Origin of the sequence: Streptomyces muensis (assembly GCF_021474425.1) — a bacterium.
GTDB classification, from domain to species: Bacteria; Actinomycetota; Actinomycetes; order Streptomycetales; family Streptomycetaceae; genus Streptomyces; species Streptomyces muensis.
The window spans coordinates 1-41,369 of sequence record NZ_JAKEIP010000053.1 but is presented as its reverse complement, the minus strand read 5'-3'; the positions used below and the strand labels follow the sequence as shown (position 1 = coordinate 41,369).

General features: G+C 71.5%; 37 protein-coding genes. 24 read left to right on the top strand and 13 right to left on the bottom strand.

Features of this window, described 5'->3' with window-relative positions:
• Together L0P92_RS15885 and L0P92_RS15880 are read right to left on the bottom strand one after the other, a co-directional pair.
• Window positions 1-552, bottom strand: a 552-nt coding sequence (locus tag L0P92_RS15885) for a peptide-N4-asparagine amidase (protein ID WP_308289726.1), incomplete at its 3' end; no start/stop codon positions are given.
• A gap of 51 nt (window positions 553-603) precedes the next feature.
• Window positions 604-1,425, bottom strand: coding sequence for a L,D-transpeptidase family protein (locus L0P92_RS15880; RefSeq protein ID WP_234763357.1), 822 nt, complete (start codon window positions 1,423-1,425; stop codon window positions 604-606).
• A 201-nt stretch (window positions 1,426-1,626) separates the two neighbouring features.
• Between L0P92_RS15880 and L0P92_RS15875 the strand changes: the two genes are divergently transcribed.
• From L0P92_RS15875 to L0P92_RS15860, 4 genes are all read left to right on the top strand, one after another.
• Window positions 1,627-3,435: an ABC transporter transmembrane domain-containing protein gene (locus L0P92_RS15875; protein WP_234763356.1), complete on the top strand. Its 1,809-nt coding sequence runs from the start codon at window positions 1,627-1,629 to the stop codon at window positions 3,433-3,435.
• Window positions 3,432-5,219, top strand: a complete 1,788-nt coding sequence (locus tag L0P92_RS15870; protein WP_234763355.1) for an ABC transporter ATP-binding protein — start codon at window positions 3,432-3,434, stop codon at window positions 5,217-5,219. The genes L0P92_RS15875 and L0P92_RS15870 overlap by 4 nt, the downstream gene beginning before the upstream one ends.
• Before the next feature lie 657 nt (window positions 5,220-5,876).
• Entirely contained in the window at window positions 5,877-6,347 is a 471-nt protein-coding gene (locus L0P92_RS15865; protein WP_234763354.1) for a DUF5709 domain-containing protein, read from the top strand.
• Between the two features lie 123 nt (window positions 6,348-6,470).
• On the top strand, window positions 6,471-6,731 hold the full coding sequence (locus tag L0P92_RS15860; protein WP_234763353.1) for a type B 50S ribosomal protein L31: 261 nt from the start codon (window positions 6,471-6,473) through the stop codon (window positions 6,729-6,731).
• A gap of 77 nt (window positions 6,732-6,808) precedes the next feature.
• Here the strand turns inward: L0P92_RS15860 and L0P92_RS15855 are convergent, their stop codons facing one another.
• Window positions 6,809-7,603: a metal-dependent hydrolase gene (locus L0P92_RS15855; RefSeq protein ID WP_234763352.1), complete on the bottom strand. Its 795-nt coding sequence runs from the start codon at window positions 7,601-7,603 to the stop codon at window positions 6,809-6,811.
• A 145-nt stretch (window positions 7,604-7,748) separates the two neighbouring features.
• Here L0P92_RS15855 and L0P92_RS15850 point away from each other — a divergent pair, with 145 nt between their 5' ends.
• A complete protein-coding gene (locus L0P92_RS15850) occupies window positions 7,749-10,262 on the top strand; it encodes a DEAD/DEAH box helicase (protein WP_234763351.1) in 2,514 nt (837 codons plus the stop codon).
• A gap of 28 nt (window positions 10,263-10,290) precedes the next feature.
• Window positions 10,291-11,160: an acyl-CoA thioesterase gene (locus tag L0P92_RS15845; RefSeq protein WP_217213882.1), complete on the top strand. Its 870-nt coding sequence runs from the start codon at window positions 10,291-10,293 to the stop codon at window positions 11,158-11,160.
• Here L0P92_RS15845 and L0P92_RS15840 read toward each other — a convergent pair.
• Both L0P92_RS15840 and L0P92_RS15835 read right to left on the bottom strand, forming a co-directional pair.
• Window positions 11,147-12,172, bottom strand: a complete 1,026-nt coding sequence (locus tag L0P92_RS15840; protein WP_234763350.1) for a DUF6397 family protein — start codon at window positions 12,170-12,172, stop codon at window positions 11,147-11,149. The two genes, L0P92_RS15845 and L0P92_RS15840, sit on opposite strands and share 14 nt — an antisense overlap.
• A 126-nt stretch (window positions 12,173-12,298) precedes the next feature.
• Window positions 12,299-12,712 (bottom strand): roadblock/LC7 domain-containing protein, encoded by a 414-nt coding sequence (locus tag L0P92_RS15835; RefSeq protein WP_234763349.1) that lies wholly within the window; start codon window positions 12,710-12,712, stop codon window positions 12,299-12,301.
• Between the two features lie 96 nt (window positions 12,713-12,808).
• On the opposite strand from L0P92_RS15835, the gene L0P92_RS15830 reads away from it, so the two are divergent.
• Window positions 12,809-13,237, top strand: coding sequence for a PPOX class F420-dependent oxidoreductase (locus L0P92_RS15830; RefSeq protein WP_234763348.1), 429 nt, complete (start codon window positions 12,809-12,811; stop codon window positions 13,235-13,237).
• 23 nt (window positions 13,238-13,260) lie between these two features.
• On the opposite strand, the gene L0P92_RS15825 is transcribed toward L0P92_RS15830, so the two are convergent.
• From L0P92_RS15825 to L0P92_RS15805, 5 genes are all read right to left on the bottom strand, one after another.
• Entirely contained in the window at window positions 13,261-13,866 is a 606-nt protein-coding gene (locus L0P92_RS15825; protein WP_234763347.1) for a GTP-binding protein, read from the bottom strand.
• Window positions 13,867-13,985: 119 nt separating this feature from the next.
• Window positions 13,986-14,399 carry a DUF742 domain-containing protein gene (locus L0P92_RS15820; protein ID WP_234763346.1) on the bottom strand — a complete coding sequence of 138 codons (414 nt, stop codon included), beginning with the start codon at window positions 14,397-14,399 and terminating at the stop codon, window positions 13,986-13,988.
• 22 nt (window positions 14,400-14,421) lie between these two features.
• Window positions 14,422-14,895 (bottom strand): roadblock/LC7 domain-containing protein, encoded by a 474-nt coding sequence (locus tag L0P92_RS15815; protein WP_372497268.1) that lies wholly within the window; start codon window positions 14,893-14,895, stop codon window positions 14,422-14,424.
• Complete coding sequence (locus tag L0P92_RS15810) at window positions 14,892-17,423, bottom strand: sensor histidine kinase (RefSeq protein ID WP_234763345.1); 2,532 nt, start codon at window positions 17,421-17,423, stop codon at window positions 14,892-14,894. The genes L0P92_RS15815 and L0P92_RS15810 overlap by 4 nt, the downstream gene beginning before the upstream one ends.
• A 68-nt stretch (window positions 17,424-17,491) precedes the next feature.
• Window positions 17,492-18,265 (bottom strand): MHYT domain-containing protein, encoded by a 774-nt coding sequence (locus L0P92_RS15805; protein ID WP_234763344.1) that lies wholly within the window; start codon window positions 18,263-18,265, stop codon window positions 17,492-17,494.
• 152 nt (window positions 18,266-18,417) lie between these two features.
• Here L0P92_RS15805 and L0P92_RS15800 point away from each other — a divergent pair, with 152 nt between their 5' ends.
• The 4 genes from L0P92_RS15800 (at window position 18,418) to L0P92_RS15785 (ending at window position 22,076) form a co-directional block, all read left to right on the top strand.
• On the top strand, window positions 18,418-19,017 hold the full coding sequence (locus tag L0P92_RS15800) for a class I SAM-dependent methyltransferase (RefSeq protein WP_234763343.1): 600 nt from the start codon (window positions 18,418-18,420) through the stop codon (window positions 19,015-19,017).
• Between the two features lie 144 nt (window positions 19,018-19,161).
• Entirely contained in the window at window positions 19,162-19,476 is a 315-nt protein-coding gene (locus L0P92_RS15795; protein ID WP_234763342.1) for a hypothetical protein, read from the top strand.
• 134 nt (window positions 19,477-19,610) lie between these two features.
• Complete coding sequence (locus tag L0P92_RS15790) at window positions 19,611-20,498, top strand: hypothetical protein (RefSeq protein ID WP_234763341.1); 888 nt, start codon at window positions 19,611-19,613, stop codon at window positions 20,496-20,498.
• A gap of 183 nt (window positions 20,499-20,681) precedes the next feature.
• Window positions 20,682-22,076, top strand: a complete 1,395-nt coding sequence (locus L0P92_RS15785; protein ID WP_234763340.1) for a tannase/feruloyl esterase family alpha/beta hydrolase — start codon at window positions 20,682-20,684, stop codon at window positions 22,074-22,076.
• Between the two features lie 3 nt (window positions 22,077-22,079).
• Here the strand turns inward: L0P92_RS15785 and L0P92_RS15780 are convergent, their stop codons facing one another.
• Window positions 22,080-22,262, bottom strand: coding sequence for a tail-anchor membrane protein (locus L0P92_RS15780; RefSeq protein ID WP_086731275.1), 183 nt, complete (start codon window positions 22,260-22,262; stop codon window positions 22,080-22,082).
• Between the two features lie 289 nt (window positions 22,263-22,551).
• Here L0P92_RS15780 and L0P92_RS15775 point away from each other — a divergent pair, with 289 nt between their 5' ends.
• Together L0P92_RS15775 and L0P92_RS15770 are read left to right on the top strand one after the other, a co-directional pair.
• Window positions 22,552-25,404: an SCO1167/SCO6262 family helicase gene (locus L0P92_RS15775; protein ID WP_234763339.1), complete on the top strand. Its 2,853-nt coding sequence runs from the start codon at window positions 22,552-22,554 to the stop codon at window positions 25,402-25,404.
• Complete coding sequence (locus L0P92_RS15770) at window positions 25,401-26,723, top strand: SWIM zinc finger family protein (RefSeq protein WP_234763338.1); 1,323 nt, start codon at window positions 25,401-25,403, stop codon at window positions 26,721-26,723. Before L0P92_RS15775 ends, L0P92_RS15770 begins: the two co-directional genes overlap by 4 nt.
• Here the strand turns inward: L0P92_RS15770 and L0P92_RS15765 are convergent.
• Together L0P92_RS15765 and xylA are read right to left on the bottom strand one after the other, a co-directional pair.
• Window positions 26,720-26,977 carry a hypothetical protein gene (locus L0P92_RS15765; RefSeq protein ID WP_234763337.1) on the bottom strand — a complete coding sequence of 86 codons (258 nt, stop codon included), beginning with the start codon at window positions 26,975-26,977 and terminating at the stop codon, window positions 26,720-26,722. The genes L0P92_RS15770 and L0P92_RS15765 overlap by 4 nt on opposite strands.
• 409 nt (window positions 26,978-27,386) lie before the next feature.
• Entirely contained in the window at window positions 27,387-28,553 is a 1,167-nt protein-coding gene (gene xylA / locus L0P92_RS15760; RefSeq protein WP_234763336.1) for a xylose isomerase, read from the bottom strand.
• Window positions 28,554-28,755: 202 nt separating this feature from the next.
• Between xylA and xylB the strand changes: the two genes are divergently transcribed.
• The 11 genes from xylB to L0P92_RS15705 form a co-directional block, all read left to right on the top strand.
• A complete protein-coding gene (gene xylB / locus L0P92_RS15755; RefSeq protein WP_234763335.1) occupies window positions 28,756-30,201 on the top strand; it encodes a xylulokinase in 1,446 nt (481 codons plus the stop codon).
• 14 nt (window positions 30,202-30,215) lie between these two features.
• A complete protein-coding gene (locus tag L0P92_RS15750; protein ID WP_234763334.1) occupies window positions 30,216-31,424 on the top strand; it encodes an ROK family transcriptional regulator in 1,209 nt (402 codons plus the stop codon).
• A 220-nt stretch (window positions 31,425-31,644) separates the two neighbouring features.
• Window positions 31,645-32,244, top strand: coding sequence for an N-acetylmuramoyl-L-alanine amidase (locus L0P92_RS15745; protein WP_234763333.1), 600 nt, complete (start codon window positions 31,645-31,647; stop codon window positions 32,242-32,244).
• Window positions 32,245-32,374: 130 nt separating this feature from the next.
• Window positions 32,375-33,655 (top strand): GAF domain-containing protein, encoded by a 1,281-nt coding sequence (locus tag L0P92_RS15740; RefSeq protein WP_234763359.1) that lies wholly within the window; start codon window positions 32,375-32,377, stop codon window positions 33,653-33,655.
• 189 nt (window positions 33,656-33,844) lie between these two features.
• Window positions 33,845-35,368, top strand: a complete 1,524-nt coding sequence (exaC, locus tag L0P92_RS15735; protein WP_234763332.1) for an acetaldehyde dehydrogenase ExaC — start codon at window positions 33,845-33,847, stop codon at window positions 35,366-35,368.
• A 372-nt stretch (window positions 35,369-35,740) separates the two neighbouring features.
• Complete coding sequence (locus L0P92_RS15730) at window positions 35,741-36,922, top strand: ATP-binding protein (RefSeq protein ID WP_234763331.1); 1,182 nt, start codon at window positions 35,741-35,743, stop codon at window positions 36,920-36,922.
• Between the two features lie 20 nt (window positions 36,923-36,942).
• Window positions 36,943-37,770: a roadblock/LC7 domain-containing protein gene (locus tag L0P92_RS15725; RefSeq protein WP_234763358.1), complete on the top strand. Its 828-nt coding sequence runs from the start codon at window positions 36,943-36,945 to the stop codon at window positions 37,768-37,770.
• The gene (locus tag L0P92_RS15720; RefSeq protein WP_234763330.1) at window positions 37,763-38,146 is read left to right on the top strand and encodes a DUF742 domain-containing protein; all 384 of its coding nucleotides are present in this window, start codon (window positions 37,763-37,765) and stop codon (window positions 38,144-38,146) included. Before L0P92_RS15725 ends, L0P92_RS15720 begins: the two co-directional genes overlap by 8 nt.
• 3 nt (window positions 38,147-38,149) lie before the next feature.
• A complete protein-coding gene (locus L0P92_RS15715; RefSeq protein WP_234763329.1) occupies window positions 38,150-38,710 on the top strand; it encodes a GTP-binding protein in 561 nt (186 codons plus the stop codon).
• Between the two features lie 10 nt (window positions 38,711-38,720).
• A complete protein-coding gene (locus tag L0P92_RS15710; RefSeq protein WP_234763328.1) occupies window positions 38,721-40,094 on the top strand; it encodes a cytochrome P450 family protein in 1,374 nt (457 codons plus the stop codon).
• 93 nt (window positions 40,095-40,187) lie between these two features.
• The coding region (locus L0P92_RS15705; RefSeq protein WP_234763327.1) for a cytochrome P450 at window positions 40,188-41,369 on the top strand (1,182 nt) is incomplete at its 3' end.

Here is a 41,369-nt window from a genome sequence, read left to right as displayed (position 1 = left end):
GTGGGTGGCGTTCGCGGCGGGGCGGCCGGCGTAGAAGGTCAGCGTGACCTTGACGTCGATGACGCCGGTGTAGGTGTCGTCGACGACGTTCCCGATGAGCATCTCGACGTCCTGGGCGCGCCGGAAGGTGTCGCTGTACCGCGTGACGTCCTTCTCGACGGACCACTCGATCCCGTCGGGTGACGGCTCCGGTGTCGACGTACGGAAGATCTCCACCCCGCCGACATGCAGGTAACCCAGGCGGTCGAACTGACGTCCCTTGACCTTGCCGTCCATCCGCAGCACGACCTTGCTCCAGCTCGCGCCGCAGCCGTCGGGCGGGGTGTAGGCGCCCTTGTACGGGGTGAAGTCGCGGAACTGCGCCTCGGCCACTGTGACTTGGCAGGACTTTCCGGAAGGCCTGGTCACCGGCGGTGCGGCCGTGATCGGGTCGTGCCAGTCGGTGCCGAACTCGGCGGGCACATCGGCCGATCGGGCGGGGGCCGCGCCCAACAGCGAGCTCGCCAGGAGGGTCGCCCCCGCGAGCATGGACATGACTATTCGGCTCTTCATGGCCGGTGTTCTACGGGGAGTCGGGCCGCCGCCGCAACGGGGCCTCCGGCGTCAGCGTGAGCGTTTCAGGTCGGCCCTGTCCCCCATCACCACCACGGGATGCCGATCCGGATCGAGCGTGCGCAGCAGATACGCCATCGCCGATTCGGACAGGCTGACGCAGGCCGAGGTGCCACTGCCGTGGTCCATGTGCAGCCAGATGCCACCGCCCTTGCCCTGGCCCTCGGGACGGGTGGGGTCGTTGGGCGGGGTGCCCTTGACCCGGTTGTAGTCGATGGCGATGACGTAGTCGAAGTCGTGCCAGTACGACTTCGCCCACCAGCGCGGCGCCGCGAAGCCCGGGGACCGTGTGTACGGCAGCTTCGACCCGGGGTCCTTGCGTACGCCGCCCGCGTCGCTCAGCGTGAACACGCCCACGGGACTGCGGTTGTCGCCCTCGTGGTGGTCGGTCGTCCAGCCTTTCTTGCCGTTGTGCGCGGGCCAGCTGCGGACGCGGTCCCAGGCGGAGCCCTGTCTGGCGTAGAGCACGACCGTGGCCGTCGGGGAGTCCCTGCCGTCGCCGTAGACCGCCACGACCTGCCGCGAGTCCGCGGGGATGTGCCGCTGCCATCGGTCGCCGACGCCCGGGATGCGCGTCGGATCCGTGGTGGTGGCCGGGCCCGTGCGCGCACCCTTGCCGACGTCCGCGCCACTGCCGTGTTCCGTGGCGCCGGCGCCGCAGGCGGTCAGGGTCGCGGTCGCCAGAGCGGTCAGCGTCGTCAAAGTCGTCAGGGCCGCCAGGAGGGATCCGAGGGCCGACCTCGCGACCGTCGCACGCCGCACTCCGCGCACTCCGCTCGCTCCGCGTCCACCGAGCACTCCGCCGTTCCGCATCGGTCCATGGTGACACCGCGTGCGCGGTGGCAGCCGGATCTGTGCGGCGGCGTGGAAAACCGTTTGCGTCCGACCACGCTGCGACGCGAACCTGTCACGGTTTGCTGCCGCCGTGCGCTGTCCCGTTCCGCGCATCGGTACCCGACTCACATCCCATCCCCTTCCCCTGATCCCCCCACTGACACGAGCCACTGGGACGTCATGCAGATTCAAGACCTTCCGTATCCCGATCCAGGTGTGCCGGACGCCCGTTCGGGTCCCCGATTCCTGTGGTGGCTCTTCAGGAACCAGAGGGGCGGACAGCTCAAGGCGCTGGCCTGGGGGCTGCTGCACTTCCTGTCCGTCTCCGCGCTGCCGTTCTGCGTCGGTGTCGCCGTGCAGGCCGTCGTCGACCGTTCGGGTGCGCAACTCGCCCTGGCGGGCGGGCTCCTGATCCTGTGCTGTATCGGGAACGCGCTCGGCGACACCTTCCTCCACCGCACCGCCGTCACCAACTGGATCACTGCCGCCGCGCGTGTCCAGCAGGTACTGGCCCGCAAGGCCTCGCAGTTGGGCTCGGCGCTGACGCGGCGGGTCGCGGCCGGTGAGGTCGTGGCCGTCTCCACGGGCGACGTCGAGAAGATCGGCTGGTTCGTCGAGGCCTGGTCACGGTTCACGGCGGCGGCGGTCACCCTGGTGGTGGTCTGCGTCGGCCTGGTCGTCTACCAGCCCGCGCTCGGTGTGATCGTCGCCGTCGGCCTGCCCGTACTGGCACTCGCCGTGCTGCCCCTGCTGCCTCCGGCGACCCGACGGGCCGACCTCCAGCGCGAGAAGGCGGGCCGCGCCACCGAACTGGCCTCCGACACCGTCGCCGGACTGCGCGTCCTGCGCGGCATCGGCGGCGAGGAACTCTTCCTCGACCGCTACCGCCGCGCCTCCCAGGAGGTACGCCATGCCGCCGTGCGCAGCGCCCGGATGTGGGCCCTGATCTCGGCGATCCAGGTACTGCTGCCGGGACTGCTGCTGATCGCGGTCGTCTGGTACGGCGTCCACCTGGCCCGCCAGGGCCGCGTCACCGTCGGCGAGCTCGTCACCGTCTACAGCTCGATCATGATCCTCACCTATCCGCTCCGGCACTTCGAGGAGATCGCCATGGCGTACTCCTTCTCCCGGCCCTCGGCGCGCCGAGCCGCGCGTGTGCTGTCCCTGGAGCGCGCCACCGACACGACAGGGACGCGCGACGGGTCCGAGCCGCCCGGCGGAGATCTGTACGACCCGGCCACGGGGCTGCTCGCCCCCGCCGGCCGGCTCACGGCCGTGGTGTGCGGCGACCCGGACGCGGCGGGGCGGCTGGCCGAACGGCTGGGCGGACACCCCTCGGAAGAGGGTGCCGCCTCGGTACTCCTCGGCGGTGTCCCGCTCGACGAACTGCCGCTCGACAGCGCCCGTACGGCCGTCCTCGTGCAGGACAAGGACCCGGTGCTCCTCTCCGGCACCCTGCGTGAGCTTCTCGACGTGCCCAGGTCCGGTGACGTCGGTGCCGAGGAGGCGCTGGCGGCCGCGCAGTGCGCTGACGTCCTGGCCGCCCTGGTCCAGGGGTCGCTCGACGCCGACGACCCGATGGACGCCCGCATCACCGAACGCGGCCGGTCCCTGTCCGGCGGCCAGCGCCAGCGCCTCGCGCTCGCCCGGTCGCTGATCACCAACCCGGAGGTGCTCGTCCTGGACGAGCCGACCTCCGCCGTCGACTCGCACACGGAGGCCCGGATCGCCGAGGGCGTGCGCGACCTGCGGGCGGGGCGCACGACCGTGGTGTTCACCTCCTCGCCCCTGCTCCTGGACCGCGCCGACCGCGTCGTGCTCATCCATGACGGCGAGGTCGCGGCGGTCGGCGTGCACCGTGAACTGGTGCGGTCCGAGCCGAGGTACCGGGTCGTCGTGACCCGGGAGACCGACGACGAGGCCGCCCTCAGCCGCGGTTTCAGCGAACTGCACGAGAAGGAACTGCAAGAGATCGAGGAGTCAGCATGATCGGCGTCGCACCCCCGGCGTACGACCCGGCGGCCCCGACGACGGCGAACACCCTGCCGGTCGGCGCCTCCACGACCGTGCGCGCCTACGTGGTCGAGTTGTTCCGCCGGCACCGCCGTGCCTTCCTCCTCCTCATCACCGTCAACACCGTCGCCGTGGTGGCCTCGATGGCGGGGCCCTGGCTGCTGGGCGGCCTGGTGGAACGGGTGTCGGACGGGGTCGGCGACCGGGAGCTCCATCTGGAACTCACCGTCGGACTGTTCGTGGCCGCTCTCCTCGTCCAGGCCGTGTTCGTACGCCAGGTCCGGCTGCGCGGCGCGATGCTCGGTGAGCGGATGCTGGCCGATCTGCGCGAGGACTTCCTCATCCGGTCGGTCGGGCTGCCGCCCGGTGTCCTGGAGCGGGCCGGGACCGGCGACCTGCTGTCCCGGATCACGACGGACATCGACCGGCTGGCCAACGCGATGCGCGAGGCGGTGCCCCAGCTGGCGATCGGTGTGGTCTGGGTGATCCTGCTGCTCGGCGGGCTCGTCGTCACCGCGCCGCCGCTGGCCGCCGCCGTGCTGCTCGCCGTGCCGCTGCTGGTGATCGGCTGCCGCTGGTACTTCAAACGGGCGCCGTCCGCCTATCGCTCGGAGGCCGCCGGGTACGCCGCCGTGGCCGCCGCGCTCGCCGAGACCGTGGACGCCGGGCACACCGTGGAGGCCCACCGCCTCGGCGAGCGCCGCGTCGAACTGTCGGAGCGGCGGATCAAGGAGTGGACGGCCTGGGAGCGCTACACGCTCTGGCTGCGGTCGGTGCTCTTCCCATTCATCAACGTCACCCATGTGATGGTCCTCGCCTCGGTCCTGATGGTCGGCGGTGTGTTCGTCCTCCAGGGCTGGATCGGGGTCGGTCAGCTGACCACCGGTGCGCTCATCGCGCAGATGCTGGTCGACCCGGTGGGGCTGATCCTGCGCTGGTACGACGAGCTCCAGGTGGCCCAGGTGTCGCTGGCCCGGCTGGTCGGGGTCCGGGACATCGAGCCGGACGTCGGGGACGCCCGGCTGGCGCCCGACGGCCGCGACGTACACGCCGACCAGGTGCACTTCGGCTACCTGGAGGGCGTGGACGTGCTGCGCAAGGTCTCCCTGGAGGTCGCCCCCGGCACCCGACTGGCGCTCGTCGGCCCCTCGGGTGCCGGCAAGTCGACCCTGGGCAGGCTGCTGGCCGGCATCTACGCGCCCCGGGACGGCCGGATCACCCTCGGCGGCGCCGAACTGTCCCGGATGACCGCCGAGCGGGTCCGCTCGCACGTGGCCCTGGTCAACCAGGAGCACCACGTCTTCGTGGGCTCCCTGCGCGACAACCTCCTGCTGGCCCGCACCGACGCGACCGACGCCGAGCTGTGGGCGGCGCTGGGCGCGGTCGACGCGGACGACTGGGCCCGCGCGCTCGACGACAGCCTGGACACCGAGGTCGGCTCGGGCGGGTTCGCCCTGACCCCGGCCCAGGCCCAGCAGATCGCGCTGGCCCGCCTGGTCCTGGCCGACCCGCACACGCTGGTCCTGGACGAAGCGACTTCTCTCCTCGACCCGCGCGCCGCCCGTCACCTGGAACGATCCCTGGCCCGCGTCCTCGACGGCCGCACCGTCGTCGCCATCGCCCACCGCCTCCACACCGCCCACGACGCGGACGTCATCGCCGTCGTCGAGAACGGCCGGATCAGCGAGCTGGGCAGCCACGACGAGCTGGTCAGGGCGGACGGCGCCTACGCGGCGCTGTGGCGGTCCTGGCACGGGTGAGTGGAGCCGGCAGGGCGGTCGCCGGCCAGGGACACCGGTCGACCGCGCCAGAAGCCTCGTCGAGCAGGGCCGGGGCCGCCCTCGCAGACCGTGGGCGCATGCCTGACCCACGGCGCGTGGCCTCGGCCGACCGGGGCCACCCGTGCGACGGGCCGGCTGGAGCGAGCCGTGTCCGGTCGGCTGGATCGAACGGCTCGCCAGCCATGCCCCAAGGGCCGGGCGGGGGACACCTCGCGACGGCGTCGGAAGCACCGACGGCCAGGGCCAGGACCAGGGCCCTCGCAGGCCGTGGACGCATGCCTGACCCACGGCGCGTGGCCTCGGCCGACCGCGGCCACCCGCGCGACGGGCCGGCTGGAGCGGGCCGGTACGGCGGGCTGGGTCGAGCGGCTCGACCGCCGTGCTCCAGGGGCCGGGCTCGCCCGGCTCCCGGGCCGGAGATCCCGAGTTCTCGCCGCTGCCCCCTGCTGTCGTACCGGAGTGCACCCGTGCCGTTGCGCAGGGGCGAAAAGGGGTGGAAGGCTGGATAGCGGCACCGGTTCGGGGAGCACCCGGGAACCACGCGGTTCGCGCCGGGTGCGGCCTGTGCCCCGCGCCGTGGCGGCCCGCCGCCGACCGCGGCGAGTTCGGGCCCGTCCCCACCACCTGGAGGTACCCGTGAACAGCGCCGACGGATGGGGTGACGACGTCTACCAGCCCGACGCATCCGATCAACGTGAGGACACCGGGCTGCTCGACGCGGAGGACACTCTGGAGAACGACGGCGTCGACGACCCCCTGGACCGGGGCTGGTCCCCTCCCGACAGGCCGCTGGCGGTGGAGCACACCGGTGTCACGGCCGCCGAGCGCCATCAGGGCGAGACCCTCGACCAGCGGCTCGCCGAGGAGCAGCCCGACCTCGTCGCCCCCGACGGCGACGGCCTCGGCGACGCCGACGGCACCGACGGGGAACTCCTCGACAACGAGGTCGGCGCCCTGCGCTCCGGCCGCCTCGTGGCACCCGACGAAGGCGCCCACGAGGACGAGGAGAGCGCCCTGGTCGCGACGGACGTGGGCATCGACGGTGCGGCGGCGTCCGCGGAGGAGGCCGCCATGCACATCGTCGACGAGGACGCCCTGTACGGCTGACCGTCGCGGCCGTGGCACGGCTGATTCCCGCAGCCCCCGTGCCGCAGTCCCCGCGCCTTCGGCGCCATGCCGTCGGCCCCCGCCGACGGCCGCCATCGAGGCCACCGCACACGAGGAGCCCGCATGCAGCAGGACAAGCACCCCGACTACCACGCGGTCGTCTTCCGCGACCGCGCCGCCGGCTACGCCTTCCTGACCCGGTCCACCGCGACCAGCGACCAGACCATCGAGTGGGACGACGGCGAGACCTACCCGGTCGTGGACGTCGAGATCTCCTCGGAGAGCCACCCCTTCTACACCGGCAAGGCACGCACGGTGGACTCCGAGGGCCGCGTCGCGGCCTTCGAACGGCGTTACGGCGGCGGGGCGGGACAGGGCGGCTGATCCGACGCGGAGCGGACCGGGCCACCATCGCGTCGCCCGGCGGCGCGGTGCCGCGGGCTGATCACCGACCCACCCGCTCAGATCACGTTGAGCGCCGCGGCGCAGCCCACTCCGCCCAGCACCATGAACACCGGCATCAGCACCTTGAGCTCCACCCAGCTGCCCGCCCGGAACCGCATGGCCTTCGGCGGCCCCAGGGGATACCAGCGCTTGCGGCCCACCGGGATCGGCCACAGGATCGGGCAGCCGGACACCGTCAGCGCGTCCCCGATGTCGTGCACCAGCGCGCCCAGCACGATCGGCAGCCCCAGCCACAGATACTCCTGGCCCGGCGCCGTGAACAGCCAGTCCGAGCCGTTGCCCGGCTTGTCCAGGACGCCCGCCAGGATCCATGAGCTGGTCGCGGCGAGCAGCCACACCAGGACATCGGCACTGGCACCCCGGGTCGCACGCCACAGCAGGCCCTCGATGGCCAGTACCAGGTGCGCGAAGAGGATCGCGAGGACGGCCCACCGGCCGCCGGTGATCGCCAGGACCGAGGCGCCACCGCCGATCATGACCGCCCACACCCACGTGTGCGTGAGCGTGCGGTGTCCACCGGACCGGCGCGGGTCGCCCTGCTTCTTCGTGGCCTTGTAGACGGCGTACGACAGCTTGTCGACGATCTCGCACAGCCAGCGTGACAAGGGGCCGAAGGCGCGCGAGATGGTGGCCGCCTTGTGATCGAGGTCCGGGGCGAGGGCGGCCCCGGCGCAGATCAGCGCGCCTGCGAGGAGGACCGGCCAGGGCATCCCGTGCCCCGCGGCGGCGGCCGCCGCTCCGACGCCGAGCCAGGCGGCGGCGCCCGACAGTGAGTGTGCTGGTCCCATCATCGCCGTTGCCCGCCCCATTCCTCGTGTGCCGCTGTCCAGTTGACCCGGTTCGCTGACGTGTAGTCGGCGACACAGCGTAGCGTTCTCGATCTTCGTGCTCGCAGCCGATTCCCCTGTGAGGGAGGAGGGCAGGCAAGATGGGTGGGTGACCCTCATCGATCAGCTGCCGCCGACCGCCGACCCCGACGCCCTCTACGAAGCCTTCGAGTCGTGGGCCGAGGAGCGCGGTCTCACTCTCTACCCGCACCAGGAGGAGGCGCTGATCGAGGCGGTGTCCGGCGCGAACGTGATCGTGTCGACACCCACCGGCTCCGGCAAGAGCATGATCGCAGCGGGCGCCCACTTCGCCGCGCTCGCCCGTGACGAGGTCACCTTCTACACCGCTCCGATCAAGGCGCTGGTCTCGGAGAAGTTCTTCGAGCTGTGCAAGATCTTCGGCACCGAGAACGTCGGCATGCTGACCGGTGACGCGTCCGTCAACGCCGACGCCCCCGTCATCTGCTGTACCGCCGAGGTGCTCGCGTCGATCGCGCTGCGCGACGGCAAGGACGCGGACGTCGGCCAGGTCGTCATGGACGAGTTCCACTTCTACGCGGAGGGGGACCGGGGCTGGGCCTGGCAGATCCCGATCCTGGAGCTGCCGCAGGCGCAGTTCATCCTGATGTCGGCCACGCTCGGCGATGTCTCGATGTTCGAGGAGGACCTCACCCGGCGCACCGGTCGCCCCACGGCGGTGGTCCGCTCGGCCACCCGTCCCGTGCCGCTGTCCTACGAGTACAAACTCACCCCGCTCACCGAGACGCTGACCGAACTGCTGGAGACCAAGCAGGCCCCGGTCTACATCGTGCACTTCACACAGGCGCAGGCCGTGGAGCGGGCACAGGCGCTGATGAGCATCAACATGTGCTCGCGTGAGGAGAAGGACCAGATCGCCGAGCTCATCGGCAACTTCCGCTTCACCACCAAGTTCGGCCGCAACCTCTCCCGTTACGTGCGGCACGGCATCGGCGTCCATCACGCCGGCATGCTGCCGAAGTACCGGCGTCTGGTGGAGAAACTCGCGCAGGCCGGTCTGCTGAAGGTCATCTGCGGCACGGACACGCTGGGCGTGGGCGTCAACGTGCCCATCCGCACCGTGTTGTTCACCGCGCTGACCAAGTACGACGGCAACCGGGTCCGTACGCTGCGCGCCCGCGAGTTCCACCAGATCGCCGGCCGCGCCGGGCGGGCGGGCTTCGACACGGCGGGCTTCGTCGTGGCCCAGGCACCCGAGCACGTCATCGAGAACGAGAAGGCGCTCGCCAAGGCCGGTGACGACCCGAAGAAGCGCCGCAAGGTCGTCCGCAAGAAGGCGCCCGAGGGCTTCGTCGCCTGGACGGAGAACACCTTCGAGAAGCTCATCGCCTCCGAACCGGAGCCGTTGACCTCCCGTTTCCGGGTGACGCACACCATGCTGCTGTCGGTGATCGCCCGGCCCGGAAACGCCTTCGAGGCGATGCGGCACCTGCTGGAGGACAATCACGAGCCGCGCAAGCAGCAGCTGCGGCACATCCGGCGCGCCATCGCCATCTACCGCTCGCTGCTGGACGGCGGCATCGTCGAGAAGCTCGACGAGCCGGACGCCACGGGCCGCATCGTCCGTCTCACGGTCGACCTCCAGCAGGACTTCGCGCTCAACCAGCCGCTGTCGACCTTCGCGCTGGCCGCGTTCGAGCTGCTGGACCCGGAGTCGCCGTCGTACGCCCTGGACATGGTGTCGGTCATCGAGTCCACCCTGGACGACCCCCGGCAGATCCTGGTCGCCCAACTGAACAAGGCGAAGGGCGAGGCCGTCGCCGCTATGAAGGCGGACGGCGTCGAGTACGAGGAGCGCATGGAGCGCCTCCAGGACATCACCTACCCGAAGCCCCTGGAGGAGCTGCTCTTCCACGCGTACAACACCTACCGCAAGAGCCACCCCTGGGTCGGCGACCATCCCCTGTCGCCGAAGTCCGTGATCCGGGACATGTACGAACGTGCCATGTCCTTCACGGAGTTGGTGTCCTTCTACGAGCTGGCCCGCACCGAGGGCATCGTGCTGCGCTACCTCGCCAGCGCTTTCAAGACCCTCGACCACAACATCCCGGACGACCTCAAGTCCGAGGATCTGCAGGACCTGATCGAGTGGCTCGGCGAGATGGTGCGCCAGGTCGACTCCAGTCTGCTCGACGAGTGGGAGCAGCTCGCCAACCCGGAGGAGATGACCGCCGAGGAGGCCCAGGAGAAGGCCGACGAGGTCAAGCCGGTCACCACCAACGCACGTGCTTTCCGGGTCCTCGTCCGCAACGCGATGTTCCGCCGCGTCGAACTCGCCGCTCTCGACCAGGTCGAGGAGCTCGGCGAGATGGACGCCGAGGCCGGCTGGGACGCCGACGCCTGGGGCGAGGCCATGGACAAGTACTGGGACGAGTACGAGGACCTCGGCACCGGCCCCGACGCCCGTGGCCCCAAGCTGCTGGTGATCGAGGAGGAGCCGGCGAACCGTCTGTGGCGGGTCCGCCAGATCTTCGACGACCCGAACGGCGACCACGACTGGGGCATCAGCGCCGAGATCGACCTCACCGCCTCCGACGCGGAGGGCCGCGCCGTGGTCCGCGTCACCGACGTAGGCCAGCTGTGAGCTCTGTGAGCACAGGAGAATCCCATCCATGACGACGAACCCGGCCGAGAGGCTCGTCGACCTGCTCGACCTGGAGCAGATCGAGGTCAACATCTTCCGTGGCCGCAGCCCGCAGGAGTCCCTGCAACGGGTCTTCGGCGGCCAGGTCGCGGGCCAGGCGCTGGTCGCCGCCGCACGCACCACCGACGGGGACCGACCCGTGCACTCCTTGCACGCGTACTTCCTGCGCCCGGGGCGGCCGGGTGTGCCGATCGTGTACCAGGTCGAACGGGTCCGGGACGGCAGGTCGTTCACGACCCGTCGGGTCACCGCGGTGCAGCAGGGCCGCACGATCTTCAATCTCACCGCCTCCTTTCACAAGCCTGAACAGGGGAGCTTCGAGCACCAGCTGCCGCCGGCCCGCAAGGTCCCGGACCCGGAGTCGCTGCCGACGGTCACCGACGAGATCCGGGAGCATCTGGGCACGCTGCCGGAGCAGTTGGAGCGGATGGCCCGGCGTCAGCCCTTCGACATTCGTTATGTCGACCGGCTGCGCTGGACCGAAGAGGAGGTCAAGGACGCCGAACCGCGGAGTGCGGTGTGGATGCGCGCGGTCGGGCCGCTGGGCGACGACCCGGTCGTGCACACCTGTGCGCTGACCTACGCCAGCGACATGACCCTCCTGGACGCGGTCCGCATCCCCGTCGAACCGCTGTGGGGCCCGCGCAGCTTCGACATCGCGTCGCTGGACCACGCCATGTGGTTCCACCGGCCCTTCCGCGCGGACGAGTGGTTCCTGTACGACCAGGAGTCACCGATCGCGACCGGGGGACGTGGCCTCGCCCGTGGGCGGATCTACGACCTGGAGGGACGTCTGCTGGTGTCCGTGGTCCAGGAGGGTCTGTTCAGGTCGTTGTAGCCCGGCGGCTTCTGCGACGGAGACGGCTCAGCAAGCCGCGTGGCGGTTGCGGCCTGTCGGGGCGCACCGGCTGCTCGCTCCGTTCCCGCTGTCCAGGTCGTTCCGGCGGCCCCGGTCGTGCCGGCTGCCCGGATCGTTCCGGCTGCCTGGGTCGTTCCGGCTGTTCGGTCCCCGGCGAGCCGACATGCCTCGGATGCGCGGGCACCGGGGGACGTTTCCCCGTCGGCCGCGGGGCAGGCCGCCTCTCGCGTGCCTCTTCCAGAGCCGCCGCCAGTTCGGCCCGCAGCAGGCTGATCTCGTCCGGGTCGTCCGCGGTCATGATCCGCTCGGCGAGGAGAGAGGCGGGCGAGCCCGGCGCGCCGGAGGCAGGCGGGCCTGGCCGGAAGCGGTTCAGGTGCGAGCGTTCGTAGGGGTCGGGGACGATCTCCGCGATCTGGACGGGATCGAGGAAGGCGGCCAGGGCGCCGGCACTCTCCCACGGGTCCTCGGCCAGTCGCAGCAGGAATCCCCGGTGGCGTCCACGCCAGTTGCGCGGACGCAGGTCAAGGCCGACGTCGAGCAGACCGCGCGGCCCTTCGGGCATACGGCGGGCCTTCAGCAGCGCGGCGTTCCTCTCGTCCGTGGCGACCTGCTTCAGCTCTTCGGCGAGATACAGCCAGACCACGGCGCGGTAGCGGTTCAGGTACCACGTCACCGGCACCACCAGGCCCAGGCGCGCGAGGCGCGTGAACCTGCCGGCGGGTACGCCCATGACGTCCGCGCCCGCTGCCGTGCCCACCACCTGTACGCGGTGCTGCAACGAATCGGGAAACCCCTCTCCCGCCCGCACCCGCTCGATCTCGGTTCGGGGGACGCGCCTGCCTGTGCCGCCTCCGCCTCCTTCGTCAGGCACCGTCCGGATGAGGCCGAGGTGCACGGCGAGGTCCAACTCGCCTCGCTTCAGTCCCAGTTCCCGGGCCGCGCGGCTCGGTGTGAAGGAGAGGCGGTGCGGTGTGGTGATGGTGTCGGACATGGTCGGTCTCCCCCGTGGAGTCGGTCGCTCACGCTCTGTGCGTTCGCGGTGACAAAACCGTAGCCGCTCCGCCGGATCTCGTGGCGGGCCTGTGGATAACTCCACGGGGGATGACGAACCAGCAGGTCAGAGATCTGTGGCAGGTTTCCGTTCGGGCTGTCGGGCGTCCACGTCGAGGTGCTCACCGACCCGGTTGACGAGCAGGGTCATCTCGTAGGCGATCTGACCGATGTCGGCTTCCGCCGCGCTGAGCACGCACAGACAGCTGCCGGTGCCCGCCGCGGTGACGAACAGCACGGCGTCGTCGAACTCGACCATCGTCTGGCGGACTCTGCCCGCGCCGAAGTGCCGTCCCGAGCCCTTGGCCAGGCTGTGCAGTCCCGACGAGACGGCGGCGAGGTGTTCGGCGTCCTCGCGTCGCAGTCCCGTGCTCGCACCCGTCACCAGACCGTCGTTGGACAGCACCAACGCGTGCCGTACGTGATCGACGCGTTCTGTCAGGTCGTCCAGGAGCCAGCCAAGTCCCTGGTTCTGCGCCATGATCCGGTCTCCCCGTGTAGATGTCTCCCCCTGCGCCGGAGGAGCTCTTCGCCACCCTTCCCGACGATCCGGCCCGTGGGCAAGGAGGATGGGGGCATGGCGCAGAAGATGACCGATGAGGAATGGCGGGCGTTCGTCTCGCAGGGCACCCGCACCGCGAAGCTCTCGACCGTGCGGGCCGACGGCAGTCCCCACGTGACGCCCATCTGGTTCGTGCTCGACGGGGACGACCTGGTGTTCACCACCGGCAAGTCGAGTGTGAAGGGCCGCAATCTGGCCCGGGACGGCCGGGTGGCGTTGTGCGTGGACGACGACCGGCCGCCGTACGACTACGTGGTGTTGCGGGGACGGGCGGTGATTTCGGAGGATCTTGCGGAGTTGAGGCACTGGGCCGGTCGGATCGGGGCGCGTTACATGGGCCAGGAGCGCGCGGAGGAGTTCGGGGCGCGCAACGGTGTGCCGGGTGAACTCCTCGTCCGCGTCACGATCGACAAGGTGTTGGCGGAGAAGGCCGTCGCCGACTGACGGCTGCCGCGGCCGAACGCCGGTCAGCCCACGGAGTCCAGCAGCCGGGCGGTGTGCATCCGCCCGGCGTACTCGACGAGTCGGATCAGCACCTCCTTGCCCGAGTCGCGGTCGCGGGCGTCGCACAGCACGACCGGTGTCCCCTGGTCGAGGTCGAGAGCACGTGAGACGTCCTGGGCGCCGTACGTCCGTGCGCCCGCGAAGCAGTTGACGGCCACGACGAACGGGATGTGCCGGTGCTCGAAGTAGTCCACGGCCGGGAAGCAGTCCTCCAGGCGTCGGGTGTCCGCGAGGACCACGGCGCCCAGGGCTCCCTGCGACAGTTCGTCCCACAGGAACCAGAACCGGTCCTGGCCGGGGGTGCCGAAGAGGTAGAGGGACAGTCCGGAGCGGATGGTGATGCGCCCGAAGTCCATGGCGACCGTCGTGGTGACCTTCTGGTCGACGCCGTCGGTGTCGTCCACCGACTGCCCGGCTTCGCTGAGCAGTTCCTCGGTGCGCAGCGGTCTGATCTCGCTGACCGCGCCCACCAGGGTGGTCTTGCCGACGCCGAATCCGCCGGCGACAAGTATCTTCAACGCCAGCGCGGCGGTCTCGCCGTCGGAGGCGTCGGGGTGCTCGGAGACCATCGATCACTTCTCTCGGGAGTACCGGCATCGGTCGACGTCACGGTGCGAAGTCAGCATCATGACAACTGCGGCTTGTCTTCCTGGGGTTGGACCGCTTTTGGCTGGTTCTGAAAGGGCGTCTACAGCGCCCGCAATCCTTCGATCACCTCGCGCAGGATTCGTTCGTCAGGAAGCTGCGCGGGCGGGACCGGACGGCTGACGGTGACGCAGCCGAGTTCCAGGAGGTCGCCGAGGAGCACCCTGACGACCCCCACGGGCAGATCGGCCCCCGCCGCGAGTTCCGCGACCGACTGCGTCTCGGGCCGGCAGAGTTCGACGAGGGCCCGGTGTTCCGGCCCGAGCGCGGTGTCGTCGTCGGCGCCGGGTGCGGCCGCGTCGAGTGTGACCAGGGCGATCAGATCGAACCGGACCCCGGTGGGACCGGGTTTGGTGCGTCCGCCCGTCATGGCGTACGGGCGGACGAGGGGCCCGGCCTCGTTGTCGTACCACTGACTGCCCGGCTCGCGCGGGGCGTCCGTCGTGTCCTCGGTCATCTGCGCGGACCGCCCTTCCGGCTCATCCCGCCGCGGGCGGGCGCGCGGCAGCGCGCGGCGGCGTGTAGAGGTGCTCGCCCACGCGCTTGACCAGCCGTGCCATCTCGTACGCCACCAGTCCGATGTCGGCGGTGACGGCGGTGAGGACGGCCAGGCAGGACCCGTCGCCGGCGGCCGCCACGAACAGGAAGGCGTCGTCCATCTCCACCATGGTCTGCCGCACGCCTCCGGCGCCGAAGTGCCGTCCCGCGCCCTTGGCCAGGCTGTGGAAGCCGGAGGCGACCGCGGCGAGGTGCTCGGCGTCCTCGCGGCGCAGGTCCGTCGAGGCGCCCACGGCGAGGCCGTCGTTGGACAGCACCACGGCGTGCCGTACCTCGCTCACCCGCAGCACCAGGTCGTCCAGCAGCCAGTCGAGTTCACCGGACCTCCCCCACTCGCGGTTGCGCTCCATCGGGGGGACCCCCATGCCGGCCCTCATGCTCGGATCCTGGATCATGCGAGGTCTCCTTCGCTGCCGTCGCTGTGCTCTGCGGAATCGGGTGTGCTCCCGCGGCCGGGCTGCCTGCCGCCGCCGCGCGCCCAGCCGTCGCGGTAGGCAGCCATGCGGTCCCTGACGAGTTCGGGGGTGCGTTGCTGGTCGTCGCGGGAGGTGGCCGTCGGCGGTTGTTCGTCGTGGCGCTCCTCGCGCAGTTGCGGGGCGAGGCTCGCCTGGCGTACGCGGCGCGGGAGGTCGTCGGAGGATTCGGGGGCTTCGGAGTCGTCCGGAGGGCGATGCAGTCGCAAGGTGGTGACTCCGGGGGGTGGGGTGTCGGTTCGGGGCTCCGCCACGACCGGTGCGGAGGCCACCAGCGCGGGCCGGTCGACGCCGGCGTGGACGGGCTCCTGGTGCCGGTCGGCGGCGGGCACGCGCGCGTACTCGTGATCGGCGGACCGGTCGGTGGCCGCCTTCTGCCCGCGGGAACGTTCCGCCGTGGCGTTGTGGAGCAGGGCCGTGGGCAACAGGACGACGGCGGTCGTGCCTCCATAGGGCGAGGCTCGCAGGTGCACCTTGACGCCGTGCCTGGAGGCGAGCCTGCTGACCACGAACAGGCCCAGCCGGTCGCTGTCGAACAGGTCGAGCGCCTCGGACTGCTCGATGCGCCGGTTGGCCTCGGTGAGCGTCTCCTTGCCCATGCCGAGGCCCCGGTCCTCGACCTCGACGGCGTAGCCGTTGCCGACGGGTTCGCCGGTGACGCGCACGCGCGTGTGGGGCGGTGAGAACTGGGCGGCGTTCTCGATGATCTCGGCCAGGAGGTGGGTGAGGTCGGCGACGGCCGCGCCGATGACGGACGTTTCGGGGAGCTGGCGTACCTCCACGCGCGCGTAGTCCTCGACTTCGGAGACGGCCGCGCGGACCACGTCGGTCAGCGGGACCGGCATCCGCCAGGCCCGCCCGGGCGCCGCCCCGGAGAGGATGATCAGGCTCTCGGCGTGGCGTCGCATGCGGGTGGTGAGGTGGTCGAGCCGGAAGAGGTCGCTCAGTTCGTTCGGGTCGTCGGAGCGCCGCTCCATGCTGTCCAGCAGGCTCAGTTGGCGATGCACGAGGACCTGGCTGCGGCGGGCGAGGTTGACGAAGACGCCGGAGATGCCGCTGGCGAGCTCGGCACGCTCAACGGCAGCACGGAGGGCGGCGCGGTGGACGGTGCCCAGTGCCTCGCCGACCTGACCGGTCTCGTCCTCGGCGGGCGGTCCGGTCGGTGCCTCGGCCTCGACGTCGATCTCCTCACCGGCGCGCAGTTTGCGCATGGCCTCGGGGAGTTTGCGCCGGGCGATCTCCAGGGCGCTGTTGCGCAGGCTGACCAGTTCGACGACCAGGCCGCGGCCGATGCGTACGGAGATCACCAGTGAGGCGGCGACGGCGACGAGGCCGAAGAGGACGGCGGCCCCGGCCGGGGTGAGCAGACCGCGGGTGAACGGGTCGGCGCGGTCCGCGACATCGCGCCCGGCGTCGCGCTCGATCGTCCGCATCGTGTCCTGCACGCGTGCGTGTGCCTTGCTCCAGGTGGCATCGGCCGCGACGTCGATCGCCCGTGCGCCCGGCGCTGCGGCGAGGACCTTGTCCTCGACGGCGGCCACGGTCGCGTAGTCGCCGCCGCCTGCGAGGCTCTGCCAGGCCGCGCGTTCCGGGCCACGCAGGTCGGCCACGGCGGACTCGGTGAGGGTACGGCGGGTGTCGACGGCGCCGGTGAACAGCCGCATGCGCTCTCCGTCGAGGCGTCCGGCGAGGCGAGCGCTGTCCAGCACCACGTCCTCCTGGGCCAGCGCCTCGCCCGCGCGGGCGAACTCGAGCAGCACGCGCGCGTCGGAGCCGAGCTCGGCGTCCTGGATGCCGGTGAGCGCGCCGCCCACCGAGAACGCGCTCGCGATGGTCCTGGTGTACCGCCCGTACGCCTCGTCCCAGCCCGAGCGACGGTCGAGCACGGCGGCCCGTACGGTGTTCAGCCGCTCGGCGCCGGTGACGAAGGCCTCCAGTCGCCGGGCCACTCCGGCGGGGAGTTCCTCGCCGTCGGCGACGGTGTTGCGGTCGCCGAGCCGTAGCCGCGCCACCGCCTTGTCGGTGTCCTCCGCAAGCTTCTTGTAGTCGTCGCTCGATCCCGCGGACGGGTCGGTCGCGTAGCGCACCGCGGCCTGGCGTTCGGCCTGGAGGGCGGCGACGGCGGCCGCGGCGGGAGACCTGATCCCGGTGTCCACGCGCTGCAACTGACGCAGCCGGGAGACGTCCTGTGCGGTGCTGACGGTGGCGTAGGCCCACAGGGCCAGCAGCGAGACGACCGGCACCATCAGCAGGCAGACGATCTTGGCGCGGACGGTGCGCGGCCGTACGCGCCAGCGCTCCGCGCGCGTGGGTGTGTCCTCCAGTGCCGCGCCCATGGGCTCCTCGGGGCCTTCGTCGGCCGGTGGTCCCGCGTGGGCGCGGCGGCCGCGCACGAGGGGCTGGGACGGCGTCTGGGCGCCGACTGCGGTGGTCCTACGGGGTGTACGCATGGCCTCCTCGCTCGGAAGTGGGGTTCGGGGCGTGCTGTTCCGGACCCGTCGCCGGTCCGGATCCGCCGCTAGCCGGCGACGCTCTCCACCGATCCCTGGGCCGACGCGGATGCCGCACGCTCCCCCGTGGTGGGCGACAGCGCGACGAAGGCCGAGGTCAGGAAGAGGTAGGACCCGAGGCCGACGGCGAGGGGGAAGATGAACTGCATCGCCGTGGCCCCGGGCAGGATCGCGCCGGCCGGTGTGACGTTCACGCTCACCGCGAACATCCCGGTGTAGTGCATGCTGCTGACCGCCGCGCCCATGATCAGTGAGGCGATGGTGACGGCGACGGGCGACTTGATGTTGAGCGCGGCCCACAGGGCCGCCGTCGCCGCGACGATGGCGATCAGGACGGAGAGTCCGACGAGGACGGGGTCGTAGGTGACGTCGCCGTGCAGTCGTACGGCGGCCATGCCCAGGTAGTGCATGCTCGCCACTCCGAGCCCGGTGGTGAGCCCGCCGAGGAAGAGCGCGCGGGTGCGGTCACGGCTGTACCCGACGGCGAAGACGCCGCCGCAGACGACGGCCATGGCGACGAGGAGGCTCACGATGGTGAGCGGTACGTCGTAGCGGATGTCGGTGCCGCTGACACTGAAGCCCAGCATGGCCACGAAGTGCATGGTCCAGATGCCGGTGCCGATCGCCGAGGCGGCGGTGATGAGCCAGTTGCGGCGCGACCGGCCGGTGGCGCCGAGCGCGCGGACGGTGCAGCGCAGCCCCAGCGCGGCGCCTATGCACGCCATCACGTACGACAGCACGGGGGTCAGCCAGCCGAGGGCGGCGTGGTCCAGGTGTCCCATGGCCCAGGGACGCTAGTCGGGCCATGGGCGCGCGAAGGGGGCGCATTTCGAAAGCTGTTGGAATATGACACAGAGATGCAGCGGAACGATCGCGTCACGCTCGAACATGTGCACAGCGGTGTCATCCGTGCCGGTGAGGGATCATGCGGAACATGAGCGACGACCACACACATGTGCAGGAGTTCTTCACGGCCCGCGCCGCCGCCTGGGACAGCAAGTTCCCGGACGACGGACCCGCCTACGCGGCCGCGGTCGCCGAGCTCGGGCTGCGCGAGGGGGACCGCGTACTCGACGCGGGCTGCGGCACGGGACGTGCCCTGCCGCCGCTGCGTGCCGCTGTGGGGCCCTCGGGAGTGGTTCTGGGCGCCGATCTGACCCCGGCCATGCTGGAGGCCGCTGTGCGGGCGGGACGCGATGCGGACGGGCAGTTGCTGCTCGCCGACGTGGCCGCGCTGCCGTTGCGGCCGGAATCGCTCGACGCCGTGTTCGCGGCCGGCCTCGTCGCGCATCTGCCCGACCCCGCCGAGAACCTGCGGGAGTTGGCCCGCGTGGTGCGTCGCGGCGGCGTCCTCGCGCTGTTCCACCCGATCGGCCGGGCGGCGCTCGCGGCACGCCAGGGCCGGCAGCTCACCCCGGGCGACCTGCGCGCCGAGCCCAACCTCCGGCCGCTGCTCGCCGGCTCCGGGTGGCGCATGACGTCGTACGTCGACGAGGACGACCGCTTCCTGGCACTGGCCGTCCGGGAGCACTGACGTCTCAGCGCCGCCCGGCGACGACGGCTGACGGAAAGCCCTGCACGGCGCTGCCCCCTTCTGCAGCCGAAGCTCCAACTCTAGGTTGAACAGTGGAAGATGGACGATCGGTCGGATCAGCCACACAGGGGGAAGGCGGTCACCATGTGGGACAGGGTGCGCGAGGTGTGCGCGAGACTTCTCCGTTCCCCGCACGCGGAGGAGGAGAGTATGCGGCAGGAGCGCCCGCACAAGGAGAAGCGCACGCACAATCTCTTCGAGGCGGCGGCCGTGTACGTGTCGGCCTGCGCGGAGGACGACCAGGATCAGATCGACGAGGCCTCCGGGTGGGTCTCTCCCGAGGCGCTGTCGTTCGGGGTGAGCGAGCTGGCGTGCCGGGCCGTCATCGCGCTCGCCCGGGAACGCGACGAGTCGCCACAGACCGTCGCCCGGACCCTGCTGGGGCTCCCGGCGGCCTGACACCGTGGCCGATCTCGGTCGATTCGCCCCGACCAGTCGGAAAGCTGCAGCTCGGGTAGGCCGGGGAGTCGTGACAAGCGGCTTCCGGTCGCACTAGGGTGCGCGCCGATGGACGAACCGATGGGGAGGCTGGGATGGCCGGGACGGACGAGGAGGCCGTCGCCGCCGCGGACGATGCGCTCTATGTGCTCACGGCGGTGTTGCTGACGCCGGCGAAGTTCCCGAGCGTGCTGGGCGACGACTATCCGGAGGCCTGCGCGGCGCTCGGCCTCGCGCCGCTCGCCGACGGGTACGGCCTGGTCCTCGGCCAGGACGGCGACGGCGCCCGGTGGACGGTCGTCATCGACGACGTCTCCCTGGTCGCCGTCGCCATCGCGTCCTGGGACTGCGGCATGGAGTACGACCTGTCACCCGACGAGCGTACGGTCGTGGCCGCGCTGCCCGGGTGGCCCCTCGCGGTGGCCGTCGCCGCCCCCAATGTGCCGGATCCGCACGATCCCGATCCCGAGGTCGCGGACGGTCCGCCGTTGGCGCCGCCGGACACGAGCGTGTGGGGGCCGGCCCAGCGGCGCCTGGGCGCCGACGAGATCGCCCTGCAGTGGGCGATCTGGCGCGAGCAGATCGATGACACGGACTTCGCGACGTCGGGCGGCGGGGCGGCAGACGCTGCTGAGGCCGCGGACGCGGGCGAGCGTGAAGGCGGCGGCGAAGGCGAGGGCGCTGACAAGGGCGGCCAAGGCAGGACCCTTGGTGGCCACAGCGGCATCCGCAGGGTCCTCGCGGAGGCTCGCGCGTACGTGGACTCCCCGCCGCCCCTCGGTCGCGTCCGGTCCTCGTTCGCCCCGGGTGACGCGCGGACCCTGCGTGCGGACGGTCCCGGCTGGTCGCTCGTCGCCAGGACCGACGACATCGCGTTCGTGCTCCTTGACGACGAGCCCGGCGAGGTCCTGCCGGTGGGTCGCGGGCCGGAGCTGCCCGGGCTGCTGGAAGCGCTCGACAAAATGGCCGTACGTCCCAGCTGAACCGCGCGCCGGACGGCACGGCAGCGGCGCGGCACGGACCAGTCGGTGTCAGGTGGCCCCATCTCGCTATGGCGTTCCATGTGGTCCCGACCCATGGATGACGCGGAGCCAGGACCGCACCATGAGGCAGCCTTCACGGCTTCGATCCCTCATGTGCCCGTCCCCCGCTGCCAGGAGACCGTCATGCGCCTGTCCCGAGGTGTTCCGTGCATCGCCGCCGCGCTGTTGGCCGGCGTCCTCAGTCAGCCGACTCCGGCAGCGGCCGCGGCGGTCGCCGAGCAGCCCTGCGCCCGTCAGGACGGTGTACGGGTGCCCGGCGCGGCCTTCCAGCAGAGTGCCTGCCTCGCCGATCTGACCACGGCCGGGCTCGCCGGCACGCCCTACACGGACATGGCCGACCAGGCAGGGCTGACGGCCCGGGGCACCCGGAACCCGACCGGGGTGCCGGGGATGCAGATCGACGGGTACTTCCCTGACTCCTCCCGCTTCAACGCCACTCACGGCCGGCGTCACGACGCGCAGTTCGTGATCCGGCTGCCGGACCGCTGGAACGGCGGACTGGTCGTCACCGGAGCCCCCGGCAACCGCAGGCAGTACGCGACGGACACGGCGATCTCCGACCAGGTGCTCGCACTCGGTTACGCCTACGCCGCGACCGACAAGGGAAACAACGGCGCCGACTTCTACCGGGACGGCGAGCGGCCCGGCGACGCGGTCGCCGAGTGGAACACCCGGACCACTCAGCTGACCCGGGCGGCCCGCAAGGCGGTGGCCCAGCGCTACGGGCACGCCCCCCGTCGTACGTACATGACAGGCATCTCCAACGGCGGCTACCTCACCCGCTGGCAGTTGGAGAACCATCCCGAGCTGTACGACGGCGGCGTGGACTGGGAGGGCGCGCTGTGGACCGCGAACGGTCCCAACCTGCTCACCTCCCTGCCCACGGCGGTCGCACACACGCTCGGCTCCGCGCGGGACGAGGACCTGTACACGGTCGGCTTCGCGCGCGGCTCCGAGTTTCTGTGGCCGTATCACGAGCAGGCCTACTGGGGAGTCACGCAGAAGATCTACCGCGCCGAGTTCGATCCCGCATACGACCCCGGCTGCCCCGGCCCGTCCGCCGGGACCACGCCGGATCAGGTCCTGGCGCCCTGCCCGTCCGATGCCTCGTACGACTACTCGTCGCGCCCGGCATCCGTCCGTCGTGCCGTGGCCCGCGTCGCGCTGACCGGGCGCATCGGCCGGCCACTGCTCACGCTGCACGGCGATCTGGACGCGCTGCTGCCCAAGGCGGCCGACTCGGACGTGTACGCGCGCATGGTCGACGCGAGCGGCCGGGGGCCACTGCACCGCTACTACACGATCGCGGGCGGCACTCATGTCGACGGCCTGTACGACACCTACCCGGACAGGCTCCGGCCGATCCTGCCCTGCTATCGGTCGGCCTTCGACGCGCTGGCCGCATGGGTGGAGCGGGGCACCCGACCGCCCGCGGACCACACCGTCGGCAGGCCCGCGAGCGGCGACGTGCTGAACTCCTGCCCGCTGTCCATCCCGGCCGCGCGGGCGGCCGGGTGAGGGTCAGCGACCGAGTTCCTTGCGTGTGACGCGGCGCAGCCTGCGCCGCTGTGACGGGTCGAGCGTGAGGTACGCGGCGGCCGGGACTCCCAGGACTATCAGGAGCGCGGCCCACCAGGGCAACCAGATCAACAGGATGAGACCGGCCGCCACACCTCCCGCGGCGATCTTCGCGTTCTTCGACATGTGCGTCGCCTCCTTCGCGGCCACTGCCGCTCTCTGACCTGAAAACGGGTCCGCGCTTCCAGCGGTTCCGAACCGCGACCCTGAGACGACCCTGAGGTGCGGCCCCTACTGGTCACGGAGGTCCGGTGTCGCCGATGTGCGATCAACGTGCCGGGCTCCGCACGAGGGAGATACCCCGCCGACAGGAGAGTGACCCAGGTCACACCCTGGGTTTGTCCGGAAGTCGTCCGAGTGCTGTACCGTCGGCCACTCCATCTGGGTAGTCAAATTTGAGGAGTGTCGCAGAGCTGTGCCGAGGCTTCCCGACGCAACACCGTCCGAGATCTCCGAACTGGCCTGCTGCCGTGCCGTCTTCGTACCCGGTGACCCGGCGCGCACCGGCCGGATCGCCTTCTGGCGTGCGGACGGCGGTGCCGTTCCGGCCGTCGCGTCCGGATCCGTCGAGGAGCTGGCCGTCGTGCTGCCCGGCGACGACGGTGTGGAGCTGGTGACCGTTCCGGCCGTGCTGCTGCCCGTGTGGGCCGCCCTGCCGGTCCTCACACGTGCGCGTACGTCCGCGCGGTCGCATCGAGCGGGCGTCTTCTGGGGTGCGGCCGCCGTGCTGGCGCTCCAGTTCGTGGCGCGCGGGCTGCTGCTGCCGGGCCTCTCGGCGGACGACCACGACGCCTGGCGCGTCGGCCCTCTGCGGCCGGAGGACATCGAGCAGGTACGCGCGCTTGCGGCCGCGATGCCTCCCGAGGCGCACGCCCTGCCGTTGGACGGCGTGCGGCCACTGCGCTTGCCGGATCCGGAGCGGCTGCTGCGGTCCTTCCTGGACGCGGTCGCCGACGCGCTTCCCCGGTCACCCGCGGCGGCGCTGGTGACGGGCGGGCCCGCCTACGCCGCGCGGGACCCGCAGCACGTGCCCGGTCAGCGTGCGTGGGCCGCGGACGTCGCCTCCGGTCACGACGCGGGCGTGCGGCTGTCCCTACGGCTCGAGGTGCCCGGCCTCGCCACGGCGACCTCGGACGACGCGGCACTGTCGTTCCGGGCAGTGCTGCAGGTGCACAGCGTGAGCGATCCGACGCTGGTCGCGGACGCCGCCGACGTATGGGCGGACTCCGGTGCCTTCGGCCCACGCGCGCGGATGGACACCCTGCTGGCGCTGCGTCGCGCGGCCCGCGCCTGGGCACCGCTCACACCGCTGCTCGCCGCTGCCGTCCCGGACGCGGTGGAACTGGCCGACGACGAGGCGACCGACCTCCTTCAGGAGGGCGCTCGGACGCTCGCCGGAGCCGGCATCGACGTGCACTGGCCCCAGGAGTTGGCTCACAGGCTGACCGCCCGCGCGGTGATCGGTCCGCCGGACGACGAGACCGTGCCCGGCAGGATCTTCTCCGACACCCCGTCGCTGCTGTCCGCCGACGCACTGCTCGCCTTCAACTGGTGGTTCGCCATGGGCGACCAGCGGCTCACGCGCGAGGAGCTGGACCGTCTCGCCGAGGCGAACCGCCCCGTGGTGCGACTGCGCGACCAGTGGGTCCTCGTCGACCCTGACGAGGTACGTCGCGCCCGCGCGCAGCAGGACCACAAGGTGACGCCCATCGACGCCCTCGGCGCCGCGCTGACCGGTTCCACGGAGGTCGCCGGACGCCAGGTCGAGGTCCAGGCCACGGGCTGGCTGGCGGCGCTGCGCGAGCGGCTCGCGGACCCCGAGGGGCAGGAGCCGGTGAGTCAGCCGGCCGCCCTTGACGCCACGCTGCGGGACTACCAGCGGCGCGGCCTGAACTGGCTGGCCCGGATGACGTCCCTGGGCCTGGGCTGCTGTCTGGCCGACGACATGGGCCTGGGCAAGACGATCACGCTGATCGCGCTGCATCTTCACCGGCAGTCCGACGCCTCGTCGGCCGGTCCGACGCTGGTGGTGTGCCCGACGTCCCTGATGGGCAACTGGCAGCGCGAGATCGAGAAGTTCGCGCCCGGCACGCGTGTGCGCCGCTTCCACGGCTCCCGGCGCGATCTGGACGCGGTGACGGACGGGGAGTTCGTGCTCACCACGTACGGCACGATGCGCCTGGACGCGCGCCGCCTGGCCGGGGTGCCGTGGGGCATGGTCGTGGCGGACGAGGCCCAGCACGTGAAGAACCCGTACTCGGCGACCGCACGGGAGCTGCGCTCCATCGACGCACGCGCACGCGTGGCGCTCACCGGCACCCCCGTCGAGAACAACCTCTCGGAACTGTGGGCGATCCTCGACTGGACGACGCCCGGCCTGCTGGGCCGCCTCGGCACCTTCCGAACGCGCTACGCCCAGGCGGTCGAGGGCGGGCAGGACCCGGCCGCCGCCGAGCGCCTCACCCGCCTCGTACGCCCGTTCCTGCTGCGCCGACGCAAGTCGGACCCGGGGATCGCACCCGAGCTGCCGCCGAAGACGGAGACCGATCGTGCCGTGTCCCTCACCGCCGAACAGGCGGGTCTGTACGAGGCGGTGGTCCGCGAGACGCTCGCGGAGATCGCCGGCGCCGACAGCATGGCTCGGCGCGGTCTGATCGTGAAGCTCCTGACGGGCCTGAAGCAGATCTGCAACCATCCGGCGCAGTACCTCAAGGAGGAGCGGCCGAGGATCGCCGGGCGCTCCGGAAAGCTGGAGCTGCTGGACGAGTTGCTCGACACGATCCTCGCCGAGGGGGCGAGCGTCCTGGTCTTCACGCAGTACGTGCGGATGGGACGCCTCCTCGAACAGCACCTGGCGGCTCGCGGCACGCCCTCGCAGTTCCTGCACGGCGGCACACCCGTCGCCGAGCGCGAGGTTCTGGTGCGGCGCTTCCAGGACGGTGAAGTGCCGGTCTTCCTGCTGTCGTTGAAGGCCGCGGGTACCGGCCTGAACCTCACCCGCGCCGAACATGTCGTGCACTACGACCGCTGGTGGAACCCCGCCGTCGAGGCGCAGGCCACCGACCGCGCGTACCGCATCGGCCAGACCCGGCCCGTGCAGGTGCACCGGATGATCGCCGAGGGAACCATCGAGGACCGTATCGCCGACATGCTGAGCCGAAAGCGGGAGCTGGCCGACGCGGTGCTCGGCGCCGGCGAGGCGGCGCTCACCGAGCTGACGGACGCGGAGCTGGCCGATCTGGTGGAACTGCGAGGGGGCGCCCGATGACTGGACACGACGGTGACATGGAGCGCACGTTCGCCGCGCTGCCGCCCGCGCACGGGCGCGGGTTCGCGCGGACGTGGTGGGGTCAGGCCTGGCTGAAGGCGCTGGAGGAGACGGCGCTGGACTCCGGGCAGCTCAAGGCGGGCCGCAGACTCGCGCGCGCGGGCGCTGTCGGCGCGGTGTCGGTGCGTCCGGGGCGTATCACGGCCGTCGTACAGGGCCGCGACCGTACGGCGCACCGGGCCGACGTGCTGCTGGAGGAGCTGACCGGCGAGCAGTGGGACCGCTTCCTGGACATGGCTGTCGAGCGGGCCGGGCACGTCGCCGCGCTGCTGGACCGCGAGATGCCTCCGCACCTGGTGGAGGACGCGGCGGCCACGGGCATCGAACTGCTGCCGGGCATGGGCGATCTGGATCCGGAGTGCGGCTGCGGCGCCTGGGACCACTGCGGGCACACGGCTGCCCTCTGCTACCAGATGGCACGCCTGGTGGACCAGGACCCCTTCGTGCTGCTGCTGATGCGCGGACGGGGCGAACGCGGCCTCCTGGACGACCTCCAGGCCCGCGGCACGGCACCCGCCGGCCCACCGTCCGAACGGTCCGCGGCGGCCGAGGCCGAAGGCGTGGACGCCGAGGAGGCGTATGCGACCGGCGAGATCCTGCCACCGCTGCCCGCTGTGCCCCAGCTGCCCGCCGGGCCTGGACTGCCGCCGTCCCTGGACACCGAGACGCCTCCCGAGCCCGGCGTCGCCCCGGCCGCGCTGGAGTTCCTGGCCGCCCGGACCGCTGCGGCGGCACACCGCATGCTCACGGAAGCCTTGCGATCGGGTCATGAACAGCACGCTGTCGAAGCGGAGTTGACGATAGGTCAGGACGCGGTACGCCTCGCCGCCGGCTCCCCCGACGGCGACTCCCTCGTCGGCGACTCCCCCGTCGCCGGCGTGGCGGAGCGGCTGGCCGAGGGATCGGGACGTGGCCGGGAAGGGCTGGAGATCGCCGTACGCGCCTGGCATCTGGGAGGTGTCGCCGCGCTGTCCGTACTGGACGAGGAGTGGACCGTGGAGGGCGAGACGCTCGCACGCGCGCGTGCCGCCCTGGAGACCACCTGGGACGCGGACGAACGGCCGTCGCTGCGGGCGAAGGGCAACCGGTGGACGGTCGTCGGAGCACAGCGGCAACTGCGCCTGGGGCGGGACGGGCGGTGGTGGCCGTACCGCAGGGAGCGGAGCCGCTGGGTGCCCGCAGGAGGCCCTGCGCAGGATCCGGCAACCGCACTGGCCTCGGCGGGGGTTACGGCCTCGGAGGAGCCGGGCTGCGGCTAGGGCAGCTCGTCCGCCAGCGACGGGAGAAGCGATTCGAGGTCGCTGGGAAGGCCGCTCGGCAGTTCCGTGGGGAACCCGGAAGGAAGCGATGTCGGCAGTTCGCTCGGCAGCTTGGTGGGGAGCTCTGTCGGGATGCTGAAGGACGGCTTGGGCGAGCTGCTCGTGCTCTCGGCGGGCGGTTTCTCGCCGGGTGAGTCGTCGCTGCCCGAGGCCATCAGGACCACGGCCAGGACGGCTCCGACGGCGACGATCACGACGAGCAGGATGATCAGTGGACTACGCCGCCGCCCCGGTCCGCCTCCGCCGGGCGGTTCCTGCGGAGGCCAGCCACCGTATGTGGGTGGGCCGCTGTCTGCTGGAGGGGGTCCGTAACCTCCGGTAGACGGTCCGAAGCCACCGCCCGGAGGCGGCGTGTCACCCGGCGGTCCTGGCGGCTGAGGCGGTACGGGCGGCATGGCCATACCGTCAAGGGTCGCCCCGTGGCGATCGGCACGCGACCCCCGCGCGGGAGTTGATACGGGCCCATGGCATGGATCGCATGGTTCCGGAACATTCCGCGCGGAAATCGGTCAACCGCCGGGACCGCGTGTGACCGGATCCCCGGCGCCCGAGGCGTCCGGCGAGCGGGTGGTCACACGCGGTCGGGCACGCGCGCGCGTGTACTCAGCCGCGGGCACCCAGCAGGTGGTCCATGGCCAGCTGGTCGAGCCGCTCGAAGGCCATCCCGCGCGCGGCGGCCCCTTCGACGTCGAACTCCTCGAAGGCCGTGCGGTCGGCGAGCAGCGCCTTGAGGCCGTCGGCCGCCGTGGGCTGCGCCAACTCGTCCAGGCGTGCGGCGCGCAGGGCGTCCTGGACCTCCGGGTCGGCCCGGAAGGCCGCCGAACGCTCCTTGAGGATGAGGTAGTTGCGCATGCAGCCGGCGGCCGACGCCCACACGCCGTCGAGGTCCTCGGTCCGCGGCGGCTTGAAGTCGAAGTGGCGGGGCCCGGCGTATCCGGCGCTCTCCAGGAGGTCGACCAGCCAGAACGCGGCGCGCAGGTCTCCGGCACCGAAGCGCAGGTCCTGGTCGTACTTGATGCCGGACTGGCCGTTGAGGTCGATGTGGAAGAGCTTGCCCGCCCACAGCGCCTGTGCGATGCCGTGCGGGAAGTTGAGCCCGGCCATCTGCTCGTGGCCGACCTCGGGGTTGACGCCGTACATCTCGGGGCGCTCCAGGCGCTCGATGAACGCGAGCGCGTGGCCGACGGTGGGCAGCAGGATGTCGCCGCGCGGCTCGTTCGGCTTGGGCTCGATCGCGAACCTCAGGTCGTAGCCCTGGGAGGTCACGTACTCGCCGAGGAGGTCGAAGGCCTCCTTCATGCGGTCCAGGGCGACGCGTACGTCCTTGGCGGCGCCGGACTCGGCGCCCTCGCGGCCGCCCCAGGCGACGTATGTCTCGGCGCCCAGCTCGACCGCCAGGTCGATGTTGCGGATCGTCTTGCGCAGGGCGTAGCGGCGCACGTCGCGGTCGTTGGCGGTGAACGCGCCGTCCTTGAAGGCGGGGTGGGTGAAGAGGTTGGTGGTGGCCATCGGCACCTTCATGCCGGTGGCGTCGAGGGCCTCGCGGAAGCGCTTGATGTGCGCCTCGCGCTCGGTGTCGGAGGACCCGAAGGGAATCAGGTCGTCGTCGTGGAAGGTGACGCCGTGGGCGCCGAGCTCGGCCAGGCGCCGCACCGTCTCGACCGGGTCGAGGGCACGGCGGGTGGCGTCGCCGAAGGGGTCCCGCCCCTGCCAGCCGACGGTCCACAGGCCGAAGGTGAACCTGTCCTCGGGGGTGGGCTGGTAGCTCATGCCGCGGCTCCTTGCTTGCTGACGACTGCTTGCACGACTCGCTACGACTATTTCGTCATGGCGCTTTACAAATTAGTATGCCCACGCGTCCCTGGGAAGGGACAAGATGTCCCCGACGGGGTGCGGTCCGGTGCACGACACTCCGGGCGCCCTCGAAACAGCAGGTCAGATCCCGTAGAGCCGCGGAAAAAGGGAGAGCCCGATGTCAGCAGCCGAGGGTCCGCTCGTAGTCGGCGTGGACACGTCCACCCAGTCCACCAAGGCGCTGGTCGTCGACGCTTCGACGGGCCGGGTCGTCGCGAGCGGCCAGGCACCGCACACGGTGTCCTCCGGAGCCGGCCGCGAGAGCGACCCGCGCCAGTGGTGGGACGCCCTGTGCGAGGCGCTGCGCCAGTGCGGCGACGCGGCGCGCGAGGCCGCCGCGGTGTCGATCGGCGGGCAGCAGCACGGCCTGGTCACCCTGGACGACCGGGGCGAGCCGGTCCGTCCGGCCCTGCTGTGGAACGACGTGCGCTCGGCGCCGCAGGCACGCCGGCTGACCGAGGAGCTGGGCGGCGCGAAGTTCTGGGCCGAACGCACCGGCTCCGTCCCGGCCGCCTCCTTCACTGTGACGAAGTGGGCCTGGCTGGCCGAGAACGAGCCGGAGTCCGTCCGGGCCACCAAGGCGGTACGCCTCCCCCACGACTACCTGACCGAACGTCTCACGGGACAGGGCACCACCGACCGCGGCGACGCCTCCGGCACGGGTTGGTGGGCGTCGGGGACGGAGTCGTACGACGAGGAGATCCTCGCGCGCGTGGGGCTCGACCCGGCGATGCTGCCCCGCGTGGTCCGCTCCGGGGAGGTGGCGGGAACCGTGCGCGACAGCCATGACCTGCCGTTCTCCAAGGGCACCCTGGTCGCGCCGGGCACCGGCGACAACGCCGCCGCCGCGCTGGGACTCGGCCTGCGTCCCGGCATGCCGGTGCTCAGCCTCGGCACGTCGGGCACGGTGTACGCGGTGTCGAAGCGCCGCCCCACGGACCCGACCGGCACGGTGGCGGGCTTCGCCGACGCGCACGGCGACTGGCTGCCGCTGGCGTGCACCCTCAACTGCACGCTCGCCGTCGACCGTCTCGCCACCCTGCTGGGCCTCGACCGCGAGGCCGTGGAACCCACCACCGGCCTCACGCTCCTGCCCTACCTGGACGGCGAACGCACCCCGAACCTGCCGAACGCCTCCGGCCTCCTGCACGGCCTGCGCCACGACACGACCGCCGGCCAGCTCCTCCAGGCCGCCTACGACGGTGCCGTGCACGCGCTGCTCGGCGCCCTGGACCTGGTCCTGGACGACGACGCGGACCGCTCGGCGCCCCTGCTGCTGATCGGCGGCGGCGCCCGGGGCACGGCCTGGCAGCAGACCGTACGCCGGCTTTCGGGGCGTCCGGTGCAGGTCCCCGAGGCCAAGGAACTGGTCGCGCTCGGCGCCGCCGCCCAGGCGGCCGGCCTGCTGACCGGCGAGGATCCGGCGGCGGTGGCCCGGCGCTGGAACACCACTCGGGGGCCCGTACTCGACGCCGTGGAGCGCGACGAGGAGACGCTGGCCAGGATCAGCGGGGTACTCTCCGACGCGGCCCCGCTGCTGGAGCGGAGCCCCGAGGCGCATTGAGGACTGACGGAGGCATGACCGCACCGCTGCACGAGGCCCACCCGACCGGCGGGGGGCGGGCGCTGCCCAACACCCAGCAGGGCATGCGGCGCCGCAACCTCGCCAAGGTGATGCACACCGTCAGCGCCGAGGGCCCGCTCTCGCGTGCCGCCGTCGCCTCCCGCATCGGGCTGACCCGCGCGGCCGTGTCCACCCTCGTCGACGAGCTGATCCGCTCGGGACTCCTGGAGGAGCTCGGTCCCGAGCGGCCGGGCCGGGTGGGACGTCCCGGATCGGCACTGGCCGTCAGCGGGCGCGGCCCGGCCGGGATCGGGGCGGAGGTCGGTGTCGACCATCTCGCCGTCTGCGCGGTCGATCTGCGCGGCGAGGTGCGGTCCAGGGCGGTGCGGCACGGCGCGAACCGGGGCCGGGACCCCGAGCCCGTGATCGAGGAACTCGGCGAGCTGGTACGCCAGGTCGTCGCCGAGGCCGAGCGCGAAGGGCTGTGGCCCGCCGGTCTCGCGGTGGCCGTGCCGGGTCTGGTGGCGCGGGACGCCCGTACGGTCGTACGCGCCCCGAACCTCCACTGGCGCGACCGGGATCTCGGCGATCTGCTTCCCGTGGACTTCCCGCTCACCGTGGGCAACGAGGCCAACTTCGGCGCCCTCGCCGAACTCTGGCTCGGCGAGGGCACTCCGCGTGACTTCCTGCATGTGTCGGCGGAGATCGGCATCGGCGCGGCGGTCGTGGTGGACGGCGGGCTGCTGCGTGGAACGCACGGTTTCGCGGGCGAGTTGGGGCACGTGCCCGTCCAGCCGGACGGGCCCGGATGCCCCTGTGGGGGACGCGGGTGCCTGGAGCAGTACGCCGGTGAGGAGGCGGTGCTGCGTGCGGCCGGGCTGGAGCCGGGCGAGGATCGCGTCGGACTGCTCGCGGGCCGAGCCGCCGAGGGCGACGAGGACGTACGGCGCGCCCTGCGCGACGCCGGAACGGCGCTCGGTATCGCGCTGACGGGCGCGGTGAATCTGCTGGACCCGCAGAGTGTGGTGCTGGGCGGTGCGCTGGCCGGGCTGGCGCCGTGGCTGCTGCCCTCGCTGGAGGCCGAGCTGGACCGGCGCACCGCCGGGCCCGCCTGCCCGGTGTCCGTGTCGCGGCTGGGTCCCGAGGGGCCGTTGCTGGGGGCCGCTCACTCGGTGGTGCGCGGCGTGCTGGACGATCCGGTGGCGGTCGCGGAACGCGCCTGATTCCAGGCCGAGTTCACTCATGTGGGTGAGCGAGTTATCCACAGTCGGGGGGCTGTCCACGGAACCCCGGCTCGCCGCTCTGCCCAACCCGTTGGCGCCGTACCGTGATTCACGCGGGGCGCAACCGTCGTGGCACGGCGACGGGGACACCTCGCGTGCAGGAAGGGGGGACGGGCCCGGCGCCCCCGGCTGAACTCAACTCCGAAAGGCAGTACCGCCCTTGAACCGTGAAAGACGACGCCCCAGCCGACGTCAGCTCCTCCAGGGCGCCGCCCTCGCCGTCGTCCCCTACGCCCTGCTCCCCGAATGGCAAGCCGGGGCGCACGTCCCCGGACCGGACTACCCGCTCGCCGAGTGGCGGCCGGCGAACGCCGCAAACTACACGGCGGCGAACCGCCCTATGATCCACCCCGTCGATCAGGTGATCATCCACATGACACAGACCACCTACACCAAGACCCTGTTCCTCTTCGAGAACCCCAAGAAGAAGGTCTCCGCCCACTACGTCGTCCGGTCCGCCGACGGGCACACCTCCCAGTGCGTCCGCGAGTCGGACATCGCCTGGCACGCCGGTGACTGGGACCACAACACGCGGAGCGTCGGCATCGAGCACGAGGGCTGGGTGGACGAGTCCGGCTACTTCACGGACGTCATGTACGAGGCGTCCGCCCGGCTCACGGCGGCCATCTGCGCCAGACACGGCATAACGAAGGACCGCGCGCACATCATCGGGCACTACGAGGTGCCGGGCACGGACCACACCGATCCCGGGCCGAACTGGGACTGGGCCCGCTACATACGACTGGTCAACGCCGTCTGAGGACGTGCACGGTGCGCACGGCCGGGCCCCGGGCAGGCCCATCGTTCGGGTGAGCCGGGTCGAAAAGGTTGTCCGAGTGCGCACCCGGAGTGACGATGTCCCCAGCCGCATCGCCTTCCGGGAGGCCGAGTTGAGCGAACCATGGGTGGCCCTGGAGCCGGGGGCCGACCCTGCCGAGCGGGTACGGGTACTGCGTCGGGCGCATGAGACGTTCACCGAGGTGGGTACCGTGCCCCAGCCGGTGCGTGCCGTGGTGGCGGACTCGTGGCGGCGTTCCGCGCGGGCCGGGGTGGGCCCGGACGGGACGGCGAGCGTGGAACTCGCGGACAGCGATCTCGGCGCGTACCGCGCGGAGCATCCGCTGGCCCGGGTGATGCCGTTGTTCCGGGAGTTGCTGGGCACGTTCGCCGCCGACGGCGAGCATCTGCTCGCGGTGTGCGACGCGCACGGCAGGCTGCTGTGGGTCGAGGGCCATCCGACGACCCGGCGACGGGCGGGAGGGATGAACTTCGTGCCGGGTGCGCGGTGGGCGGAGACCGCCGTCGGGACGAACGCGCCGGGTACGGCGGTGGCCGTGGACCGGCCGGTGCAGGTGTTCGCGGCCGAGCACTTCATCCGCCGGGTGCAGCCCTGGACCTGTGCGGCGGCACCGGTGCACGATCCGCGCACCGGGCGGGTGCTCGGGGCGGTGGACATCACCGGTGGCGACGGGCTCGCGCATCCGCACAGCCTGGGGTTCGTGCAGGCGGTCGCGCGCGCCGCGGAGTCCCACCTGGCGCTGCTCGCCCCGCAGTCGCCGGCCGCCGACGCGCCCGAGCTGTGCGCGCTGGGCCGCGACGAGGCGCGGCTGCTCATCGGCGGCCGCAGGGTCAGACTCAGTCGCCGGCACAGCGAGATCCTGGTGCTGCTGGCCCGTCATCCGGAGGGCCTGACCGGTGACGAGCTGCTGTGCTCGCTGTACGAGGACGAGTCGGTGACGCCCGTGACCCTGCGGGCCGAGTTGGCCCGACTGCGCCGGGTCCTCGGCCCCGGCCTGTTCGGATCGCGGCCGTACCGGCTCACGGTGCCGGTCGAGTCGGACGTGACCGTCGTCGAGCGTCGCCTGGAGGCCGGCGCGGTCACCGGGGCGGCCATGGCCTACACGGGCCCGCTGCTGCCCGGCTCCCAGGCGCCGGCGGTGGTGCGGCTCAGACGGCGCCTCGCCGACGGTCTCCGTACGGCGCTCATCGCCCGTCGCGACCCCGACCTGCTGGCCGACTGGGCGCACGCCCCGTGGGGCGAGGACGACCTCGACGTATGGCGGGCACTCGCCGCCGTACGCCCCACGCCCGCGGTGCGGTCGCGGCTGGCGGCGCTGGAGTGCGAGTTGTCGGCAGCGTCGCCCGCCTGGCGGCACCGCCCGGCGCACTGACCGGCGCCCTGACCGACCTCTCGCCCGCCCTCCCGGCTCCCGACCGCCCGCCACGCTCCCGGCTGCCAGCTGCCAGCTGCCAGCTGCCAGCTGCCAGCTGCGCGCAACGTACTTGCAACCTCGCCGTTCCTAGCCTCGCGGCGAGAGCTGCCCAACGGCGGGCAGCGCTTCTTCGGGAGGCAGAGCAGTATGACCCGTTTCGCGGCGCCCGGCACCGAGGGCGCGATCGTCTCCTACCAGGCGCGCTACGACCATTTCATCGGCGGTGAGTACCTGCCGCCGATCCGGGGGCAGTACTTCGAGAACCCGTCACCGGTGAACGGGCAGCCGTTCACCGAGATCGCGCGGGGCACGGCGGAGGACGTGGAGCGGGCGCTCGACGCGGCGCACGCGGCCGCGGCCGCCTGGGGACGGACCTCGGTGACCGAGCGTGCCGACATCCTGTGGAAGATCGCCGACCGGATGGAGGCGAACCTGGAGAAGCTGGCCGTCGCCGAGAGCTGGGAGAACGGCAAACCAGTACGGGAGACACTGGCGGCCGACATCCCGTTGGCCATCGACCACTTCCGCTACTTCGCGGGGGCGATCAGGGCGCAGGAGGGCTCGCTCGGCGAGGTCGACGACGACACGGTGGCGTACCACTTCCACGAGCCGCTCGGAGTGGTCGCGCAGATCATTCCGTGGAACTTCCCGATCCTCATGGCGACGTGGAAGCTCGCTCCGGCGTTGGCGGCGGGCAACGCGGTCGTGCTCAAGCCGGCCGAGCAGACCCCGGCGTCGATCCACTACTGGCTGAGCCTGGTCGCGGACCTGCTGCCACCAGGCGTCGTGAACATCGTCAACGGCTTCGGCGTGGAGGCGGGCAAGCCGCTGGCATCCAGCTCCCGGGTGGCCAAAGTGGCGTTCACCGGCGAGACGACGACCGGCCGGTTGATCATGCAGTACGCCTCGGAGAACATCACCCCGGTGACCCTCGAACTCGGCGGCAAGTCCCCGAACATCTTCTTCGACGACGTCTGGGCGGCGAACGACGACTTCCGGGACAAGGCGCTCGAAGGCTTCACCATGTTCGCGCTCAACCAGGGCGAGGTGTGCACGTGCCCGTCGCGGGCGCTGGTGCAGCGCGGCCAGTACGCCGAGTTCATGGAGGCGGCCGTCGCCCGCACCGAGCAGATCAGGACCGGCCACCCGCTGGACACGGACACGATGATCGGCGCGCAGGCGTCCAACGACCAGTTGGAGAAGATCCTCTCCTATCTGGACATCGGCCGGCAGGAGGGCGCCCGGATCCTCACGGGTGGCGAACGCATCGAGCACGACGGTGAGTTGAAGGGCGGCTACTACGTCCAGCCGACGATCTTCGAGGGCGACAACCGCATGCGGATCTTCCAGGAGGAGATCTTCGGTCCCGTCGTCTCGGTGACGTCCTTCGACGACTTCGACGACGCCATCAAGATCGCGAACGACACGCTCTACGGGCTCGGCGCGGGTGTGTGGACCCGGGACATCAACACGGCGTACCGCGCGGGCCGCGCCATCCAGGCGGGCCGCGTGTGGACCAACTGCTACCACGCGTACCCGGCCCACGCGGCGTTCGGTGGCTACAAGGGTTCGGGCATCGGCCGTGAGACGCACAAGATGATGCTGGAGCACTATCAGCAGACGAAGAACCTCCTGGTGTCGTACTCGCCGAAGAAGCTCGGCTTCTTCTAGAAGCCGTAGCTCAGGAAAGGGCGCCTGGCCAGGGCAGCATCTGCCCGCAGGCGCCCTTCTCGCGCCCGGATCGCATGTTCCACCCCGCCGTACCCTCGGTCACACCCTGTCACCAGTGATCATGAACGGTTGCCAACCGGCTTTGGTGACCCATCTGTTGACCCTGTGGAGACCTCAAAGGCGGCCTCAAGGCCAATGTTTGAGAGTGATAGCATTCCGCCGTCTGCGACCTTGATCCACTTCGCTCAGGCACAACCCGCCTGAGGTGGTCTGCTCTTCGCACCAACAGTCATGCGTCCCCTGTGACGGGTTGCGGATCCTCGCGAGCTGTATCCGTCGACGCCTGCATGCCACGCGCCGGGAAAGGTTTCCATGAGTCAAGACGCGCTTATCTGGTGTCTGGTTGCGATAGCGGCGATAGCCGTAGCCGCAGTCGTGGCCCTCACGCTCCGCAACTCCGCACTGGGGGCGAAGAAGAGGGAAGCCGAGGCCGCGCTGGCACAGCGGCTCAGATACACCGAGGGCGAGCTCGGCCGTATGCAGGGAGAACTGCAGCGGGTCCGGGACGAGCAGGACGGTGTCATCGGGGAGGCCGAGCAGGCGGCGGAGGAGAGCACCAAGGCGGTCCTCAAGGGCGCCGCCCGCTTCCTGCAGAGCCTCGCGGCCGAACAGACGGCGTTGCTGGACGAGATCCAGCGCAAGTACGGCGGGCACAGCGTCCTGACCGACCTGATGGACGTGAACCACGCCAACGCGCAGATGGCCCGCAAGGCCCAGGGCATCGCGGTCATGTGCGGTGCGCCCCTCGGCCGGCGCAGCCAGCCCGCCAGCGTCTACGACGTGGTGCGCAGCGCCCAGAGCCAGATCCGCAACTTCCACCGGGTCGAGATCATGCAGCCGAGCGGCATCGCGCTGAAGGCGTCCGCGGTGGCGCCGGTGGCCCTCGCCGTCGCCGAACTGCTCGACAACGCCGCCAGCTTCTCGCAGGCCGAGGCGCCGATCGAGGTAACGTTCCAGCGGGTCCAGAAGAACCTGTGCATCATCATCGACGACGCCGGCGTCAGCATGAGTGACGAGGACCGGCAGGCGGCGACCGCGCTGCTGTCCGGCGACGAGGTGCCCCGGCTGTCCCAGCTCGGCACCCAGCCCAAGTTCGGCTTCCCCGTCGTCGGCCTGATCGCCCGTCAGTACGGCTTCAAGGTGGACGTCACGGGAGTCTCCCGCTACGGCGGCGTACGCGCCGTCGTTCTGCTGCCCGAGGAGCTGTGGACCATGGAGGAGACCTCGCCGCCGGCCAGTGAGGTGCCGGTGAGCAGCATCCGACGGGTCGAGGGGCGTGAGCAGGGCGGCGCCCGCACCGTGCACGGCCTGCCCAAGCGCGGCGCCCGCAAGTCGCCGATCGCCAGCGTGCCCTCCGAAGGCGGCGGGACGGCAGCCTCGCCGAGGAGGCCGGCCCAGGGTTCCGGCGGCGGGGGCCTCGGGGCGTTCCAGCGCGGCACACTGACCGGCCGTGACCTGGACGCCCCGACACCCGAAGGGTCCGAAGGCGCATGACTACTACGGACATGTCCTGGATGGTCCAGGACATCGTGGACAACGTCCCCCGGGCCCGGCACGCCGTGGTGCTGTCCGCGGACGGGCTGCCGCGGGGGGTGACGGACGGCCTGGTCGACGGGGACGTACGGACCATCGCCGCCGCCATGGCGGGGATGCAGTCGCTCAGCCGTGCCACCGCCCACTTCGCCGGGCCGACCGAGGACCGGCAGTGGAGCCAGACGGTCATCGAGTTCACGCACGGCTGGGTGTTCCTGATCGGGGCCGGGCAGGGCACGTATCTGGCCGCCGCCGCGGAACCCGACGTCGACATGCAGCAGATCTCCTTCCGGATGAACCGGCTGGTCGCGCGGCTGGGCAACAACCTCACCTCGGCGCCCCGGGTGAGCGGCGGCGACTCGGCCCTGGAGCGGGCCGAGGCCGCGAACCGCAGCGACGGGGCGGGCGGGTCGGGGTTCGTCCTCGAAGAGCTGGACCAGCTGATCGCCTCCGTGCGCGGTGCCCGGCACGCGCTGCTGCTCGGGGCCGACGGTCTGCCCCGTGGGGCGAGCGGCGGGATCGGCCGGGACCTGGCGGACACCATCTCCGCCGCCATGACGGGCATTCACGCCTACAGCCGGGCGACCGCGCCGTTCGCCGGCGGGCGGCGGGACGAGGGGTGGCGGCAGACCGTCATCGAGTTCCAGCACGGCTGGATCTTCCTGGTCGCGGCCGGTGAGGGCGCCTTTCTCGCGGCGGCCGCCGCCCACGACTGTGACATCGAGGAGTTCACCACTCGGCTGAGCGATGTGGCACCCAGGCTCACCACACGGCAGGTAGCGCAGGGAGGGAAGGCCGGCGATGCATGACGAACCGGACAGCGAGCTGGAACTGACGTCCGCATTAGTCCCGCTGTTCGTCATCGCGAAGGGACGTGCGCTGCCCGCGGACCACGAGTACGAGCACACCACGCTCGTCACCGCCCAGGAGGGCACCGAGGCCGCCGCCCGCACGCTGTCTCCGGAAGCCAGAGCGGTCATGGACCTGATCGCCGAGGGCTTCCTGTCCGTGGCCGAGATCTCCGGCTACACACGGCTGCCGCTGGGCATCGTGCGCATCCTGCTGGCGCAGATGGCAGAGGACGGCCTGCTCTATGTGAGGAATCCGGCGCCGCGTGCCGAACGTGTCGACCGCGAACTGCTCACCGCCGTGCTCGATGGCCTGAAGACCCGATTCGGAGCGTAATTCGTGTATCTGGATCCAGCCGTCTCCCGTTCCGTGAAGATCCTCGTCGTGGGCCACTTCGGGGTCGGGAAGACCACCTGCATCGGCAGCATCTCCGAGATCGAGCCGCTGCAGACCGAGGAGGAGATCACCGAGGCGAGCGAGGGCTTCGACGACCTCTCGGGCACCCCGGACAAGACGACCACGACCGTGGCGATGGACTTCGGGCGTCTGTCCCTGAGCGAGAGCCTGGTCCTCTACCTCTTCGGAACCCCGGGCCAGGAACGCTTCAAGGAGATGTGGGAGGGGCTGTCCCGGGGTGCGCTGGGCGCGCTGGTCCTGGTGGACCCCGAGCGGCTGCACGAGAGCTTCCCGATCCTGGACCTGGTCGAGCAGTTCGGCCTGACGTACGCCATCGGTGTCAACCACTTCGACAGCACCCCCGACTATCCGCTCGACGAGGTACGTGAGGCGCTCAACCTCTCCGAGGAGACCCCGGTCGTCCGCTGCGACGTGCGCGACCAGGGCTCCTCGGCACAGGCGCTGATCACCCTCGTACAGCACCTCATGACCACCCTCGGCTAGGAGCCACGGCATGCAACAGCACTTCGACCCGTCCGGGACACCGGCCGGCTGCCCCGCTCACGGCAACATACGGCTGTACGGGCCCGAGTTCGGCTCCGACCCCGAGCGGCACTACGCCCAGCTGCGCTCGAAGGGGCCGAGCGCTCCGGTCGACATCGCGCCGGACGTCGAGGTCGAGCTGGTCACCAGCTACGACGCCGCCCTCTACATCCTGCAGAACCCCGGCTCGTTCGTGCGGGACGCGCGTCGCTGGAACGCCCTCAACGAGGGGCGGGTGCCCGCCGACAGCCCGGCGCTGCCGATGATGGCCTACCGCCCCAACGCGCTGTTCAGCGACGGCGCGGCGCACGCCCGGCTGCGGCAGGCGGTGACGGACAGTCTCGCCACCGTCAACCAGGTCCAGCTGGTGCGTCAGACGCAGCAGTCGGCCGACTACCTGATCAGCCGTTTCAGCAACGAACCCCTCGGTCAGGCCGAGCTGATGGCCGCCTACGCCCAGCCGCTTCCGCTGCTGGTCTTCAGCGATCTGTTCGGCTGCCCGCCCGAGATCGGCGACCGGGTGATCGTAGGGATCAGCGGCATCTTCGAGGGCACGCCGGGTGCCGACGAGACGCTGGGCGCGGCGCTCGCCGAACTCATCGCCCTCAAGCGCCGCGAGCCCGGTGAGGACCTCACCACCCGGCTGATGGTGCACTCCGCCCGGCTGACGGACGAGGAGGTGCTGCACCAGCTGGTGACCCTGCTCTCCGGCGGCACCATGCCCCTGACCGCCGCCATCGGCACCAGCGCCGCGCTGTATCTGAGCGACGACTGGCAGAGCGGCCTGCCGATCGAGGACGCGGTCGTGCAGACCCTGTGGAACTACGCGCCGATCGCCAACTACGCGGGCCACTACCCGGTGCACGACGTGGAGCTGAACGGCCGGACCGTGAAGGCGGGCGACCCGATCCTGATCTCGTTCGCGGCGGCCAACACCGACCCCAAGCTGACCGAGCACCGCGAGCAGCTCAGCGCCAAGGCCCATCTGGCCTTCGGTGCCGGCCCGCACGCCTGCCCGGCCAAGGACCCCGCCTTCCTGATCGCGTCCACGGCCGTGGAGTCCCTGCTCAATCGGCTGCCCGACGTCGAACTGCGCGTCCCCTTCAAGGAACTGGCCTGGGCGCCGACGCCGTGGAGCCGTTCCCTGGTGACCGTGCCCGTCCGGTTCAGCCCGCGCGTCGTGTCGTCGGCCGCGGCCGCCCGGTCCGCGGCGGCTCGCTCCACGCAGCCGGCCCAGTCGTCCTCGGCTCCGCAGCCGGCCCCGGCGCCCCGGCCGGCCCACGCCGCGCCGCAGCCCAAGGGCGGTCTGTTCAGCCGGTTCCTGGCATGGACCAGGGGCGCGTGACGCAGGTAACTCTATGAGACGAGTGTGTTACTGAATCTTTCAATGACCTCTCGGGTACGTATGGCGGCTGACTCTCAGAAAGGAGCCGCCATCGTGGGGAGTGTCACCTCTCCGATATCCGATCGTCGCGCCACCGTTGCCCTCTTCTCCCGTCTGCGGACGGTCCAGGGCCAATCCGACCCCTTCCCCCTCTACGCCGAACTCCGGTCGCGCGGAGACGTCAGCCCCGCACCCTGGGGTGGTTTCCTCGTGACCGGGTTCAGCGCCTGCGACCAGGTGCTGCGCAGCAACACCTGGCTTGAGCCGGACACGAGTTGGAGGGAACGGCAGGGGGAGCGCACACGCTGGAGCGCTCCCTCCTCCCGCGAGATCAGCCGCACCCTGCCCGCGCTCAACCCCCCGGAGCACACCCGGGTCCGGCGGGCGGCCGGCACCTTCGACCGTGGCACCATCGAGCAGATCGGCTCGCGCGTGAGCCGGATCGTCGACCGGCTCCTCGACTCCCTGATGGACCAACTGCACACCGGGGAGGCCGACTTCGCCGCCCTGGTCGGCGAGGAACTCCCGATCGCCACGATCGGGGACTGGCTGGGGCTGCCCAGCGCGGACTGGTCCCGGCTGCGCGAACTGACCCACGACCAGGTCTTCACCCAGGAACTCCTGCCCTCCGCCAGTCAGTTGGCCCGCTCCGACGTGGCCATGGCCGAACTGCGCGCCTACTTCCTCGACCTGGTGGCCCAGCGGCGCACACGTCTGGGCGACGACCCGGTCTCCCGGTGGATCCGTACCTGGGACGAGCTGGAACCGGACCAGGACAAGGCCGACGAGGCGGTCTACTTCCTAGCCCTGTTCGTCCTGCTGGCCGCCCTGGAGACGACGTCCACGCTCCTTTCGACCATGGCCCTGCTGCTCGTCGAGGACCCCGACCGGTGGAGCCTGCTCGCCGAACAGCCCGACCTCGTGCCCGCCTTCGTGGAGGAGTCGTTGCGCTACGACCCCCCGACCCATGTGATCAGCCGGGTCGCCGCACAGGACTGCGTCCTTGAGGGCGTGGAGGTCCGGGCGGACGAGATGGTCCACCTGATGGTGGGAGCCGCGCACCGGGATCCGGCCCGGTTCAGCGCTCCCGACCGGTTCGACCTGAGCCGCGGGCCCGGGCACCTCGCCTTCAGCGGAGGCATCCACTACTGCCTCGGGGCGCCGCTGGCCCGTCTCGAGGCGCAGACCCTGCTCACCCGAATGATCACCCACCTCCCCCGTCTCACCCTGGTCCGC

Excerpts from the sequence above, each read along its gene's own strand:
- xylA (WP_234763336.1), bottom strand. The coding sequence starts at position 28,553 with ATGAGCTACCAGCCCACCCCCGAGGACAGGTTCACCTTCGGCCTGTGG.
- xylB (WP_234763335.1), top strand. The coding sequence starts at position 28,756 with ATGTCAGCAGCCGAGGGTCCGCTCGTAGTCGGCGTGGACACGTCCACC.
- L0P92_RS15870 (WP_234763355.1), top strand. The coding sequence starts at position 3,432 with ATGATCGGCGTCGCACCCCCGGCGTACGACCCGGCGGCCCCGACGACG.
- L0P92_RS15825 (WP_234763347.1), bottom strand. The coding sequence starts at position 13,866 with ATGGTCTCCGAGCACCCCGACGCCTCCGACGGCGAGACCGCCGCGCTG.
- L0P92_RS15860 (WP_234763353.1), top strand. The coding sequence starts at position 6,471 with ATGCAGCAGGACAAGCACCCCGACTACCACGCGGTCGTCTTCCGCGAC.
- L0P92_RS15880 (WP_234763357.1), bottom strand. The coding sequence starts at position 1,425 with ATGCGGAACGGCGGAGTGCTCGGTGGACGCGGAGCGAGCGGAGTGCGC.
- L0P92_RS15780 (WP_086731275.1), bottom strand. The coding sequence starts at position 22,262 with ATGTCGAAGAACGCGAAGATCGCCGCGGGAGGTGTGGCGGCCGGTCTC.
- L0P92_RS15785 (WP_234763340.1), top strand. The coding sequence starts at position 20,682 with ATGCGCCTGTCCCGAGGTGTTCCGTGCATCGCCGCCGCGCTGTTGGCC.
- L0P92_RS15820 (WP_234763346.1), bottom strand. The coding sequence starts at position 14,399 with ATGACCGAGGACACGACGGACGCCCCGCGCGAGCCGGGCAGTCAGTGG.
- L0P92_RS15720 (WP_234763330.1), top strand. The coding sequence starts at position 37,763 with ATGCATGACGAACCGGACAGCGAGCTGGAACTGACGTCCGCATTAGTC.
- L0P92_RS15795 (WP_234763342.1), top strand. The coding sequence starts at position 19,162 with ATGTGGGACAGGGTGCGCGAGGTGTGCGCGAGACTTCTCCGTTCCCCG.
- L0P92_RS15810 (WP_234763345.1), bottom strand. The coding sequence starts at position 17,423 with ATGCGTACACCCCGTAGGACCACCGCAGTCGGCGCCCAGACGCCGTCC.
- L0P92_RS15830 (WP_234763348.1), top strand. The coding sequence starts at position 12,809 with ATGGCGCAGAAGATGACCGATGAGGAATGGCGGGCGTTCGTCTCGCAG.
- L0P92_RS15875 (WP_234763356.1), top strand. The coding sequence starts at position 1,627 with ATGCAGATTCAAGACCTTCCGTATCCCGATCCAGGTGTGCCGGACGCC.
- exaC (WP_234763332.1), top strand. The coding sequence starts at position 33,845 with ATGACCCGTTTCGCGGCGCCCGGCACCGAGGGCGCGATCGTCTCCTAC.
- L0P92_RS15805 (WP_234763344.1), bottom strand. The coding sequence starts at position 18,265 with ATGGGACACCTGGACCACGCCGCCCTCGGCTGGCTGACCCCCGTGCTG.
- L0P92_RS15710 (WP_234763328.1), top strand. The coding sequence starts at position 38,721 with ATGCAACAGCACTTCGACCCGTCCGGGACACCGGCCGGCTGCCCCGCT.
- L0P92_RS15800 (WP_234763343.1), top strand. The coding sequence starts at position 18,418 with ATGAGCGACGACCACACACATGTGCAGGAGTTCTTCACGGCCCGCGCC.
- L0P92_RS15730 (WP_234763331.1), top strand. The coding sequence starts at position 35,741 with ATGAGTCAAGACGCGCTTATCTGGTGTCTGGTTGCGATAGCGGCGATA.
- L0P92_RS15790 (WP_234763341.1), top strand. The coding sequence starts at position 19,611 with ATGGCCGGGACGGACGAGGAGGCCGTCGCCGCCGCGGACGATGCGCTC.
- L0P92_RS15815 (WP_372497268.1), bottom strand. The coding sequence starts at position 14,895 with ATGATCCAGGATCCGAGCATGAGGGCCGGCATGGGGGTCCCCCCGATG.
- L0P92_RS15770 (WP_234763338.1), top strand. The coding sequence starts at position 25,401 with ATGACTGGACACGACGGTGACATGGAGCGCACGTTCGCCGCGCTGCCG.
- L0P92_RS15835 (WP_234763349.1), bottom strand. The coding sequence starts at position 12,712 with ATGGCGCAGAACCAGGGACTTGGCTGGCTCCTGGACGACCTGACAGAA.
- L0P92_RS15855 (WP_234763352.1), bottom strand. The coding sequence starts at position 7,603 with ATGATGGGACCAGCACACTCACTGTCGGGCGCCGCCGCCTGGCTCGGC.
- L0P92_RS15845 (WP_217213882.1), top strand. The coding sequence starts at position 10,291 with ATGACGACGAACCCGGCCGAGAGGCTCGTCGACCTGCTCGACCTGGAG.
- L0P92_RS15725 (WP_234763358.1), top strand. The coding sequence starts at position 36,943 with ATGGTCCAGGACATCGTGGACAACGTCCCCCGGGCCCGGCACGCCGTG.
- L0P92_RS15840 (WP_234763350.1), bottom strand. The coding sequence starts at position 12,172 with ATGTCCGACACCATCACCACACCGCACCGCCTCTCCTTCACACCGAGC.
- L0P92_RS15750 (WP_234763334.1), top strand. The coding sequence starts at position 30,216 with ATGACCGCACCGCTGCACGAGGCCCACCCGACCGGCGGGGGGCGGGCG.